Annotated in this window: 43 protein-coding genes (1 of these 43 cut by a window edge); 33 read left to right on the plus strand and 10 right to left on the minus strand. The window is 54.5% G+C overall.

Annotated elements, in window-relative coordinates:
* The 5 genes from folE to coaBC form a co-directional block, all read right to left on the minus strand.
* Positions 1–242, minus strand: partial view of a GTP cyclohydrolase I FolE gene (folE, locus tag HCX89_RS18725; protein ID WP_025010867.1) — the 5' end (the start) only. 409 nt of this gene lie to the left of the window's left edge; only the first 242 of its 651 coding nucleotides appear in the window; it begins with the start codon at positions 240–242; its stop codon lies off the left edge, out of view.
* Between the two features lie 192 nt (positions 243–434).
* Positions 435–2,405, minus strand: a complete 1,971-nt coding sequence (locus tag HCX89_RS18730; RefSeq protein ID WP_167717015.1) for a S9 family peptidase — start codon at positions 2,403–2,405, stop codon at positions 435–437.
* Positions 2,406–2,534: 129 nt separating this feature from the next.
* Entirely contained in the window at positions 2,535–3,128 is a 594-nt protein-coding gene (gene slmA, locus HCX89_RS18735; RefSeq protein WP_025010868.1) for a nucleoid occlusion factor SlmA, read from the minus strand.
* 24 nt (positions 3,129–3,152) lie between these two features.
* On the minus strand, positions 3,153–3,611 hold the full coding sequence (gene dut, locus HCX89_RS18740) for a dUTP diphosphatase (protein WP_025888140.1): 459 nt from the start codon (positions 3,609–3,611) through the stop codon (positions 3,153–3,155).
* Positions 3,608–4,804, minus strand: coding sequence for a bifunctional phosphopantothenoylcysteine decarboxylase/phosphopantothenate--cysteine ligase CoaBC (gene coaBC / locus HCX89_RS18745; protein ID WP_167717043.1), 1,197 nt, complete (start codon positions 4,802–4,804; stop codon positions 3,608–3,610). The genes dut and coaBC overlap by 4 nt, the downstream gene beginning before the upstream one ends.
* 128 nt (positions 4,805–4,932) lie before the next feature.
* Between coaBC and radC the strand changes: the two genes are divergently transcribed.
* The 5 genes from radC to HCX89_RS18770 all read left to right on the plus strand — a co-directional run bounded on the left by radC (position 4,933) and on the right by HCX89_RS18770 (position 8,591).
* Entirely contained in the window at positions 4,933–5,610 is a 678-nt protein-coding gene (radC, locus tag HCX89_RS18750) for a DNA repair protein RadC (RefSeq protein WP_025010870.1), read from the plus strand.
* 122 nt (positions 5,611–5,732) lie between these two features.
* Entirely contained in the window at positions 5,733–5,969 is a 237-nt protein-coding gene (rpmB, locus tag HCX89_RS18755) for a 50S ribosomal protein L28 (RefSeq protein ID WP_028769274.1), read from the plus strand.
* A gap of 6 nt (positions 5,970–5,975) precedes the next feature.
* On the plus strand, positions 5,976–6,149 hold the full coding sequence (gene rpmG / locus HCX89_RS18760; RefSeq protein WP_025010872.1) for a 50S ribosomal protein L33: 174 nt from the start codon (positions 5,976–5,978) through the stop codon (positions 6,147–6,149).
* 476 nt (positions 6,150–6,625) lie between these two features.
* Positions 6,626–7,945, plus strand: coding sequence for an amino-acid N-acetyltransferase (gene argA / locus HCX89_RS18765; protein WP_028781111.1), 1,320 nt, complete (start codon positions 6,626–6,628; stop codon positions 7,943–7,945).
* Positions 7,946–8,060: 115 nt separating this feature from the next.
* The gene (locus tag HCX89_RS18770; protein ID WP_044733530.1) at positions 8,061–8,591 is read left to right on the plus strand and encodes a PH domain-containing protein; all 531 of its coding nucleotides are present in this window, start codon (positions 8,061–8,063) and stop codon (positions 8,589–8,591) included.
* A 54-nt stretch (positions 8,592–8,645) separates the two neighbouring features.
* Here HCX89_RS18770 and rarD read toward each other — a convergent pair whose 3' ends face one another.
* Positions 8,646–9,530, minus strand: coding sequence for an EamA family transporter RarD (gene rarD / locus HCX89_RS18775; protein WP_025888142.1), 885 nt, complete (start codon positions 9,528–9,530; stop codon positions 8,646–8,648).
* Positions 9,531–9,636: 106 nt separating this feature from the next.
* Positions 9,637–10,101 carry a thioesterase family protein gene (locus tag HCX89_RS18780; RefSeq protein WP_025888143.1) on the minus strand — a complete coding sequence of 155 codons (465 nt, stop codon included), beginning with the start codon at positions 10,099–10,101 and terminating at the stop codon, positions 9,637–9,639.
* A gap of 150 nt (positions 10,102–10,251) precedes the next feature.
* On the opposite strand from HCX89_RS18780, the gene recQ reads away from it, so the two are divergent.
* Positions 10,252–12,093 (plus strand): DNA helicase RecQ, encoded by a 1,842-nt coding sequence (recQ, locus tag HCX89_RS18785; RefSeq protein WP_096142784.1) that lies wholly within the window; start codon positions 10,252–10,254, stop codon positions 12,091–12,093.
* Here the strand turns inward: recQ and HCX89_RS18790 are convergent.
* On the minus strand, positions 12,075–13,838 hold the full coding sequence (locus HCX89_RS18790; RefSeq protein ID WP_101058291.1) for a diguanylate cyclase: 1,764 nt from the start codon (positions 13,836–13,838) through the stop codon (positions 12,075–12,077). The genes recQ and HCX89_RS18790 overlap by 19 nt on opposite strands.
* 476 nt (positions 13,839–14,314) lie before the next feature.
* Here HCX89_RS18790 and leuA point away from each other — a divergent pair, with 476 nt between their 5' ends.
* The 10 genes from leuA to HCX89_RS18840 all read left to right on the plus strand — a co-directional run bounded on the left by leuA (position 14,315) and on the right by HCX89_RS18840 (position 26,475).
* The gene (leuA, locus tag HCX89_RS18795; RefSeq protein WP_025888145.1) at positions 14,315–15,883 is read left to right on the plus strand and encodes a 2-isopropylmalate synthase; all 1,569 of its coding nucleotides are present in this window, start codon (positions 14,315–14,317) and stop codon (positions 15,881–15,883) included.
* Positions 15,880–16,974 carry a 3-isopropylmalate dehydrogenase gene (gene leuB, locus HCX89_RS18800; protein WP_167717016.1) on the plus strand — a complete coding sequence of 365 codons (1,095 nt, stop codon included), beginning with the start codon at positions 15,880–15,882 and terminating at the stop codon, positions 16,972–16,974. Before leuA ends, leuB begins: the two co-directional genes overlap by 4 nt.
* Positions 16,974–18,383, plus strand: a complete 1,410-nt coding sequence (leuC, locus tag HCX89_RS18805; protein WP_167717018.1) for a 3-isopropylmalate dehydratase large subunit — start codon at positions 16,974–16,976, stop codon at positions 18,381–18,383. Before leuB ends, leuC begins: the two co-directional genes overlap by 1 nt.
* A 1-nt stretch (position 18,384) precedes the next feature.
* Positions 18,385–18,990, plus strand: coding sequence for a 3-isopropylmalate dehydratase small subunit (leuD, locus tag HCX89_RS18810; protein WP_167717020.1), 606 nt, complete (start codon positions 18,385–18,387; stop codon positions 18,988–18,990).
* A gap of 508 nt (positions 18,991–19,498) precedes the next feature.
* Positions 19,499–20,845 (plus strand): outer membrane protein transport protein, encoded by a 1,347-nt coding sequence (locus HCX89_RS18815; RefSeq protein WP_044733538.1) that lies wholly within the window; start codon positions 19,499–19,501, stop codon positions 20,843–20,845.
* 212 nt (positions 20,846–21,057) lie between these two features.
* Complete coding sequence (locus HCX89_RS18820; RefSeq protein WP_167717022.1) at positions 21,058–21,528, plus strand: nuclear transport factor 2 family protein; 471 nt, start codon at positions 21,058–21,060, stop codon at positions 21,526–21,528.
* Positions 21,529–21,554: 26 nt separating this feature from the next.
* Positions 21,555–23,060 (plus strand): glycerol kinase GlpK, encoded by a 1,506-nt coding sequence (glpK, locus tag HCX89_RS18825; protein WP_167717024.1) that lies wholly within the window; start codon positions 21,555–21,557, stop codon positions 23,058–23,060.
* Positions 23,061–23,149: 89 nt separating this feature from the next.
* Positions 23,150–23,863 carry an NUDIX domain-containing protein gene (locus HCX89_RS18830; protein ID WP_071237730.1) on the plus strand — a complete coding sequence of 238 codons (714 nt, stop codon included), beginning with the start codon at positions 23,150–23,152 and terminating at the stop codon, positions 23,861–23,863.
* 152 nt (positions 23,864–24,015) lie between these two features.
* Positions 24,016–24,882: a ribose-phosphate diphosphokinase gene (prs, locus tag HCX89_RS18835; protein WP_167717026.1), complete on the plus strand. Its 867-nt coding sequence runs from the start codon at positions 24,016–24,018 to the stop codon at positions 24,880–24,882.
* A 12-nt stretch (positions 24,883–24,894) separates the two neighbouring features.
* Entirely contained in the window at positions 24,895–26,475 is a 1,581-nt protein-coding gene (locus tag HCX89_RS18840; protein ID WP_167717028.1) for a nicotinate phosphoribosyltransferase, read from the plus strand.
* A 31-nt stretch (positions 26,476–26,506) separates the two neighbouring features.
* Here the strand turns inward: HCX89_RS18840 and HCX89_RS18845 are convergent, their stop codons facing one another.
* Complete coding sequence (locus HCX89_RS18845) at positions 26,507–26,806, minus strand: hypothetical protein (protein WP_101058284.1); 300 nt, start codon at positions 26,804–26,806, stop codon at positions 26,507–26,509.
* Between the two features lie 603 nt (positions 26,807–27,409).
* On the opposite strand from HCX89_RS18845, the gene mraZ reads away from it, so the two are divergent.
* The 15 genes from mraZ (at position 27,410) to lpxC (ending at position 44,323) form a co-directional block, all read left to right on the plus strand.
* On the plus strand, positions 27,410–27,868 hold the full coding sequence (mraZ, locus tag HCX89_RS18850; RefSeq protein WP_025010885.1) for a division/cell wall cluster transcriptional repressor MraZ: 459 nt from the start codon (positions 27,410–27,412) through the stop codon (positions 27,866–27,868).
* A gap of 29 nt (positions 27,869–27,897) precedes the next feature.
* Positions 27,898–28,839 carry a 16S rRNA (cytosine(1402)-N(4))-methyltransferase RsmH gene (rsmH, locus tag HCX89_RS18855; protein ID WP_025010886.1) on the plus strand — a complete coding sequence of 314 codons (942 nt, stop codon included), beginning with the start codon at positions 27,898–27,900 and terminating at the stop codon, positions 28,837–28,839.
* A gap of 8 nt (positions 28,840–28,847) precedes the next feature.
* Positions 28,848–29,162, plus strand: coding sequence for a cell division protein FtsL (gene ftsL / locus HCX89_RS18860; RefSeq protein WP_025010887.1), 315 nt, complete (start codon positions 28,848–28,850; stop codon positions 29,160–29,162).
* The gene (locus tag HCX89_RS18865; RefSeq protein WP_025010888.1) at positions 29,159–30,895 is read left to right on the plus strand and encodes a penicillin-binding transpeptidase domain-containing protein; all 1,737 of its coding nucleotides are present in this window, start codon (positions 29,159–29,161) and stop codon (positions 30,893–30,895) included. Before ftsL ends, HCX89_RS18865 begins: the two co-directional genes overlap by 4 nt.
* Positions 30,892–32,361 carry a UDP-N-acetylmuramoyl-L-alanyl-D-glutamate--2,6-diaminopimelate ligase gene (gene murE / locus HCX89_RS18870; protein ID WP_167717030.1) on the plus strand — a complete coding sequence of 490 codons (1,470 nt, stop codon included), beginning with the start codon at positions 30,892–30,894 and terminating at the stop codon, positions 32,359–32,361. Before HCX89_RS18865 ends, murE begins: the two co-directional genes overlap by 4 nt.
* The gene (gene murF, locus HCX89_RS18875) at positions 32,358–33,734 is read left to right on the plus strand and encodes a UDP-N-acetylmuramoyl-tripeptide--D-alanyl-D-alanine ligase (protein WP_107006121.1); all 1,377 of its coding nucleotides are present in this window, start codon (positions 32,358–32,360) and stop codon (positions 33,732–33,734) included. Before murE ends, murF begins: the two co-directional genes overlap by 4 nt.
* Positions 33,735–34,817, plus strand: coding sequence for a phospho-N-acetylmuramoyl-pentapeptide-transferase (gene mraY / locus HCX89_RS18880; protein ID WP_071237737.1), 1,083 nt, complete (start codon positions 33,735–33,737; stop codon positions 34,815–34,817).
* A 6-nt stretch (positions 34,818–34,823) separates the two neighbouring features.
* The gene (gene murD, locus HCX89_RS18885) at positions 34,824–36,143 is read left to right on the plus strand and encodes a UDP-N-acetylmuramoyl-L-alanine--D-glutamate ligase (RefSeq protein WP_025010891.1); all 1,320 of its coding nucleotides are present in this window, start codon (positions 34,824–34,826) and stop codon (positions 36,141–36,143) included.
* A complete protein-coding gene (gene ftsW / locus HCX89_RS18890; RefSeq protein ID WP_107006120.1) occupies positions 36,133–37,350 on the plus strand; it encodes a cell division protein FtsW in 1,218 nt (405 codons plus the stop codon). Before murD ends, ftsW begins: the two co-directional genes overlap by 11 nt.
* Positions 37,347–38,450, plus strand: a complete 1,104-nt coding sequence (gene murG / locus HCX89_RS18895; RefSeq protein WP_107006119.1) for an undecaprenyldiphospho-muramoylpentapeptide beta-N-acetylglucosaminyltransferase — start codon at positions 37,347–37,349, stop codon at positions 38,448–38,450. The genes ftsW and murG overlap by 4 nt, the downstream gene beginning before the upstream one ends.
* Complete coding sequence (gene murC / locus HCX89_RS18900; RefSeq protein WP_101058280.1) at positions 38,447–39,916, plus strand: UDP-N-acetylmuramate--L-alanine ligase; 1,470 nt, start codon at positions 38,447–38,449, stop codon at positions 39,914–39,916. Before murG ends, murC begins: the two co-directional genes overlap by 4 nt.
* A gap of 96 nt (positions 39,917–40,012) precedes the next feature.
* Positions 40,013–40,777 (plus strand): cell division protein FtsQ/DivIB, encoded by a 765-nt coding sequence (locus tag HCX89_RS18905; RefSeq protein ID WP_144191296.1) that lies wholly within the window; start codon positions 40,013–40,015, stop codon positions 40,775–40,777.
* 3 nt (positions 40,778–40,780) lie between these two features.
* Entirely contained in the window at positions 40,781–42,016 is a 1,236-nt protein-coding gene (ftsA, locus tag HCX89_RS18910) for a cell division protein FtsA (RefSeq protein WP_025010894.1), read from the plus strand.
* A 35-nt stretch (positions 42,017–42,051) separates the two neighbouring features.
* Positions 42,052–43,224, plus strand: coding sequence for a cell division protein FtsZ (gene ftsZ / locus HCX89_RS18915; RefSeq protein WP_167717032.1), 1,173 nt, complete (start codon positions 42,052–42,054; stop codon positions 43,222–43,224).
* 178 nt (positions 43,225–43,402) lie between these two features.
* Positions 43,403–44,323: a UDP-3-O-acyl-N-acetylglucosamine deacetylase gene (gene lpxC, locus HCX89_RS18920; protein WP_025010896.1), complete on the plus strand. Its 921-nt coding sequence runs from the start codon at positions 43,403–43,405 to the stop codon at positions 44,321–44,323.
* Positions 44,324–44,331: 8 nt separating this feature from the next.
* On the opposite strand, the gene HCX89_RS18925 is transcribed toward lpxC, so the two are convergent.
* Positions 44,332–44,784, minus strand: coding sequence for a DUF721 domain-containing protein (locus HCX89_RS18925; protein WP_025010897.1), 453 nt, complete (start codon positions 44,782–44,784; stop codon positions 44,332–44,334).
* A gap of 28 nt (positions 44,785–44,812) precedes the next feature.
* Here HCX89_RS18925 and HCX89_RS18930 point away from each other — a divergent pair, with 28 nt between their 5' ends.
* On the plus strand, positions 44,813–45,712 hold the full coding sequence (locus tag HCX89_RS18930; protein WP_144218873.1) for a M23 family metallopeptidase: 900 nt from the start codon (positions 44,813–44,815) through the stop codon (positions 45,710–45,712).
* 58 nt (positions 45,713–45,770) lie between these two features.
* Positions 45,771–48,494 (plus strand): preprotein translocase subunit SecA, encoded by a 2,724-nt coding sequence (secA, locus tag HCX89_RS18935; protein ID WP_167717033.1) that lies wholly within the window; start codon positions 45,771–45,773, stop codon positions 48,492–48,494.
* Positions 48,495–49,022: the final 528 nt, after the last annotated feature.

Consider the following 49,022-nt stretch of genomic DNA (forward strand, 5'->3'; position numbering starts at 1 on the left):
AAGTTGGCATAGTCGAGGCCGGAGAAAATTTCGTCGACATACATCTTGGCGATACGTTTCGGCGTATCCATCAGGCTGTCGTCGCTCAAATCCAGCGACATCAAGGTCAAAATGGCCTTCATATGGGCCTCTATTTTTTCCTTGCGCTCCTCGGCCGACAAGCCACAGGGTACCATGGGGGTCTCGAGTCCTCGCTCCAGGAGCGCGGTCTGAACCATCAAAGCTGCTTCACTCAATGCCATTGTTTTCCTCCGGCGGATAGGCGCCAAGCCAGTGCCTTCCGTTTGTTACTGTCCGCGCAAGCTGTGACGCTTTTCACATTTATCTGCGGGAAGCGGAGGATACCGCTATTTGCTGTAAATTCATACCAGAAAAGCCCCATAGCACGAAAAAAGCCGCTCCCTGGAGAGCGGCTTGGTTTACGGCTGTTAAACTTAAACGCCCAGATTCTGCTTCAGGAAGTTTAGCATTTTCTGATAATAGATGGCTCTGTGGCTTTCATCGTAGAAACCGTGGCCCTCATCATCCATGATGATTTTCTGGTAGGGGTAGTTACGCTTCTTGAGCGCATCTTCCAGGGCTTCAAACTGCTCTATCGGAGCGCGCTCATCATTGCCACCGTGCACAAGCAGCAGATTGGCCTTGAGCTTGTCGACGTTGCGAGTGGGCGACATGGCACGCAGCACGGCCTGATCCTGACCAAGCACAGTTCGCAGGTAGCTGGTACCCGAGTCACGTTCTTGCACGTCACCTTCTTTAAACATCATTTCCAGGTCGTACACCCCGGCAAAGCCGATGGCACACTTGAACAGATCCGGCTCCATGACCGAGCTTTGCAGCGCGCTGTAGCCGCCAAAGCTGCCGCCGACGATACAGATGCGCTTCTTGTCCACTATGCCTTGGTCTATCAAATGGCGGGTGGCGTCTATGATGTCGTACTGAATTTCACTGCCCCACTTGCGGTAGCCCGCTTGCTGGAAGGCTTCGCCGTAACCACCCGAACCGCGGAAGTTAACCTGCAGTACGGCTATGCCCTGATTGGCCAGCATCTGGTTTTGAGGATCAAAGCCCCAGCTATCCCTGACATAGTGTGGGCCGCCGTGCGGGTTGACCACCAGAGGCAACTGCTTGGGATCTTTGCCGGGTGGCAAGGTCAGGTAGGCCTGAATTGTCATACCGTCACGCACCTTGATGTCCATGGGTTTCACTTCGGCCATTTTGGCCGGATCTATGCTTCCCATGGTGCGCAGCAGGTGTCTGAGTTTGACCGCTTTGGTGTCAAACAGATAGTAGTCACCCGGGTTGCGGTCGTTGAAGGCCAGAATAATCATCTTGTCGGCGTTACGGGTCTCGCTGACGATGCGCACCTGTTGCCCCGGCAGGCTGGCCAACAGTTGCTTCAGATACACGGCATGCTGATCTTCAGAGTCAACAAAGGCGTAGGTTGGGTAACCGTTGGCAAATTCCACCGCGTAGAGCTGTTTGTTCTGGCCGTTGATCCAGAAGTTGTCCGGCTCGACTCTGGCATCACTGACTATCTGCTGTTTTTCACCGGTTTTCAGGTTGACCCGATATACGGCCTTGGGCTCACCGGCCAGGGAGGCGGAGGCATAGACACTGTTGGGATCTTCGGTAAAGGAGATAGGGGTAAAGTCCTTCAGACCTATGTTCAGCTTGTCTGTGTCAATCCATTCGCCGTCGTTACGGTAGAAAATCCGGGTGTTGTTGCTTCTGTCCTGACCGGCAACAAAGCGCACTTCACCGTCATCATCTGTCATGAAGCTGGCCATACCTATGGGAGAGCGGGTGATTTTCTTGCGGGTGCCGCGGTAGACATCAACCTGATAGACATCCTGCAACTGTTCATAATCCAGGCTGCGACCGCCGTTCCAGGGGATGGCGTTGACCAACATGTAGCGGTCATCATCCGGCAGGGGATCGAGTACATAGGCCGTGGCCTGGATAGCGGTGTTTTTCTTCAGGTGGGAACCGGTTTGCTGCTGGCCCGAATTGTAACCGAACAGATAGGCGGCCTTGGAGCCATCGGCATTCACCGCCATCAACTCACCATAGTAGAGCGGGCGATCATCCCAGCCCTTGAGGTATTCCTTGGCGACCACGACACGTTCATCGTTGACCCAGGAATAACTGCCCACTTGGGCATTGCCCGGGAAATAAACAATGTGCTTGGCACTGAGATCTTCAGTATTGAGGATCAGTAGCTTATCTTTTCCTTCGTGATTCATGATCACGCTGAGATAGTCACCTGAGGGGGAGATTTTGACATTGGTGTATTGCGCACCCTGGCTGAAAATTTCTGCCGGCGTGGGTGCTTGATTGCTCTGGGCCAAAGCGAGAGTGGGTGCCAGCAGTAACGTGCTAGCCAACAAAGGTTGGAACTTCATTTGACATCCTTGTATTTATTATTGGCGGTTTATGTTTGTTTGATGTTAATGAAATGCTTGGGTTTGGACAAGGCTAAATCCATAAAAAAAGGACGGTTTTTACCGTCCTTGATCCCGAAAACAGGGGGCTCAGCTCTGTAATAACTGGCTTTGAATAAACTGCCACTGCTCCTCGAAGTGAGCCGTTGGCTTGAGCTTGAATTCACTGCGAACAAACTGGGCAATACGGCCTTCGGCCACGGCCAACAGCAGGTTTGCCAGAATGGCTTCATCTAGGGCGAATTTTTGCCCTTCTCGCAGGGATTTTTCCCGCAGGATCTGCTTCAGATGGGTTTCCAACTTGGCAAACAACAGGTTGATCCTTTCTCTGAGACGCTCATTTTCGCCCAGCAGGGCATCACCGCTCAGTACCCGGGAGATCCCTGGGTTGCGCTCGGCAAACACCAATAACAGCTGCAGTGCCTGTTGGCAGCGTTTCATGGTGTCTTTCTCCTCATCCATGATGAGGTTGATGCGTGACAGCAGAGAGTCTTCAATAAACTCAATCAGGCCTTCAAACATCCGCGCCTTGCTGGGAAAGTGGCGATAGAGCGCCGCTTCCGACACGCCAACTTCCGAGGCCAGCTTGGCGGTGGTAATCCTTTGCCCCGGATTGGTTTCCAGCATTCTGGCAAGGGATTGGAGTATGTGTTCACGACGATTGATTTTTTCTTTTACAGCCATGTTTCGCTCTGTCAGTGGCAGGAATTATTGAGTGCCTGAATGGCCGAAGCCACCTTCGCCTCTGTCCGAGGTGTCAAATTCATCCACCAGTTTGAACTGGGCTTGAACGACGGGCACAAACACCAATTGGGCCAAGCGGTCACCTATCTCCAGGGTGAAAGGTGTCTGGCTGCGGTTCCAGCAGGAAACCATCAGCGGGCCCTGATAGTCAGAGTCGATCAGGCCGACCAGGTTGCCGAGTACTATGCCGTTTTTGTGGCCCAGACCCGAGCGGGGCAGGATCACCGCCGCCAGAGAAGGGTCGGCCACATGAACCGCAATTCCGGTCGGGATCAATACAGTTTCACCCGGGGCTATGGTGATGCTGGTGTCCAGCATGGCGCGTAGATCCATGCCGGCACTGCCTGGGGTCGCATAGCTTGGCAGCGGAAATTCACTGCCAATACGCGAGTCGAGAATTTTCAGTTCTATGGGTGTTTTCATGAGTTGTTTTTATGCTTCGCTATCAGGATCAGCAACTGTTTGGCCAGGCTCAACTTGTCGGTGGCCGGCAGTTCATCACAACCTGTTGCAGAAAATACTTTCAGGGCATTCCGGTCGGCGTTGAAACCCTGATCCGGAACAGACACATCGTTGGCGGCAATCATATCGAGTTTCTTGCGCTTGAGCTTGTCACGCGCATAGGTCTCCACCTCATGGGTTTCTGCCGCAAAACCCACGGTAAAGGGCCGGATAGGATGGCTGGCGACCGTGGCCAGAATATCCGGGTTACGCACCAGTGCCAACGCCATGGTTTCGGAAGATTTTTTTATCTTGGCTTCGGCGACATCGGCGACACGATAGTCTGCCACTGCAGCGCAGCCAATAAAAATATCTTGCTGTTCCACTCGTTGCATCACGGCATCGAGCATCTCTTTGGCCGATTGCACATCGACTCGGGTTACCCCTGCCGGGGTAGCTAAATTAACCGGGCCGCTAACCAGAGTCACTTCGGCACCCATCTGCGCCGCCGCAGTGGCCAGTGCAAACCCCATCTTGCCTGAGCTGTGGTTGGAGATATAACGCACAGGATCTATCGCTTCGCGGGTCGGTCCGGCAGTCAGCAGCAGCTTTTGGCCTGCCAACAGCTGTGGCTCAAAGCAAGCGGCGGCTCGCTTGGCGATATCATTGGGTTCCAGCATACGCCCCGGGCCGACTTCACCACAGGCTTGGCTGCCGCTATCCGGGCCCCAGATACCATAGCCGCGCTCGGCCAGCACCTTGAGGTTGTCCTGAGTTGCTACGTTTTGGTACATCTGTTGGTTCATCGCCGGGCAGAGCACCACCTTAGCCGCCGTTGCCAGGCAGGTGGTGGTGATCAGTTCATCGGCCATACCGGCACGAATGCGAGCCAACAGGTTGGCGGTTGCGGGGGCAATGATAACCAGATCGGCCCAGCGGGCCAATTCGATATGTCCCATGGCAGCCTCGGCCGCAGGATCCAGCAGATCTGAGGCCACAGGATGGCCGGATAACGCCTGCAAGGTCAGCGGGGTAATGAATTCCATGGCGCTCTGGCTCATGACGACCCTGACTTCGGCACCTCTGTCCTGCAGGCGCCGCACCAGATCGGCACTCTTGTAGGCGGCAATGCCACCGCCAATCCCCAAGAGGATTTTTTTATGCTTCAGGCTCATAGAGACAATCAACTGATGGTAATTGGCGGCTAAGATATCACAAAGCTCCCCCGACTTGGCAGGATGCAGCTTCAAAAATCTCGACCATAATTGAAACAAAGTATAGGGCACAGGGATGGGAGCCAAGGATGGGGATCAGAGACTGGCCAACGGGCGAGGGACCGAGGGAAAAGTTGTTGCAGCAGGGAGCCAAGGGCCTGAGTGATGCCGAGTTACTGGCAGTATTGCTGCGTAACGGCCTGGCGGGGCAGAGTGCGGTCGAATTGGCCAGAGATTTGCTCGCGGCATTCGGTTCACTGCGGCAACTCTTGGTGGCACCACTGAATCAGGTTGCCCGAATTCCGGGAATGGGACCGGTAAAATATACCCAATTGCAGGCGGCTGCTGAACTTTCGAGGCGAATTTCCCGGGAAAAGCTGCAAAGAGGGACGGTTTTGACAAATCCTGATTTGACTCGCGACTATTTAATGAGACAATTAGCGGACCGTGCCACCGAGGTGTTTGCGATTTTGTTGCTGGACAGCCAGCACCGAGTGATCCAATTCGTGGAATTATTCCATGGCACCCTGGACTCTGCATCTGTCTACCCACGAGAGGTGGTTAGGCTGGTGCTGGAAAAACAGGCCGCGGCGGTCATAGTTTGCCATAATCACCCGTCCGGCGTGGCTGAGCCCAGCCAGGCTGACAGGCGAATTACTGAGCGGTTGAAATGTGCGCTCGCAACCATAGATGTTTCACTTCTGGATCATATGGTTGTAGGGGATTGCGAGATAGTTTCCTTCGCAGAACGCGGATGGATGGATTGATCCATCGCTTGATCTTTCCTCAGTTATCCTGTATAACATGCGCCCTCTTTGTGCCTCGGGCGACGGCCATACGAGGCACATTAATGCTCGAGCGTTAAAATTGTTTTTTGGAGAAGATTGACATGTCAAGAGTATGCCAAGTTACTGGCAAGCGACCAATGGTTGGTAACAACCGTTCGCACGCAAAAAACGCAACTCGTCGTCGTTTTTTACCTAACCTGCAGAACCACCGTTTCTGGTTAGAAGACGAAAAGCGTTTCGTACAATTGCGCGTTTCTACCAAGGGTATGCGCATTATCGACAAGAAAGGTATCGAAGTCGTTGTTGCTGAACTTCGTGCCCGTGGCGAGAAGGTGTAATAGAAAATGGCTAAAGCTAAAGGCAATCGTGAGAAGATCAAGCTGGTTTCAAGCGCCAAGACTGGTCACTTCTACACTACCGACAAGAACAAGCGTAACATGCCTGAGAAAATGGAGATCAAAAAGTTTGATCCCGTAGTTCGTCAGCACGTTATCTACAAAGAAGCCAAAATCAAGTAATTCACTTGGTATTTGAATTCTTGGAAAGCCCCTCTCGCAGGGGCTTTTTTTTGATTTGAATTTGGCCGCCGCGGCTGTAGTCGAGCCGGTTTGGCTCTCGTTGCCCTTAAGCTTATCTCCTTTGTCACCAAGTAGCCTCTATCACCTTCAATCCACTTTAGTCCTGAGTTACTCTGCAAGAATTCGGCTGCTGGCCTTCTGCGGTTCAGGTGGATTCATACTTTCTAAACAGATCCCTGCTATACCTTTCTATGCAATCACTTGAACCGCAGCGGCGAATATTTACTCGGTTTGAGTCTCAGGGGGGAAGATGCTGGATATGACTTACCCTTCATGTGAATAGTTAGAGATTTAAAATAATCATTTGTGCAAATAAATTCTTTTTAAGTGAATTTAAATGCATTATTATGTTGTCCGTGCCACGGGGGTGGCACTCATTTTATGTCGGCTTTAACGAGTGTGAGGTAAATCCCAAGGTGCGTACCACAGAATTGGTTGATGGTTTTCGTCATTCTGCTCCCTATGTCAATGCTCACAGGGGCAAGACATTTGTTGTGATGTTGGGGGGCGAGGCGTTGGCTCAGCCTAAGTTTCGCTCCATCATCAATGATGTTGCTCTGCTGCATAGCCTGGGGATCAAGGTGGTATTGGTCTATGGCGCCCGGCCACAGATAGACGAAGCCTTGGCTAACAATCAGATTGAGCCTGCCTACCATCAAGGCGTGCGGATCACCGATGAAGCCACTCTCAAGGTCATTAAGCAGGTAGCCGGTTCTTTGCAGTTTGATATTACTGCCAGGTTGTCCATGAGCCTGTCGAACACGCCGATGCAGGGCGCACAGATCAACGTGGTCAGTGGTAACTTTGTCATCGCCCAGCCTTTGGGGGTCGACAATGGTATTGATTATTGCCTCTCAGGCAAGGTGCGCCGTATCGATGTTCAGGGACTCAAACGGCAGATGGAAAACAACTGTATCATCCTGATGGGGCCGATAGCGGCTTCAGTCACCGGCGAGAGCTTTAACCTCACCGCCGAAGAAGTGGCGACTCAGGTGGCTATCAAGCTCAAGGCCGACAAGATGATAGGCTTCAGCTCCCAGAATGGTATTTTGGATCGCAACGGTGATGTGATTGCCGAGCTGATGCCCAACGATGCTCAAAAAATTCTCGATAAACTGGCCGGCCAGGGTGAAGGCTGTGTCGGCACCATGGCGTTTCTCAAGGCCAGTATTGATGCCTGTCGCAGTGGCGTGCCCCGCTGCCATCTGGTCAGCTATCTGGAAGATGGTGCCCTGTTGCAGGAACTCTTCTCCCGTGAGGGCATAGGTACCCAGATAGTCACAGAGAGTGCCGAGCGCTTGCGGCGCGCATCCATTGCCGATATTGGCGGCATACTCAACCTGATCCGCCCGCTGGAAGAGCAGGGGATCCTGGTGCGTCGCTCCCGCGAGCAACTGGAGATAGAAATAGAGCAGTTTATGCTGATTGAGCGTGATGGCCTGGTGATAGGCTGCGCGGCGCTCTATCCCTTTGAAGAGGACAACGCCGGCGAGTTTGCCTGTCTGGTGGTGCATCCTGACTATCGCGACGCCGATCGCGGTAGCCTGCTGTTGCAGAACATCATAGGCCAGGCCAAGGTGCGTGGTTATTCCAGGCTGTTTGCGCTGACGACCCGCAGCATTCACTGGTTCCTGGAACACGGCTTTGAGCTGGTGGAGGTAGATGCCTTACCGAATAAGAAGAAGCAGCTCTATAACTACCAGCGTCGCTCCAAAATTTTGGCGCTTGACCTGTAAAAACCGGCCCCGCTCAGCGGGGCTTTTTGTAAGCAGGTATATTCCATTTGTTGACATATTATGTCTTTAACTCCTAAGCTAAGCCCACTTATGCCTATCCATTAAGGAGCAAGAGATGAACAGTGGAAGTTACGAGTTGGCGCCATTGACCGGCGTCGCCAGTGGCAGTTTTATCGCCTTGATACTGATGTTGGCGGCCATCTTGCTGCTGATCCGCATTCGGAAGATGCCGGCAACGGCCAAGAGCGCCGCCTCGGGTTTGCTGTTGGTAACACTGGCGGGATCTGTATGGGTATTTTGGCAGGCGCAGGCATCCAAGGTGGAATTGACGGCTCAGAGCCTGGTGGTCGAGGTGCCATTCTACGGCCAGAGCCTGGCTCCAGAGCATCTGCGTATCTCAGAGGCGAAAGTGATTAATCTCGGCGATGCCAGCGGCCCCAGGCTTGGCATGCGTACCCAGGGCATAGGTCTGCCCGGTTACACCCTGGGGTGGTATCGGCTCAACGATGGCAGCAAAGCGTTTGTGGTTCTGACGGAAAAAGATAGCGTCTTGTTACTGCCGACCGACCTTGGTTACAGCCTGCTGCTGAGTATGCCCGAGGCGGAGAGTTTGCTTGAGGGGCTGGGGCAGAACCTGCCGGGATAAATGTTGAATATTGCTTAACCGGCCCGGAAACCCCATCCGGGCCGGTTGTATTTGTTACCTGCGAGAGCGTTTTCGCAGCATATCCAAAGTAAACACCACCAAGGCGGCCCAAATAAAGCCGAAGGTAATACTCTTTTCGATATCGAAGGGTTCATCGAACAGGGTCACTGCCATGATAAACATGATGCTTGGGCCTATGTACTGGAAGAAGCCCAGCATGATCAGCGGGATCCGCACTGCTGCACCGGCAAAGCACAGCAAGGGGATGGTGGTGATGATACCGGCGGCCATCAGCAGCAGGTTGAGATCCCAACTGTTGCTGAGCATATTGGCGCCGGCTTCACCAGTGCCCAGCAGTAAAAAGCCCAGTGCTGCCGGCATTAACACCGCAGTTTCGACCAAAAGGCCAGTCTTGGCGTCGACATTGACCTTCTTGCGCAGCAGGGCGTAGAAACCGAAGGAGGCTGCGAGCCCCAGGGATACCAGCGGAATCGAGCCGAAAGAAACCAGCTGGATCACCACCCCGGCGGCGGCAAGCGTTACCGCCACCCATTGTAGTCTCCCGAGCCGCTCCCCCAGAAACAGCATGCCGAGCAACACATTGAACAGCGGGTTGATAAAGTAGCCCAGACTGGCATCCAGCATATGATCATTGTTGACCGCCCAGATAAACAGCAGCCAGTTGCCGGCGATAAGAATCGAAGTCAGCAGTAGTACCGCCAACTGTTTCGGGCGCTTGAGCAACAGCCTGAGCTGTCCGAAACCACCGATAAACTGCATCAGGATCCCCATAAAGACGAAGGACCAGATGATGCGGTGCAGCAGGATCTCGGGGGCCGAGACATGATGCAACAACTTGAAGTACAGCGGCGCAAAGCCCCAAAAAATATAGGCGCAAAGGGCGAGAATGACCCCCTTGCGGTATTCGGTTTCAGGCATAGGTACTACACAATGACGAAAAGGAGAGAAGGGCGATTGTAGGGGGCAAAGCCCCTCGGCTCAAGTTATCGACAACAGATTCAGTGTTTGAGTTTTAAACAGCTACTCAGCCGACCATGTAAGTCCCTGTACCAAAAGCGATATGGCTGCCTTTTTCATTATGCAGCTCCATTCGACAGACAGAGACCCTGTTGCCGGCACGGATCACTGTTCCTGTGCCGCTGAAGACTTCTCCCCAGCCGGGGCGCAGATAGTCGATCCTGAGATCTATGGTGCTCAGGGTTTGCAGTCGCTGTTGCAGCTGCTCCACTGTCCAGTTGTCGCGACTGATAACTAAGCCGGAGAATGCCGTTAGGCCGCCAACCACATCCAGCACGGTTGCGGTAACCCCGCCATGGAGTATTTTTTGATGTATGTTGCCGATTAGCTCCGGCTTCATTTTGATCTCCACTTCGACACCAGAGGCGTCGTATCGGCGGATCCCAAGGCCGAGAAGATTGTGAAAAGGCACATGTTTATCAAATACTTCTGCTACCTTGGCGAGTACCTCGGCTTGAATGTCCTGGCTCATAGGGCTTCCTGCTGTTGTTGTTTTTTAGAGCAATCAATCTAACGCTAATATGGCCGTTTGCCTAGTCCGGGCGGAAAAATCCCCTCTTGGCTGGCACTCTGGTGTTGGCTTCATTTAGAATAGCGGCCTCTTCTTTGGACACAGACAGTCATGGATCAGCCGCTGAGTATCGCTCCCGAGAGCCTAAATCATCCCCAAGACCCTATGCAGCAAGCCTTGCAGCAGGTATTTGGCTACCGCACTTTCCGTGAAGGGCAGCGCCAGGTGATTGAACGTGTGATGGCCGGGGAAGACTGCATGGTGATCATGCCCACCGGCGGCGGCAAGAGTCTGTGTTACCAACTGCCCGCATTGTTGATGCCAGGGCTGACCCTGGTGGTTTCGCCGCTGATCTCCCTGATGAAAGATCAGGTCGACAGCCTGCTGCAGACCGGGGTCAATGCTGCTTATCTCAACTCATCCTTGCCCAGGGAGCAGAGCCTCAAGGTGCTGCGCCAGTTGCATCAGGGGGAGATCCGCCTGCTGTATGTCTCGCCGGAGCGCTTGCTGCAGCATGAGTTTATTGAGCGGCTGCAATCCCTGCCGCTGTCGATGTTTGCCGTGGATGAGGCGCACTGTATCAGCCAGTGGGGCCATGATTTTCGCCCCGAATATGCCCAGCTTGGCCGCCTGAAACAGCTGTTTCCCGGCGTGCCTGTGATGGCGCTGACCGCCACCGCCGACAAGGCGACCCGGGATGATATCTGCCAGCGGCTCAATATCGCCCCCTATGTGCTTCTTTCCAGCTTTGATAGGCCGAATATTCGCTACACAGTGGCGGAAAAGCTTAACGCCGCCAATCAATTGCGCCAGTTTATCGCCGCGCAGAACGGCGCTGCCGGGATTGTTTATTGCTCCAGCCGCCGCCGGGTCGATGAAGTGGCCGAAAGGCTGCGGTTACAGGGCTATGCCGCCGAAGGCTATCATGCCGGTATGAGCAGCGACGAGCGCGCCAGTGTCCAGGACAGATTTCTCAAGGAACAGTTGGATATAGTGGTGGCCACGGTCGCCTTTGGCATGGGGATCAACAAGTCCAACGTGCGCTTTGTGGTGCATTACGATCTGCCCAAGAGCATAGAGGCCTACTATCAGGAAACCGGCCGCGCTGGGCGAGATGGTCTCGAGGCCGAAGCCTTTATGTTGTTCGAGCCCGCCGATATCGGCCGGGTGCGCCACCTGATTGAGCAGGGTGAACCCGGGCCGCAGCAACAGGTGGAACTGCATAAACTCAATACCATGGCGGCCTTTGCCGAGGCTCAGACCTGCCGCCGCCAGGTGTTGCTGCACTACTTCGATGAGCCCGCGCTGGAGCCCTGCGGCAACTGTGACATCTGCCTGGACCCGCCGAAACGCTACAACGGCACCGAGGATGCACAGAAGGTGTTGTCCTGCATATATCGCTTGGGGCAGAAGTTTGGCATGAACCAGCTGATTGAGGTGCTCAGAGGCTCCAAATCGGCCGCTGTGGTCGACCGGGGGCACGACAAGTTATCCACCTGGGGTGTCGGCAAAGACAAGAGCCATGAACACTGGCTCAGTGTGACCAGACAGCTTATCCATTTGGGGCTGGCGAGCCAGGATATTACCCGCGGATCGAGTATTCGCCTGAATCCGGCCGCCAGGCCTGTGCTCAGGGGCGAAGTTGCACTGATGTTGGCCGAACCCAGAATTGACTTGCATGTTACCCGCAGGCGCAACGTCAGCAGCAAGGCGCCACTCAACTACGATCGCAAGCTGTTTGCCCGCCTCAAGCAGTTAAGGCGCAGCATAGCCGAAGAGCAGGACGTACCCCCCTATCTGGTATTCAACGATGCAACCCTGGCGGAAATGGCGGCGATTTTACCTACCAGCCAGGGCGAGATGTTGGCGGTCAATGGTGTTGGTGAGCGCAAGTTGGCCCGCTTTGGCGATCAGTTCCTCGACGAGATAGAGGCTTATCTCGCCGGTGACTGATGTTGCTCGGCGGCTTTCTGTTGACTGAGTTGGTTGACGCCGGCACGTTTCACCAGGCTATCCAGGGTATCGGGCTGCTGCAGCGAGGCCACTCCAATGCGCACGGCATGAGCCACTTGCCAGTTCTGCACTATCGGCTTGAGTTGCTCGCTGACCTGCAAGGCGCCCTGGACCGAGGTATAGGGCAGCAGGATCACCATCTCATCCATACTGTAGCGCAGCAGTCTGTCTTGCTCTCTGAGTTTCTGTTCCAGCGCCCGCTGCAGGGCGGAAAGATCCACCTGACGTATATGGCTGGTACTCAGCAACAACAGGCTCAAGGGGTAGTTGCCCTTCTTGGCACTGCTGAGCATGGCATCCAGCTGCTGGGCCGCGGGCAGTTTTTCCAGTGCCACAGTACTCGGTTGTTGCCAGCGGTTACGGCGACTGACCAACCAGATCAGCGCACCTATGATGGCGAGTGCCAGCACAGAGATGGTGCCGTAGGCCTGGCTCAGTTTGGAGCGCTGATCGGCACTGGCAAGACGAATGTTCTGCTGGGTTTCTACCTGCAACTGCTCCTGCTGGCTGAGCCTGGCCTTGTATTGCATAAAGCGGGTATTGTTGAGCTGCTTTTGGGCCTCGGCTGCGGCCTGGGCCGCCAGTTTCATCGCCTCGTATGCCGGTTTGAACTCAGCTCTTTCGGCGTAATAGTCACTGATAAGCTGTTGGGTATAGGCCACTTCATCGGCCAGTTGCAGCTGCTCGGCCTGTTGCGCCGCCTGCATCAACAGCCTTATGCCTTCATCGTCGTTGCGCTGGGCGAGACGTACCCTGGCCAATAGCCGGGTAGCACGCATATAGTTGTTTACTTTGCCTTGTTTTTCATAGGTCTGCAGGGCAATACCCACTAACTCGTCGGCAATCTCGGTTCTGCCCCTGGCGAGTTCTATCACGGCTATCTGGCTGTAACTGTTGGCAAGCTCCAGCGGTGAGCCTATCTCGGGCAGCAGTATTTTGGACTGTTTCAGCAGGCTGTCGGCTTGAGCCATATCCTCCTGCGCCAGCGCGACTCTGGCGGCCATCAATAACAGCACATGGCGAACCTTGCCTTTGGCTTCATCTGTGTCCAGTGCCAACTTGAGATAGTAGGCCGCTTGGCGCAGGTCGCCGGTGGAATACATCAGGCTGGCCATGTCGCCGTAAACATAGGCCAGAGGTGGCCATAGCCAGGACGGATTTTGACTGCTGATATCCGGGTAGATGTCCAGCGCCAGACGCAGATCTTCGATGGCGGTGCCATAGTTGCCAAGGTCGTTTTCCAGCTGGCCCTTGAGTCTCAGGGCGTTGACCAGAGCCTGGGGTTGGTTGTGGCGTTTGGCCTGCTCAATGGCGCCGTCGAGTAACAGCAGTGATTGTTTCAGATCGTCGAAATTGGCATAGGCATCGGCGCGGCAAATTTGAAAATAACTGTCTGCCTGTTCCAGCCTTAGCTGCTTGGCTCTGGCTTCTCCCAGTTCGGCCAGATTGATGGCGGCGCCGTTGTCTCCTAATTGCAGGAGTGCTTCACATTTAAATAACTGTAATCTCAGCACTTGAGCCTGGCTCAACTCTGAGGCCTGACGCTCAAGCTCGTTGATTTGGGTCAGCGCCAGCGTAGGATATTGATAGAGGGTGTTGGCCAGTGTGTCCAACCGCTCCGCGGCCCAAAGCACACAAGAAAATGACCACAGGAGCAAGCTCAGTGCCAAGAGGCGAAAATCCATTTTTTCTCCGCTGAGTGAAGGTGAGTTTTGCCGGGCGAAACCGTGTTGAGATAATAACTATTTTTTATCATTTTTGGCACAAAAAATGATGCTATCGGCAAGATTTTATTCATCTATTTAGCTTTGGATCACCAAGGCTTGAATGGTGCAAATCAGCACTTTAAGCCGAAATTTTCAACTGATGCTGAGAAATATAGGCTTGACAGCGAGCAAGGAGGCAGTTAATTATTGAACTTCTTGAACCCGGTGGGAAGAATATAAACCCACTTTTAACGAATTTTTATCTGGTATAGAACGGCTAAATGAACCCACAAATGCAACTGTCTCTCCTCCTTACTCTCGCAGTCCCTGCGCGGAGGAGCTAGACTTGCACGTCGATTAGCAAGCCAGAACTCAAAACCCCGCGCCAGAAACCGCGGGGTTTTTTGTTTCTGGCACGGGAAAAATCAATCGAAACCCCTGAATGGAGAATCCAGATGTCTGACAGAGTGTTTATTTTCGATACCACCTTACGGGACGGCGAGCAGGCGCTGGCTGCCAGCCTGACAGTGAAAGAAAAACTGCAGATAGCCATGGCTCTCGAGCGCCTGGGGGTCGACATCATGGAGGTGGGGTTCCCGGTTTCCTCTCCCGGCGACTTTGAGTCGGTACAGACCATAGCACGTACCATCAAAAACAGTCGGGTCTGCGCCCTGTCGCGGGCACTGGAGAAAGATATCGACGCTGCGGCCCAGGCCTTGTCGGTCGCGGATCAGTTCCGCATTCATACCTTTATCTCAACTTCAAATATCCATGTGCAGAGCAAACTGAAACGCTCCTTCGACCAGGTGCTGGAGATGGCGGTAGGGGCGGTGAAGTATGCCAGGCGCTTTACCGATGATGTGGAGTTTTCCTGCGAAGATGCCGGCCGGACCCCGATAGATAATCTGTGTCGCATGGTTGAGGCGGCCATCGAAGCCGGTGCCCGCACCATCAATATTCCGGACACAGTGGGCTATACCATTCCCAGCGAGTTCGGCGGCATTATTCAAACCCTGTTCAACCGGGTGCCCAATATCGATCAGGCGGTGATCTCTGTGCACTGCCACGACGATTTGGGGTTGTCGGTCGCCAACTCCATCATGGCGGTGCAACAGGGAGCCCGGCAGATTGAGTGTACAATCAACGGCATAGGTGAACGGGCCGGTAACTGCTCACTGGAAGAGATTGCCATGATCCTGGCGACCCGCAAAGACATCCTGGGGCTGGAGACTGGCATCAAGGCTCAGGAAATTCACCGCACCTCCTCCATGGTGAGCCAGTTATGCAATATGCCGATCCAGGCCAACAAGGCGATAGTGGGCGCCAATGCCTTTACCCATTCATCCGGTATCCATCAAGACGGCATGTTAAAGGCGCAAAACACCTATGAAATCATGACACCTGAGAGCATAGGCCTGAATCGCAATCACCTGAATATGACCTCACGCTCCGGCCGCCATGTGATCAAGCATCGAATGGAGCAGATGGGTTATTCAGAGCAGGATTATTCATTGGACCAACTGTACGACGCCTTCCTGAAACTGGCCGACAAGAAGGGTCAGGTGTTCGACTATGACCTGGAAGCCTTGGTGTATATGGAGGGCCGGGCGGCGGCCGACGACCACTTCCAGTTGCAACAGCTGGTGGTGCAATCCGACTCTACCGAGGGCATGGCCACCGCCACTGTACGTATTGAAGCCGCCGGTGAGGTAGTGACCGAAGCCGCCACCGGTAATGGTCCTGTGGATGCCGCCTATAAGGCGATAGCCCGCGCCAGCGGCCAGAGCGTGGATATCTGCAGCTATAAGTTGAGCGCCAAAGGCGAAGGCCAGAATGCGCTGGGGCAGGTGGATATCACGGCTCAGTACCAGGGGCGCAATTTCCACGGTGTCGGCTTGGCTACCGATGTGGTCGAGGCTTCGGCCGCGGCCCTGGTACATGTGATGAACCTTATTCAGCGCGCCGACCAGGTGGCGGATCATAAACAGAAAATACAACAGAGAAAGGAGTTGGGTGGCGTATGAGTTATCAGATAGCGGTATTGGCCGGCGACGGCATAGGCCCGGAAGTCATGGCCCAGGCCCGTAAGGTGCTGACAGCGGTAGAGCAACGCTTTGGTCTGGCAATGGAGTACGCCGAATATGATGTCGGCGGCATAGCGATAGATAACCATGGCTGCCCGTTGCCGGCATCGACCCTGGCCGGCTGTGAAGCGGCAGATGCGATTCTGTTCGGCTCGGTAGGCGGCCCCAAATGGGAAAAACTGCCTCCCAATGAACAGCCCGAGCGCGGCGCGCTGTTGCCTCTGAGGGGCCATTTCGGCTTATTCAGTAACCTGAGACCGGCCAAGTTACATCAGGGGCTGGAACATCTGTCGCCGCTGCGCGCCGACATCTCGGCCAAAGGGTTTGATGTGCTGTGCGTGCGTGAACTGACCGGCGGTATCTACTTTGGCAAACCCAAGGGGCGTCAGGGGGAGGGCGAGAGCGAAGAGGCATTTGACACCATGAGATACAGCCGCGCCGAGATCCGCCGTATCGCCCATATCGCCTTCGAGGCCGCTCGCGGTCGCCGCGGCAAGGTGACTTCGGTCGACAAGGCCAACGTGCTGGCCTGCTCGGTACTTTGGCGTGAAGTGGTCGAGCAGGTCGCGAGCGAGTATCCGGATGTGGAACTGGAACATATCTATATCGACAATGCCACCATGCAACTGCTGCGTCGTCCCTGGGACTTTGATGTGATGCTGTGTTCCAACCTGTTCGGCGACATACTTTCCGATGAAATCGCCATGTTGACCGGCTCCATGGGGCTGTTGTCATCGGCTTCCATCAACAGCAGTGGTTTCGGTCTCTATGAACCGGCCGGTGGCAGTGCCCCGGATATTGCCGGCAAGGGGATTGCCAACCCGGTAGCGCAGATCTTGTCGGCGGCCTTGATGTTGCGCCACAGCCTGCAGCAGGAAGAAGCGGCGGCAGCGATAGAGCGCGCCGTTGGCAAGGCGCTGGCAGATGGCTTCTTTACCTGTGAGTTACTGGCGCTGGAGCAGCGGGATAATGCCAAGACCACGGCAGAGATGGGTGACTATATTGCCAACGCGATTCGGGAGGGAGTGTAATGGGCAGGACATTGTATGAAAAGGTGTGGGATGCCCACCTGGTGGCGACGCCGGCGGGAGAAGCGCCGATTATTTACGTCGACCGTCATCTGGTGCACGAGGTGACTTCACCGCAGGCCTTCAGTGGTCTGAAGATGGCCGGGCGCACACTTCGGGCACCGGATAAGACCTTTGCCACCATGGATCACAATACCTCGACCAAGAGTGCCAGTCTGGACGCCTTGAGCCCCATGGCGCGCACTCAGGTTGAAACCCTGGCACAAAACTGCCGTGAATTTGGTGTGCGTCTGTATGACATTCACCACCCCAATCAGGGCATAGTGCATGTGATGGGGCCGGAGCTGGGCATTACCCTGCCGGGTACGGTTATTGTCTGTGGCGATTCCCATACCGCTACCCACGGCGCCTTTGGCGCGCTGGCCTTTGGTATTGGTACCTCAGAGGTGGAGCATGTGCTGGCCACCCAAACGCTGCGGCAACTCAAGGCCAAGACCATGAGAGTCGAGGTCAAGGGGCAACTGGGTGAGGGCATTACCGCCAAGGATGTGGTGCTGGCGATTATCGGCAAGATAGGCATGGATGGCGGCACCGGCTATGTGGTGGAGTTTTGCGGTGACGCGATTCGCGCCCTGTCGATGGAAGGGCGTATGACGCTGTGTAACATGGCGATTGAGATGGGTGCCAAGGCCGGCATGGTCGCGCCGGATGAAACCACGTTCGCCTACCTTGAGGGACGTCAGTTTGCGCCCAAGGGGGCCGACTGGGATGCCGCCCTGACAGCCTGGAAGGCGCTCAAGTCCGATGAAGATGCCATCTTCGATGCCTATGTGGAGTTGGAAGGCAGTGAAATCGCGCCGCAACTGACCTGGGGCACTAATCCGGGCCAGGTGGTAGCCATAGATAAACCTGTGCCCAACCCCGCCGAGGAGGCCGATGCCACAGTGCGCGGCAGTATGGAAAAGGCGCTGAATTACATAGGTTTGACGCCGGGCACCCTGATGACGGATGTGGCCATCAACAAGGTCTTTATCGGTTCATGTACCAATTCACGTATCGAAGATCTGCGCAGCGCCGCGGCGCAGATCCGTGGCCGGCGGGTGGCTGACGGCGTGACCGCCATAGTGGTGCCGGGTTCGGGACAAGTAAAGGCTCAGGCCGAAGCCGAAGGCTTGGATAAACTGTTTGTCGAGGCCGGGTTTGAATGGCGTTTGCCGGGTTGCTCCATGTGCCTGGCGATGAATGATGATCGCCTGGAAAGCGGCGATCGCTGCGCCTCAACCAGTAACCGCAACTTTGAGGGGCGGCAGGGACGCGGCAGTCGTACCCATCTGGTGAGTCCTGCCATGGCAGCCGCCGCAGCCATTGCCGGGCACTTTGTCGATATCCGCCACGCAGGCCAGGAGAAATAAAATGCAGGCTTTTACTATTCATCAGGGAATTGCGGTGCCATTGGATAGCGCCAATGTGGATACGGATCAGATCATCCCAAAACAGTTTCTGTCCAAGGTCACCAAGGATGGCTTCGGTGTCCATCTCTTTCATGACTGGCGCTATCTGGACGATGCCGGTGAGCAGCCGGATCCTGCCTTTGTGATGAACCAACCCAGATATCAGCGAGCCTCTATTTTACTGGCGCGGGAAAACTTCGGTTGTGGCTCCAGCCGTGAACACGCGCCTTGGGCCCTGGCCGACTATGGTTTGCGGGTGATTATTGCGCCCAGCTTTGCCGATATCTTTTACGGCAACGCTATCAATAATGGGTTATTGCCGGTGATCCTTGAGGCCGCTGAAGTGCAGCAGTTGTTTGACGAGGTAACGGCGACTGAAGGCAGTGAAATCAAAGTCGACCTGCAGCAGTGCCTGGTCGTTTCACCATCCGGGAAACGCTTTGTATTTCAACTGGCTGAATCTGCCCGTCATAAGCTGCTCAATGGATTGGATGCCATCGGCCTGACTCTGTCCCATGAGCAGGCCATCGCCGATTATGAAGTCGTGCTGCCGGGCTGGCGCGCCTAATCCCGTCTGTTATTTCAGCGTACACTTGTACAAGAGCAGACCAGTAGCTTGGTAACTGGTCTGCTCTCTTGTGTTCAAAACAAGCATGTTGACTGTAGTTGCCTGTAATTTATTTTTTAAAAACATTTGGTTATAGGTTTTGCTCATAGGGAGGTAGACTGCAACTTTGAATGCTTAGTGATTTATGCTGTTTGTCTGACTTAAATTAAGTGAACAAGTGTTTTTATGGTTACTTAATAATTTATACTTATTTTTCAAGTTAATAGTTTTTGTTTCCTTTTGGATTTCAATTCTTTTCAGCAAACATTAATGCCATTTCCTCTCTGTTTTAAGCACCTATAGAGTGACTTGTGTCACTTTTGCGTCTTTCTTTGTTGATTTTTGCGGTTGTTTATCCTGTTTTTTGCTTGCTGCTTGCAAAGATATTCTGTGTCAGTAAACTGCGCCGCAACAAAATGGAGTTATTACTCTATTCAGAAATTGCTAAATAAACAGACAGAGAATAACAATGAAGAAACAACTTATTGCTGTCGCCATTGCGGCCAGCTTTGTGGGAGCAACGACTCAGGTTCAAGCAGCTGGTTTCCAACTGGCAGAATCTTCAGCGACCGGACTTGGACGTGCCTTCGCCGGTGAAGCGGCCATGGCCGATAACCCTGCGGCTCAGGGGCGTAACCCTGCCATGCTCAGCTATCTTGAAGGTCGGCAGATCTCTGCCGGTGCTATCTATGTGATGCCGGAAGTTGACGCCTTGGGTCAGGTTTCGTTGGCGTCGCCTTTATTGCCTCAGGCCATGACCATGAATGCCGATGCATTGGATGTGGCTGACAACGCTTTAGTGCCTAACTTCTATTACTCCAACCAGCTCAACGACAGCTGGACCTGGGGTTTGGCACTGAACTCCAACTATGGTTTGTCTACCGAACTGCCGGCAGCCCATGCAGCCTCCATTTTTGGTAACAAGACAGCGGTGACTACTGTAGAGCTGAACACCAATATTGCTTACCGCATTGATGAACACTTCACTGTGGGTGCCGGTCTGCGCGGTGTGTATGGTGACGGTGAGATCGGTGCTTCGGTTCCTGGCTGGATAGAAGGTGTTCGTGCTATCCCTGGCTTGCCGGCAGAGGTGACTTCTCGTCTGCCTGCCGCCGGCACCGAGCTCAAGCATCTGGAAGGTGATGACTTTGGTTATGGTTGGCAGCTAGGTGCCAGCTGGCAGATCAATGCTAATCACCGCCTGGGTATCGCCTATCACAGCCGGGTTGAGCTGGATCTGGACGGCCAAGCCCGTGGCGCCCTTTATACCGGCGGTACAGCCGAGGTTGAAGGCTACCTGCCATTGGAGCTGCCGGCATTTGCCGAGCTGGCTTCTTACCATCAGTTGACTGACAACTGGGCGATGCACGCCAGCATCAACTGGACGGACTGGAGTGTGTTCAACAAGCTGGTGGCTTATTTCCCTGGTGAGCAGAAGCCTATCGGCGGCCTGGAATCCGATCTGGTGAAGGAAGAAAACTTCAAAGACAACTGGCGCTTTGCTCTGGGTACCAGCTACCAGCTGAACAACGAGTGGTTGTTGCGTGCCGGTGTGGCCTTGGATAAGACAGCGGTTGACGATGAATACCGTACTATCACTATTCCAGATACCGACCGTCTCTGGTTCAGTGTGGGTGCCGGTTATGCACCCAGCAAGAACCTGACAGTGGATCTGGGTTTGACCTATATCCGCGCCCACGGTGATGCCCCTATCAACGAGACTCAGGATCTGATGGGCCTGGCTCAGGTTGCCTTCCAGGGCGATGCCAGCGGCCACGTCTGGTTGGCGGGTCTGCAAGTGACCTACAAGATGTAATACCATTCCGGCCAAGGAATGAGACAAGAGCCCCGCCGAGCGGGGCTTTTTCATATCAGGTCTAGTCTGGCTCAAGGCGGTGTTAAACTTGGCGCGGCTGCACTCAAGGCTGTTTAATCGCTGGTGGGAGCGAGCTCAGGGCTGTTTTATACTTGGCGTGGCCGAGCTCAGGGCTTATATTCATGCTATTGCCAACAAAAAATAATAAGCCCATGAAATATCCATTCCTGTTTGCCAGTGCTATCTCTCTGATTTCAATGCCGAGTTTGGCCGAGTCAGATCCTGTCAGTATGTTTATTCAAGGTTTCAATGAGCAAAAGATTGAGCTGATGTTGGCGCAAACCACGGAAGACGTGACTTGGTTTAATGTCAGCATCGCCAAGGTCGATCTGCAGGCTTCCGGGCATTCGGAATTGGGTGCGGCTATGACCGACTATTTTCAAACTTTGCCAGGGGCCAAGGCCAGTATTCTTGGCTCGCTGAGTTCGGGTAACTATGTCAGCACCCTGGAAAAGGTCAGCTGGCAACAGGATGGCGAGCAACACAGCCAATGTAATATGGGCGTTTATAGCTTGAGGGGCGATAAGATTGCCGCCGTCTGGTATTACCCGGCGCAGGAGTGTGATATTCCCGAAGCGGAAATCGGCTTACCCCGAGGCGATCAGCCTTGGCAGCAAAATTAATTCAGCCAACCCAAGAAAGCTTTCACGTGCAAAAGAAATATATTATTGCCCTTGATCAGGGCACTACCAGCTCACGGGCGATTATTTTCGATCAACAGGCCAATATCGTGGCCGTCTCCCAGCGAGAGTTCAGTCAGCACTACCCGCAACCCGGCTGGGTCGAGCATGATCCCATGGAAATCTGGGCATCCCAGAGTTCGACACTGATAGAGGTTATCGCCCGCGCCGGGATCCACAGTGACGAAGTGGCGGCCATCGGCATTACTAATCAGCGGGAAACCACTGTCATCTGGGATAAGCTCACAGGTAAGCCGATTGCCAACGCCATTGTTTGGCAGTGTCGGCGCAGCAAGGAGATCTGTGAGCAGCTCAAGGCCGAGGGGCTGGAGGATTATGTCCGCGACAATACAGGCTTGTTACTGGATCCCTATTTTTCGGCCACCAAGATTAAGTGGTTGCTGGATAATATCGAGGGTGCCCGCGAGCGGGCCGAAAGAGGCGAGTTGCTCTTTGGCACTATCGACAGCTGGCTGGTATGGAAGCTGACCGAGGGCAAGGTGCATGTGACCGACCCCACCAATGCGTCGCGCACCATGCTCTACAACATCCACAAACAATGCTGGGATCAGACCCTGTTACAGGCGCTGGACATCCCTGTTTCGTTGTTGCCCGAGGTCAAGCCGTCGATGGCTGTTTATGGCACAACCCGGATTGCCGGTGAGGGCAGTGAAATTCTTATCGCCGGTATGGCCGGGGATCAGCAGGCGGCGCTGTTCGGCCAGCTGTGCGTCGAACCCGGCATGGCCAAGAATACCTATGGCACAGGCTGCTTTTTGCTGATGAACACAGGTGACAAGGCGGTGCGCTCAGAGCATGGGTTGCTGACAACTGTGGCTGTAGGCCCCAAGGGGGAGGTGCAATACGCGCTGGAAGGCTCGGTATTTATGGGCGGCGCGACCATACAGTGGCTGAGGGACGAATTGGGGCTTATTCGTGATGCCCAGGACACAGAGTACTTTGCCTCCAAGGTAGAAGATACCAATGGGGTTTATCTGGTGCCGGCATTTGTCGGGCTGGGAGCCCCTTATTGGGATGCCAACGCCCGCGGCTCTTTGCAAGGATTGACCCGCGGCGTAAACCGCAACCACATCATACGTGCGGCGCTGGAATCCATCGCCTATCAGAGCCGGGATCTGCTGGATGCCATGAGTAAAGACAGCGCTGTTGCACTCAAGCAGCTGAGGGTGGATGGCGGCGCCGTGAGTAACGACTTCCTGATGCAGTTTCAGGCCGATATCACAGATACTCAAGTACTGCGGCCGGCCTTGACCGAAACTACCGCCATGGGAGCGGCATTTTTGGCCGGTCTTGCCTGTGGTTTCTGGGACTCGGTGGAAGATCTTTCTCACCGGAGCGATGTTGAACGTTGCTTCGAGCCGGCCATGGATGAAGGACGGCGGGAGCTTTATTACCGCGGTTGGCAGAAGGCGGTGGACCGTTGTCGCCACTGGCATGAAACCGACGAACTGTGATGTGCCGGGCGGTTTCTTGTCGGCTGTTATTGTCTCCCATTGAATAGTGACTCAAAATAGTGCCCCAAAGACACCAAAGTGAGCCCGCCATGACAGTGACGACTGAAGCCGAATATCTGGCGCAATACAATATCCATGATTATCCGCTGCCGTTGACCAGTGTCGACAGCGTGCTGCTCTGTGTGCGAGAAGGGCAATTGTGTGTGCTCTTGGTCAAGCGTTCCGGGTTTCCCTGCAAAGGGATGTGGGCATTGCCGGGAGGCTTTATCGATCTGCAGCAGGATGAGGATATCGATGCTTCGGCCAAGCGCAAACTTAAGCAAAAGACCGGGATAGTGCCGCCCTACCTGGAGCAGTTACAGAGTATAGGCAATGGCCGCCGGGATCCCAGAGGCTGGTCGGTCACCATCAGCTATTATGCACTGATGCCTCATCTTGAACCCGTCATGGAAGGGTCTGAAGAGAGCCGCTGGTTCAGCTTGCAGTCGCTGCCCGAACACTTGGCCTTTGATCACGCCGATATCATAGCCTTGGCACAGGAGCGCTTACGCCAAAAGGCGCTTTACAGCCTGGTGGCGGCTTTTGCCCTGCCGGAATTGTTTACCCTGGCCGAGTTGCAGCGAGTGCATGAGGCCATCCTGGGCAAGCCACTGCAGAAGAAATCTTTCCGGCGGCGAATCGAGCAGGCCGGCGTGCTCGCCCCCTGTGGAGAGGGCCGGGTCGAAGTCGGTCGCCCACCCCAGCTCTACCGGGTATTGCCTGAAGCTGCCGATTATCGCTTTGTACGCAACCTGGAAGCTTGAAACTCCATTCGAGCTTCTTTGGTTTACCACTATCTTATCCATTATTTTAATTCTTCTTTTTAGATAAGTGTCCTTTTGACTCGAAATAAGCTTGACCACTCCAAGCTGTTGCTTTAGATTAAGTGTCACTAAGACACTTAATGGTGAGCGATATGGATATCAGTATTGAGCTAGTAAACAAAGATGCAACCCGACAGGCTTTGACTGTTGAGCAATGGCAGTTTGCCGGTGGTGAGCAGCATGTGCGTCTGGCGGGTTTTGATGGACAACAGGTACAGAGCGCGATTATCTACGCCAGGTTGCAGAGCAGTGATGCCATCATGCAGCTGCTGCTGATCAAAGATGCTTTGGACCGCGCCGCCCCCGGCATTCAGGTTTCACTGCAACTTCCCTATTTCCCCTATGCCCGCCAAGACAGGGTTTGCGTCGCCGGTGAGGCCTTTTCCGCCGCCGTGATGGCGGGGTTGCTGCGAAATGCCGGCTTCAGCCAGATCCGCTGCTGGGATCTGCACTCGGTGGTCAGTGAGCAACTGCTGGAGGCCGAGCAGGTACATCAGGCGCAGCTGGTTTGTCAGTTTGCGCAGCTGAAGCAGTGGCTGCAAACCCACCAGGCGGCACTGCTTGCGCCGGACAAGGGCGCCAGCCACAAGATAGCCAAGGTTGCCGATGCGCTGAGTGCCGCCGGGATTGAGGCCGAAGTGTTTCAGGCCAGTAAACGCCGGGATCCGGCGACGGGCGCCATATTGGCATCCGAGTTGGACGCCGATGTCGCTGGCCGCAGTCTGCTGATCCTGGATGATATTTGTGACGGTGGCAGAACCTTTATCGAGCTGGCGCGGCTTTTGAAACAAAAAGGCGCCGCCCGAGTGGGACTCTATGTGACCCATGGCCTGTTTTCCCGCGGAATCGAACCGCTGGAAGGTTTGATTGATGCCGTGTTCACCACAGATTCTGTGTGCCCATTGCATCCGTTTGAGTCGCAAATTGTCGAGCTGCACACCTTGAAACTGTTTGAATAAAAGGAGTTTATTATGAGTATCATCGCCCCCTCAATGCAGAAGGATGTCTACAAAGAGTTTCATGGTCGCGCCTATCATCCTCAGGTGACCGAGGTGTATGCCAACTTCACTTCCCGCAGCGGTCGCAATGCCAACATAATGGACAATGACAAAGTCGCCTTTATTGGACTGCAGTATTTTATCAAGAGCTATTTGATGGAGGAGTGGGACAGCTTCTTTCGTCAGCCCAAGGCGCAGGCCGTGGCCGCCCATAAGCGCATACTCAGTGCCATGCTGGGGTACAGCGTCGATGTCTCTTATCTGGAAAAACTCCACGACCTTGGGTATTTACCGCTGAGGATCAAGGCGCTGGAAGAGGGGACTCTGGTGCCTTATCTGGTGCCGCCGTTGACCATAGTCAACACCCATCCGGATTTCCCCTGGTTGACCAACATGATAGAAACCGTGCTCAGTTGTGAAAACTGGCCGATACAAACCAGTGCCACCACGGCCGTTGCTTACCTGCGTACCTTTAAAGAGTTCGCCGATAAGACAGGCCTGCCCGCCGAGATGGTAGCGTTTCAGGGGCATGACTTCAGTTTTCGCGGCATGTTCGGTAAGCAGGCCGCTGCCATGAGTGGTTTTGGCCATTTGGCCAGCGGTTTTGTTGGAACCGACACCATTCCGGCGGTGCTGTTTGCCGAGAAGTACTATGGTGCCGATGTCGATAAGGAGTTGGTCGGCGCCTCAGTGGATGCCACCGAGCACTCGGTGACCTGTTCCTGGATCCTCGAAGGGGAGATCGCCTTCTTCCGTTATCTGATGCAGACCCAGTCTCCCAAGGGGATCCTTAGTGTGGTGTCTGATACCTGGGATTTCTGGACTCTGGTGACTCAATACTTACCTGAACTCAAGCAGGAGATCCTCGAGCGTGACGGCACCCTGGTGATCCGTCCCGACTCCGGCGATCCTGTGACCATTCTCAGCGGTTATAAGCTGGCGCCTGAATCACTTATCCGCGAATGTGGTCTGGATGAAGCATTGCAAAAGGCAGCCGATAACGGTTATGAGGCGATAAGTTGGCATGGTGAGTTTATCGGTCTGCAGCGCCAAACCCTGATGGCCTGCGAGGTGAAGGGGCTTATCGAGTGCCTGTGGGACATTTTTGGCGGCACCTTGACTGACAAGGGTTACAAGCTATTGGATAACCATGTGGGTGCCATTTATGGCGATGCCATCACGCTCGAGCGCCAACGACAAATACTGCAGCGTTTGATGGATAAAGGTTTTGCTTCCAAAGTCGTGCTGGGGATTGGCTCATACAGCTATCAATATGTCACCCGAGATACCCATGGCTCGGCAGTCAAGGCGACCCACGTGATAAAAGACGGCGAGCCGCTGGCGATTTTCAAGGCACCCAAGACTGATAGCCAAAAGCGTTCCGCCAAGGGGCTACTGCAAGTGGTAATGCAAGACGGGGAGCTGGTGCTGAGAGACGATGTTTCGGTGACTGAAGAAGCCCAGGGGCTGCTGCAAACCGTTTATGAGGATGGCAAACTACTTCGCGAAACCAATTTGGCCGAGATACGTCAGCGGGTGGCGGCGCAGCTGTGAAGCCTTGATTCAATGACATTCACCGGCAGGGTCAGACATCGATATCTATTATCTGACCCTTGCCTTCTTCTTGCGCCCTGGAGTCATCCCTTTCTTCATCTTCCTGGCGGCGGTTATGTTTACGCCGCTCGCGGGCAAAGCCTTTCTGCTCTTTGCGGCGATCAGCGACTTTTTCACGCTTGTCTATTTCGGGAGGCAGTTGCGATTGCGGGGCTTCGTGGCTGTCGGGCGCTATGGCGGAGCTGGTCTTGACCTGCTCCACTTCGCGTTTGGGCTGAAATACCGCCTTGACCGGGCGCGCCAACATGGCGTAAATGCTGTCCAATCCCATTAGATTTCCCCGTGCCGGCGGCTTTTGCGCCGGTTAGATGCTTTAACTGTTAGCCTATTCTGTATCCTTTATCGGCCTGTTTCGCCTAAAAATTAGACTGAATTTATCCTTTAGGGTTCCGGCTGTATCAAAACAGTGCTGAAATCTTTGACTCAGGCTCTGAACGCTATATAGGAAAAGCCTGTCGTTCTGATAAGGGCAAGAAATTTTAGTTAACCATGATTTAACATTTAACCCTCAGATACAGCTGTAAGGTTGGCATAGTGGTTTATCCCGGCCGAGTTTTGCCGCCACAGAAGTTTGCACTGGATCGCACTCCTGAATGCCAGGATCCGGGAAACTTCCCCACAATCGTTTCTTTTCACTGTGAAAATCTCCCCTATCAGTGTTGAAATTTTCCACTGCCAGGGGCGGTAGCACCACTTTTTGCCACTTGGAATTCGGCTGTTCAAAAAATGTTGTGACACGCTGCTAACCCGCTTGGTGACTGGCTTTATTCGAGTTTGCATTGCTTGACAATCCTTGTTGACTATCCCTAAACTTAGCATCTGTGGGAATTTGTGGATATTTGTGGATCTATTAACTGAGCAAGGATGAAACCAAGTGTTTTCCGGCGCAAGTGCTTTGAATCTGGATGCCAAGGGGCGGATCGCTATGCCAACGCGATACCGCGAGCCTCTGCATGCCGATCATCAAGGCAAGCTGGTAATCACTGTGGATATCCAATCTCCCTGCCTGTTGATCTATCCGATAAACGAATGGAACAAAGTCGCCGACAAGCTGCTCGGTCTGTCTGATTTTCAACCACAGGAGCGGGCGATGAAGCGCCTGATGTTGGGCTATGCCCAAGAATGTGAATTGGATGCCAACGGCCGGGTTTTGCTGACTCCGCCGCTCAGGCAATACGCCTCTTTGGAAAAGAAGACCATGTTGGTTGGGCAGTTGAACAAATTCGAACTCTGGGATGAGCAGGTCTGGCAGCAGCAGCTGGCCGACAGCCTGGAGATGATTAAGAGCCAGGGATTGACCGCCAGTGAGCGGCTGGCTGATTTCTCACTCTGATGAGTGAGACCAGATTAAAGAAGAGAGTGATGAGCCAAAACTTTGCCCACCTGTCTGTCCTGCTTCAAGAAACGGTAGACGGGCTCAATATCCGCCCAGATGGCATCTATATCGACGGCACTTTCGGTCGAGGCGGACACTCACGTCAGATCCTTTCCCGCCTGGGTGAACAGGGGCGGCTGATTGCCATCGATAGAGACCCGGCGGCCATTGAAGCTGCCAAACAGTTTGCCGATGATCCGCGTTTCACCATAGTCCATGGCGGTTTTGGCCAGTTGGCCGACTATGTTGAGCAACTTGGGCTGGTGGGCAAGATAGACGGTGTCTTACTGGATCTCGGTGTGTCATCACCGCAACTGGACGATGCCGAACGAGGCTTTAGTTTTCTGCGTGACGGCCCACTGGATATGCGGATGGATAACAGCCAGGGCGAAACGGCGGCTCAGTGGCTCGCCAGGGCCGAAGTCGAAGATATGGCCTGGGTATTCAAGACCTATGGTGAAGAGAAAAACGCCCGCCATATCGCCCGTTGTATCGCCGCCGACCGTGATGAGAAGCCGTTTTTGCGCACCAAAGATTTGGCCGGCTTGATCGAAAGGATCACCAAACACAAAGAGCGCAACAAGCATCCGGCAACTCGAGTGTTTCAGGCGATTCGCATCTATATCAACAGCGAGCTGGATCAGATAGATCAAGCACTGGAAGGAGCACTGCAAGTACTGGCGCCCAAGGGGCGGCTGTCGATCATCAGCTTCCATTCTCTGGAAGATCGCATGGTGAAGCGTTTTATCCGCCGTCATAGCAAAGGCGAGGAAGTGCCCTACGGTTTGCCGGTGACCGAGGCCGAGCTCAATCGCTCGCGGCAGCTGTTGCCCATAGGCAAGGCGATGAAACCGTCGGATGAAGAGATTGCCGTTAATGCCCGGGCCCGCAGTTCTGTACTCAGAATTGCCGAGCGTTTGCCTTACTGAGGTTGACGGTGAGTAAGTCGCAACTCAATCTGGCGCGCATAGTGCTGCAGGATCTTTGGCAGCACAAATGGATCCTCTTGCTGGGCATGCTGGTGCTGGGTAATGCGGTTGCCGTGGTATATACCAGCCACATCAGCCGTACCCAAACCAGTGAGTTGGACAAGCTGTTACAGGAAAGGGATCGCCTGGACATTGAGTGGCGCAACCTGTTGCTGGAAGAACAGTCGCAGGCAGAGCACAGCCGGATAACCCGGATTGCGACCAAGGAATTGGACATGATAAGGCCCTTACCCAATGAAGAGGTGGTAGTGAGACTCCCATGAGAAAACAGGCTAAAAGGATTCAAAAGCCCCAACTGATCCACTGGCGACTGCAGGTGGTGGTGGCTTTTGTTTGCCTGTTGTTTGTCTCGCTTGTTGGACGTGCCGCCTACATCCAGGTGATAGAACCGGAAAAACTGCGTCATGAGAGTGATATGCGCACTCTGCGAACCACCTCCAACGAGGTGCAAAGGGGGCTTATTACTGACCGCAACGGCGAGATGCTGGCCGTCAGCGTGCCTGTCCGTGCCGTCTACGCGGACCCCAAGGTGGTTCACGACAAGGATGGCTTCAATGATATGCGCCGTTGGCGGGCGCTGGCCGATGTATTGCACGAGCCGCTGGATGACCTGTTGGCAAGGGTGCAGTCCAACCCCAAGAAACGCTTTACCTACCTCAAGCGCCAGGTTACCCCGGCGGTAGCGCACTATATCGAGCAGTTGAAGCTACCCGGTATTTACCTCAAGTCTGAATCACGCCGTTACTATCCGGCCGGTGAGATCAGCGCTCAGTTGGTCGGGATCACCAATATCGATGATGTCGGCATCGAAGGCATTGAAAACACTTACAATAGCTGGCTGACCGGCACTCCCTCCAAACAGAAGGTGCGCAAGTCCCGTGACGGCCGGGTGGTTGAGCGGCTGGATATCATCCAGGAGGGCGAGAGCCCCAATGATCTGGTGCTCAGCATAGATCAGCGTATTCAGCAGTTGGCTTACCGTGAGCTCAAGCGTGCCACCGAAATGAACCAGGCAACATCCGGTTCTGTGGTGGTGCTGGATGTGCACACGGGTGAAGTGCTGGCGATGGTCAACACCCCCTCCTATAACCCCAACTCGCGGGAAAACCTGCAGAGCCACAGGATGCGTAACCGCGCCCTGACAGACACCTTCGAGCCGGGTTCGACGGTGAAACCCTTTGTGGTGGTGGCTGCGCTGGAAGCCGGAATCGTCAAGAGCGATGAGCTGATCCCGACATCACCCGGTTGGATGCGTATCGGTGGTCGGCAGGTGCGGGATGCTCGCAACTATGGTGATATGTCGCTGGCGAAGATTTTGATCAAGTCCAGTAACGTGGGGATCAGTAAGTTGGCACTGGAAATGCCGGTGCAACAGCTGCTGGGCACCTATCAGTCCATGGGGCTCGGCAACTATTCAGGGATCAACCTGACCGGCGAGAGTGCCGGTTTGGTGCAGGACAGACACAGATGGTCCGACTTTGAACGGGCGACTCTGTCCTTCGGCTATGGCCTGACCGCTACCCCGCTGCAATTGGCGCGTATGTACGCCACTCTGGGCAGCGGCGGCATGCTTTACCCGGTATCGATTCTTAAATTGAAGCAACCGCCGGAAGGCACCCGGGTAATAGCCCCGGACGTGGCCCGCGATGTGATCAACATGCTGGTGGGCGTGACCGAGAAGGGCGGCACAGGTACCCGGGCGCACATTGAAGGCTATCCGGTCGCCGGTAAGTCGGGCACCAGTCGTAAGGCGATAGCCGGTGGCTATGGCGATGATTATGTCGCCCTGTTTGCCGGTGTCGCACCGGCCAATAACCCCAGGCTCGCCATGGTCGTGGTGATCAACGAGCCCAAAGGGGACAGATATTACGGCGGCGTGGTGGCGGCACCTGTGTTTGGCAAGGTGATGTCCGGCGCGTTGCAGATGTTGAATGTGGAGCCTGTGAGTGATGATACTCGCGTGCAACTGGCTCAGGTACCTAGGAGAGCAGAATGATGTTATTGCGGGATCTGCTGGCTCCCTGGTTTCATTATTCCGGCGCGGAGGCGGTGGCCGAGCCCTGTCTAGACAGCCGGAAAGTGGTTGAAGGTGGCCTTTTCGTGGCCGTTCCCGGACATCAGGCCGATGGTCGGGAGTATGTTGCCGCCGCCTTCAACAGGGGAGCCGCGGCTGCCTTGCTGCATACGGACGATCCGGATGCCCACGGCAAGGTGGAGCGGGAGCAAGGCTTAACCATCTACTTTTTTCAACTGAGTCGGCAGCTATCGGCGCTGGCGGCCCAGTTCTATGGCATTCACGCGGTCAAGCCTCGCCTGGTGGGGATTACCGGCACCAATGGCAAGACTTCCGTCAGCCAGCTTATCGCCCAGTGGGTGTCTTTGCTCGGCGAAAAGGCCGGTGTTATGGGCACTTTGGGGAACGGTTTGCTGGGGGAACTCCAGCAAGCGACCAATACTACCAGTGATGCCTTGGCCGTGATGGCCCAGCTCAAGGCTTTTGAGCAGATGGATGTCAGCGTCTGCGCCATGGAAGTGTCCAGCCACGGTTTGGTGCAGGGGCGGGTAGAAGCCGCGCCCTTTGAAGTGGCTGTGTTTACCAACCTGAGCCGGGATCATCTGGATTACCACCTGACCATGGAGGCTTATGCCGCCGCCAAATTGAGGCTGATGCGATTTGCCTGTCTCAAACACGCGGTGATTAACCTGGATGACGCCACAGGGCAGGCCTGGTTTGAGGAACTGCCCAAGGCCAAGTTGCTCGGCTATAGCATTAAGCAAGATCCCAGAGCGGCAGTTGTTGCTGTTAATCCTCAATATCACGCCAAGGGGGTGCGCGCCGAGATCCACTGGCCGGAAGGCAAAGGCGTGCTGGAGACCCCGCTGCTGGGCGAATTCAATCTCTCCAATCTGTTGGCGGCGCTGACTGCGCTCTATGCCATGGAGTATCCGCTGCAAAAGCTGCTGACATTGTCACCGGCCCTGAAGCCCGTGCCCGGACGGATGGAGTGTTTCCCGTCGAGAAAAGGTTTTTCGCTGGTGGTGGATTATGCCCACACCCCGGATGCGCTGGAGCAAGCGCTCAAGGCGCTGCGGCTGCATACCGACAACCGCCTCTGGTGTGTCTTTGGCTGCGGCGGCGATCGTGACAGGGGCAAGCGGCCGCTGATGGCCCGCGCTGCCGAGGCTTTTGCCGACCGCTTGATGGTCACCAGTGACAATACTCGCAGCGAAGAGCCGCAAACCATCATTGATGAAGTCATGGCCGGGCTGACTCAACCCGAGGCGGCATTCTCCTGTGTCGATAGGGTGACAGCCATTAAACAGGTTTGCGCCCAGGCCGAGGCGGGAGATGTGATTTTGCTGGCCGGCAAGGGGCATGAAACCTATCAGGAAGTGGCAGGAAGCCGTCATCACTACGATGAGCGGGCCTTGGCGCTGGAACTTAGCGGAGGCAAGGCATGATCCCTTTAACTCTGCAACAGATAGCCACGGCGCTGAATGCCAAGTTGATTCCAGCGACTGCCGCAGAGCAGCTGGTTGAGAGTGTCAGCACAGATAGCCGCGATATAGGCACCAAAGGTTTGTTTATCGCCCTCAAGGGTGAGCGCTTCGACGCCCATGAGTTTGCGCCAACGGCGGTCAAAAATGGCGCCGCAGCGCTCCTGGTCAGCCGCGAGTTGGCACTCGATGTGCCGCAGCTGCTGGTGGCCGACCCTCACCAGGCCCTGGGGCAACTGGCGGCTATGGTACGCAGCCTGGTATCACTCAAGTGTGTTGCCTTGACCGGCTCCAACGGCAAGACCAGCGTCAAGGAGATGTTGGCGACCATATTGTCGCAACATGCCAAGGTGCTCTACACCGCCGGTAACTTCAACAACGACATAGGCGTGCCGCTGACAGCCTTGCGACTGGAGCCAGAACACGAATACGCGGTATTTGAGCTTGGCGCCAACCACAAGGGTGAAATTGATTACACCTCGGCCATAGTGCGCCCGGATGTTGCCCTGGTGAACAATGTTGCCAGCGCCCACCTCGAAGGGTTTGGCTCAGAGGCCGGTGTGGCGGCGGCCAAATCCGAGATTTTCAATCACTTGGCCCCGGACGGCTGCGCCATTATCAATGCCGATGACAGATACGCCGAGGTAATGCGTCAGGCTGCGTTAGGCTACCGTCAGTTAAGCTATGGCATTGACGCAGCAGCCGAGTTGACAGCCAAAGATTTACAGGCCGATGCCTCGGGGCGTTATCGCTGCACTCTTTGCTGGCAGCAACAGGAGTATTCGCTGGCGCTGCCGCTGGCCGGCCGACACCAGGTCGCCAATGCCCTGGCGGCAACTTCGGTTTGCCTGGCGCTGGGCCTGGATATGGCAAGCATTATCTCTGGCTTGCAACAGATGCAGCCGGTCAAGGGACGCATGCTGCCCACTGAGCTTGGGCGAGTGCAGCTGATCGACGATAGCTATAACGCCAATCCGGCCTCGGTCAAGGCTGCGATCAACTGGCTTCACGAAATTCACGGAAATCGCATTCTGGTACTGGGCGATTTGGGGGAATTAGGCGACAATGCCCCCCTTTTGCATCGCGAGCTGGGTGAGTATGCCCGGGAGGCCGGGATAGATGCCCTGTTTTGCTGCGGTCAATTAACCCAGAACACCAGCCAGGGGTTTGGTACGGAACATCTGGATACCCAAGGGCGTTTGGTGGAAAGTTTAATCAAATATATCAATCAGTTGTCAGGGAGTGTCACTGTATTGGTCAAGGGTTCACGCAGCATGCGTATGGAGCGTGTGGTCGAGGTCCTTAAATCAGCCTTCGGGCGTGGGGAGTTAGTGTAGATGCTGGTGTATCTGGCGGAGTATCTAACCCAGTTTTATACCGGGTTTAACGTGTTTTCCTATTTGACCTTCAGAGCTATTCTGGGGTTGTTAACCGCCCTCAGCTTCGCGCTCTGGTGGGGGCCCAAGTTGATTGAACGTTTGCAGCTTTTGCAGATAGGCCAGGTGGTGCGTAACGATGGCCCTGAGTCACATTTCAGTAAGCGTGGCACCCCAACAATGGGTGGATTGCTGGTGCTGGCGGGGATCTTTATCAGTGTCCTGCTGTGGGGCGATCTCGGTAACCGTTATGTCTGGGTGATGTTATTCGTTCTGGGCAGCTTTGGCCTCATAGGTTTCCTCGATGATTACCGCAAGGTGGTGCGTAAGGATCCCAAGGGGCTGGTGGCCCGTTGGAAGTACATTTTACAGTCGCTGGCGGCAATTGCTGTGGCCTTTTATCTCTACGCCACCGCGGCCCTGCCGGGTGAAACCCAATTGGTGGTGCCTTTCTTCAAGGATGTGATGCCGCAGCTGGGGCTATTTTTTGTGGTACTGGCCTATTTCACCATAGTGGGTTCGAGCAATGCGGTTAACCTGACTGATGGCCTCGATGGCTTGGCGATTATGCCGACCGTTATGGTCGCGGCGGCGTTTGCGCTTATTGCCTACCTCTCCGGCCATGCGCAATTTGCCGGCTATCTGCATATTCCGCATCTGCCTGGCGCCGGTGAACTGGTGATTGTCTGCACCGCGATAGTCGGCGCCGGTCTTGGTTTCCTTTGGTTCAACACCTATCCGGCACAAGTGTTTATGGGCGACGTGGGCTCGTTGTCACTGGGAGCTGCGCTCGGCACCATGGCTGTGCTGGTACGCCAGGAAATCTTGCTGGTGATCATGGGCGGTGTATTCGTAATGGAGACTGTGTCAGTCATCCTTCAGGTTGGATCCTATAAGCTGCGTGGCCAACGGATTTTCCGTATGGCCCCCATACACCACCACTATGAATTGAAAGGTTGGCCCGAGCCCAGAGTGATAGTGCGTTTCTGGATTATCTCTTTGTTCCTGGTTCTGCTGGGATTGGCCACCCTGAAGTTGAGGTAAACAGTCATGATGAGTCGCTGTTCGCACATAGTGTTGGGATTGGGGGCCACAGGCTTGTCTGTGGTGCGCTATCTGGTGGCTCAGGGGCATGCCCCTATGGTGATGGACAGCCGCCGCAATCCACCCGGTGCTGAGGCGCTGAAAAATGAGTTTCCGGATCTGGAGTTTTGCTTCGGTGGTTTCGATTGCCGTGGTCTGGTGCAGGCCGAGCAGATCATCATCAGTCCAGGGATCCCCATGGATACCCCCGAAGTAAGGGCGGCGTTGGATATGGGCATAGAAGTGATCGGCGATGTGGAACTGTTTGCCCGCGCCATCGCCGACAAGGGCCCATGTGTGCTGGCGATTACCGGCTCCAATGGCAAGTCGACTGTGACGACTCTGGTCGGTGAAATGCTCAAAGCCGGTGGCAAGCAAGCCGCCATCGGCGGCAACATAGGGGTACCGGCGTTGGAGCTTTTGGGCGAAAACGTCAGCCACTATGTGCTGGAGCTATCCAGTTTCCAGTTGGAAACCACTCATAGTCTCAAGTGTTTGGCGGCAACTTGCCTGAACATTTCTGAAGACCACATGGACAGATACAGCGACCTGGAAGCCTATCGCCAGGCCAAACTGCGGCTCTATGAACTGAGCCGACTGGCGATTTTCAACCGGGATGATCCGCAAACTCAGCCCATGTCACCCATGAACAACAATAGCTTTGGTTTGGGTAACCCCGAAGGGGATGAGTGGGGGATCACCGACGGCAAGATTTTCCACGGCAGCAGTGAAATCATGAATCTGATGGATGTGGCACTGCTCGGCAGCCATAACCACGCCAACCTGCTGGCCGCCATGGCGTTGGCCGATGCGGCCGGCGTGGATAAGGAAGCCATGGCCAGAGTGGCCCGCGAGTACAAAGGCTTGCCGCACAGATGTGAACTGGTGGCGGTCAAGAATGGCGCCACCTGGATCAACGATTCCAAGGCCACCAATGTGGGCGCTACCGTGGCTGCGCTCGAAGGGCTCAGCGACTACCTGGGTGATGTGATCCTGATTGCCGGTGGTGATGGTAAAGGAGCCGATTTCCGGCCGCTTGCCAATGCGCTCGGCTCAGTGACTCACCTTATTACCCTAGGGCGAGACGGTGACAAGATTGCGGCATTGAAAGAGGGTGCCATCAAGGTTGGCTCCATGGCAGAAGCCGTGAGCAAGGCCGCCGAACTGGCGAGTTCCGGAGACATAGTCTTGTTGTCACCGGCCTGTGCCAGCCTGGATATGTACAGCAACTTTATGGCCAGAGGCGATGATTTCCGCCAACTGGTGGAGGCGCTGGATGAGCAGTGATGAACGACAACTCAGCCTGTTCGGGACCAGCCTCAAGTGGCGCTGGCCTGACTGGTTCGGTGAGAAGCAATCGCAGGGCATGCAACTGTATGACCGGCGTTTGCTGCTTGCCGTTTTGTCGTTGATCGCCTTTGGCTTTGTGATGGTGATGTCGGCTTCTATGCCGGAAGCCCAGAGCCTGACAGGTAATCCGTTTCACTTTGTGACCCGTCATCTGTTTTATCTGGTGGGTTGCGTGGTGATAGCCGCAGTGGTGTTGCAGGTAGAGATGCAGCGCTGGCAGCAACTGAGTCCGCTGATGCTGTTGTTGGTTGGAGTCATGTTGGTGGCTGTGCTGATAGTGGGCACCACGGTAAACGGGGCGACCCGCTGGCTGTCTCTGGGGCCGGTGAGAATTCAGGTAGCTGAGATAGCCAAGTTTGCTTTTGCGGTCTACATGGCCGGTTATCTGGTACGGCGGCATCAGGAAGTGCGTGAAAACGCCAAGGGCTTTTACAAACCGATTGCGGTTTTTGCCGTCTATGCCTTCTTGATCCTGATGCAACCGGATCTGGGAACCGTGGTGGTGCTATTTGTCGGCACTGTGGGACTGCTGTTTTTGGCCGGCGCCCGTTTGCTGGACTTCTTTGCGCTGATCCTGACTGGGGTCATGGCCTTTGTGGCTTTGGTGTTGTTGGAGCCCTACCGGATGCGGCGGGTAACCTCCTTCCTTGACCCCTGGCAGGATCCGTTCGGCAGTGGTTACCAGTTGACTCAGTCGCTGATGGCCTATGGCCGTGGTGACTGGTTTGGTCAGGGGCTTGGCAACAGTATCCAGAAACTGGAATACCTGCCGGAGGCGCACACTGACTTTATCTTCGCCGTTATAGGGGAAGAGCTTGGATTTATCGGCATTATCGCTGTGCTGGCGGTACTGCTGTTTGTGGCGCTGCGGGCAATTCGTCTCGGCAGTCAATGTCTGGCCATGGACCGGGCATTTGAAGGTTATCTGGCCTACGCCATAGGGATCTGGATCTGTTTCCAGACTGTGGTGAACGTGGGCGCCAGTATCGGCATTTTGCCGACCAAAGGGCTGACTCTGCCCTTTATCAGCTATGGCGGCAGTAGTCTCTGGGTGATGACGGCTGCGGTCATGATGCTGATCCGGATAGATCATGAGCGGCGTCTCAGCCTGATCCAGGCGGTGCAGGGGAGGCTGAAGTCATGAAAGGTAATAATGTGAATAACAAACGTATTTTGGTGATGGCCGGTGGTACCGGCGGTCACGTTTTTCCGGCGTTGGCAGTGGCCCGACGCCTGGCACAGCAGGGCTGGCAGGTGCGTTGGCTGGGCACGGCAGACCGGATGGAGGCACGCTTGGTGCCTCAACACGGCTTTGACATAGATTTTATTGACATCAAGGGCGTGCGCGGCAACGGAGTAGTGCGCAAGCTGGCAGCGCCTTTCAAGGTGCTGCGCTCGATTATCCAGGCGCGCAGGGTCATCCGCGAATTTCGGCCGGATGTGGTGTTGGGCATGGGCGGCTTTGCCAGCGGTCCGGGCGGCGTTGCCGCCAAGCTCAGTGGTATTCCGCTGGTGTTGCATGAGCAAAACGCCATTCCGGGGATGACCAATAAGCTGCTTTCCCGTATCGCCACTAAGGTGCTGTGCGCCTTTGCCAACACCTTCGAGCCGGGTAAAGCCGAAGTGGTGGGCAACCCTATTCGCCAGGAGCTTATCACTCTGGGTGGGCAGCCCAGAGCCCAGCATCAGGATGCGCTGAAAATTCTGGTCGTCGGTGGCAGCCTGGGGGCCAAGGTATTCAACGACCTTATGCCGGCCGTGGTTGCCGAGGTCAGCAAGTCACAGTCAGTGACAGTTTGGCATCAGGTGGGTAAGGGTAATCAGGTGCCGGTGGAAGCTGAATATCAGCAGCTGGGACAGGACGGCAGAGTCAAAGTCGCTGAGTTTATCGATGATATGGAAGCCGCTTATCGCTGGGCCGATGTGGTCATCTGCCGCGCCGGAGCCTTAACCGTTTCCGAGCTGGCGGCCGTTGGCCTACCCAGCCTGTTGGTGCCTTATCCCCATGCGGTGGATGATCACCAGACCCGCAACGCCCAGGTGTTGGTGGATGCGGGCGCGGCCTTCCTGTTGCCGCAGCCGATTGTCGATGTGCCCAGGCTGGCGAATAAGCTGGCCTTGCTTGGCAGTGATAGAAATGAATTGGCCCTGATGGGGCAAAGAGCCAGAGCGGCCGCCGTGCTGGATGCGACAGATAAAGTCGCCCAAGTCTGTATCGAACTGGCAGAGAAAGGAAATAGATGAATAACAGAGCAGAGAAATACGCCCAGCTTCGCGCCATGATCCCGGAAATGCGCCGGGTGCGTCGTATTCACTTTGTTGGCATAGGTGGTGCCGGCATGGGGGGCATTGCCGAGGTTCTGGTCAACGAAGGTTATCAGGTCAGTGGTTCAGATATTGCTGAAAATGCCGTGACTGAGCGTTTGGCGGCTCTGGGTGCTCGCATCATTATTGGCCACAGTGCTGAGGCTGTGGTGAACGTTGATGTGGTGGTGGTTTCCACCGCGATTAAAGCGGATAACCCGGAAGTCGCGGCCGCCAGAGCCAGCCGCACTCCGATAGTGCGCCGTGCCGAGATGCTGGCCGAGCTGATGCGTTACCGTCATGGTGTGGCGATTGCCGGCACCCATGGCAAAACCACTACAACCAGCCTTATCGCCAGTGTTTATGGTCAGGCCGAGCGGGATCCGACCTTTGTAATAGGTGGTCTGCTCAATAGTGCCGGCACCAATGCTCGCTTGGGGCACAGCCGTTACCTTATCGCCGAGGCCGATGAGAGTGATGCCAGCTTCCTGCATCTGCAGCCCATGGTGAGTGTGGTAACCAATATTGAAGCCGACCATATGGATACTTATGGCGGCGATTTTGAGAAGTTGAAAACCACCTTTGTGGACTTCCTGCATAACCTGCCGTTCTACGGCGTGGCCGTGCTCTGTATCGATGATCCTGTGGTGAAAGAGATCATGCCGCGTATTGGTCGCCACATGGTGACCTATGGCTTCAGTGATGAGGCTGATGTGCAGGCACTCAACTTTAGCCAGGAAGGGCATCAATGCCGTTTCACCGTGCGTCGCAAGGGGCGGGACGACTTGGAGCTGCTGCTGAATCTGCCGGGACGGCACAATGTGCTGAACGCCTTGGCGGCGATTGCCGTGGCCAGTGAAGATGATATAGATGATGCCGCCATAGTGCAGGCGCTGGCGGAGTTCCAGGGAATTGGCCGCCGCTTCCAGCACCTGGGGGCCTTCGATACTCCCAAGGGCGAGGTGATGCTGGTTGATGATTACGGCCATCATCCCAGCGAAGTCGCAGCCACTATCAAGGCGGCTCGTGCCGGTTGGCCTAATAAGCGCCTGGTGATGGCTTATCAGCCACACAGATATAGCCGCACCCGGGATCTGTACGAGGACTTTGTCGAGGTATTGTCTCAGGTCGATGGCCTATTGCTGCTGGAGGTCTATCCCGCCGGTGAAGCACCTATCGCGGGAGCAGACAGCCGCGCGTTGTGCCGCAGCATCAGATTGCGTGGTCAGGTCGACCCTATCTATGTCGCTACGCCGGAGCAGTTGCAGGAGATACTGCCGGATGTGCTCAAGGACGGCGATCTGCTGATGACCCAAGGCGCCGGCAATATAGGCGCCCTGGCGCGCCAACTGGCGAGCAGCAAACTGGGGTTTAGTGATGATAAGAAAGATACGATTGCTGAATAGATTTTCGCCGCTTAATGGCTTGAAAACAGTATCTTTTGACCAAGAAAACCAGCCCTATATAATGGCCGGTTTTCCGTCAAGCTAACGGGCAGGACCATGGCGCTGAAGGACAGGTTGCACAATGGCCGGGCAAGGCTAGCCGGAGTCAATTGGTATCTATGCAGCGGGATTGGCTTTCTGCTGTTGGTACTGGCGGCATTCGGCATGGCGGCTTGGAAACTGGGACTGGTGCTGAATGATGCCGAGGCTTTGCCCATTGAGGCAGTGGCGATAAAAGGCGAGCGCCAGTACACCACGGATGCGGAAATCCGTGGCGCCTTGCAGGACTTGATGCAGCGTAGCTTTTTCAGCGCTGATGTGGCCGAGGTGCAGCAGGCGCTGGAGGCCCTGCCTTGGGTATACCGGGCCTCGGTTCGGCGCGAATGGCCGGCCAAGCTGAAGGTTTATCTGCAGGAGCAGGTCGCCGTGGCGCACTGGAATCAGGATGAATGGCTCAATGAACACGGCGAGGTGTTCCTGGCGCCACCGCAACCCGGGCTGGAAAATCTGCCTTGGCTGGCGGGACCTGAACCTATGGCGAAGGAGGTATTAATCTCCTTTCGGCAGATGGATGAACTGCTGCGGATAAACAGCTTCAAGCTGGATAGATTGAGTCTCAGCCCGAGACATGCCTGGGAGGCGACTTTGGGCAACGGCATCATGCTGGAGTTGGGACGAGAGGACAAGATGGCGCGGATACAGCGTTTTATCAACGTGTATCCCGAGTTGGTTAAACAGGAAAAGAGTGTCGCCAGAGTGGATCTACGCTATGACACGGGTCTGGCAGTAGGCTGGGAAGACGCACAAGAAGAGAGCCGTTAATTAATGACCAAGAACCAAGATAGAAATCTGATCGTCGGATTGGACATAGGGACATCCAAGGTCGCTGTGATCATAGGTGAAGTCTTGCCTGATGGCGAAATCAGTGTCGTCGGTCTGGGTAATCATCCATCACGCGGCATGGATAAAGGCGGGGTCAACGACCTCGATTCTATCGTGCGCAGTGTGCAGCGGGCCCTGGATCAGGCCGAGCTGATGGCAGACTGTCAGGTGTCTTCGGTGTATTTGAGCATTTCCGGCAAGCATATTGATTGTCAGAACGAAAACGGCATGGTCTCCATCAATGATGAAGAGGTGACCCAGGAAGACGTGGACAACGTCATTCACACGGCCCGTTCGGTGAAGATCCCCACCGAGCGCCGCATTTTGCACGTACTGCCGCAGGAATATGCCATAGATGTTCAGGAAGGGATCCGCAGCCCTATCGGCATGTCCGGCATGCGGATGGAAGCCAAGGTGCATATAGTTACCTGCGCCAATGATATGGCCAAGAACATCACCAAGAGTGTTGAGCGCTGTGGCCTCAAGGTGGACGACCTGGTGTTTTCCGGTATCGCTTCGGCCGATGCGGTACTGACCAATGATGAAAAAGATCTGGGTGTCTGTCTGGTGGATGTCGGTGGTGGCACCACAGATATCGCTGTGTATACCAATGGCGCTCTGCGTCACTGCGCCGTGGTGCCGGTGGCCGGCAATCAGGTAACCAGTGATATCGCCAAAATTTTCCGCACGCCGCTGTCGCATGCCGAGCAGATTAAAGTGCAGCATGCCAGTGCCCGCAGCTCCATGGTGAGCCGTGAAGACAGCATAGAGGTGCCGTCTGTAGGTGGCCGGCCATCAAGGACCATGTCGCGTCATACTCTGGCCGAAGTGGTTGAACCCAGATATCAGGAACTGTTCGAGTTGGTATTCAAAGAGCTCAAGGACAGTGGCCTGGAAGATCAAATTGCCGCCGGCATAGTGTTGACCGGTGGCACAGCCTCTATCGAAGGGGCGGTGGATGTTGCCGAAGCCACGTTCGGCATGCCGGTCAGGGTGGCATCACCGCTGCCGGTGAAAGGTTTGTATGAATATGTGGATCAGCCCATCTACTCCACAGGTGTTGGGCTGTTACATTACGGCGCGCGCAGGGTTATCGAACGTCAGTTTGAACGACCCGAGCGTCAAGGGGTGACCAGTCTCTGGAATCGGGTTCAGAGCTGGTTTAAAGGTGAGTTTTAACTTACGTAAACGCAGGTAATACGGAGAATTCAACCATGTTTGAGATCATGGATACTCATTCTGACGAGGCGGTGATAAAGGTCATCGGCGTCGGTGGTGGCGGTGGTAATGCCGTCGAACATATGGTGAAACACAACATCGAAGGTGTTGAGTTTGTTGCCACCAATACAGATGCCCAGGCACTGCGTAAGTCTGCCGCGGGCACCACAATTCAACTGGGGCGCGATGTCACCAAGGGCCTGGGTGCCGGTGCCAACCCGGAAGTCGGTCGCGCTGCTGCCGAAGAAGATCGTGAAAATATCCGTGAGGCCATCAAGGGCTCGGATATGATCTTCATCGCTGCCGGTATGGGCGGTGGTACGGGGACAGGTGCTGCTCCTGTGGTGGCGCAGATTGCCCGCGAAGAAGGGATATTGACAGTGGCCGTGGTCACCAAGCCTTTCCCATTCGAAGGCAAGAAGCGTATGGCCTATGCCGATCAGGGTATTGGAGAGCTGGCCAAACATGTTGACTCGCTGATCACTATCCCCAACGAGAAGCTGCTCAAGGTATTGGGCCGTGGTACATCACTGCTGGATGCCTTCGCTGCCGCCAACAACGTACTCTTGGGCGCGGTGCAGGGTATCGCTGAGCTGATCACCCGTCCCGGTCTGATTAACGTCGACTTCGCCGACGTGAAAACCGTTATGTCCGAAATGGGTAACGCCATGATGGGCACAGGGGTGGCTCGTGGTGAAGACCGCACCGAAGAAGCTGCCGAAGCGGCCGTTGCCAGTCCGCTGCTGGAAGATATCGACTTGGCAGGCGCCCGCGGCGTACTGGTCAATATCACTGCCGGCATGGATATGAGCATCGAAGAGTTCGAGACTGTGGGTAACCACGTCAAGGCTTACGCTTCTGACAACGCGACAGTGGTAGTTGGTGCTGTTATAGATCCGGAAATGAGCGATGAGCTGCGAGTCACTGTAGTTGCTACCGGCATAGGTTCGGAAAGAAAACCTGACATTCAGCTGGTATCCAAACCTGCTCCACGTCAGGAACCTGTACCAGAGCCTAAGGTCGAAGCTTACGTGCCTCAGGAAGAAGCTGTTACGCCTGTATCTCACAAGAGCAATGCGGTTCCTGCGTCACAGCCTGCGCCCAACCCGCACAAAAACGAGCTTGATTATTTGGATATTCCGGCGTTTTTGCGTAAGCAAGCCGACTGATACTGGCGGTTATCGCTGGTGTAAATTGGGTGATCTCCTTTGTTTCTGTTAAGCAAAGGCAGGTAAATTTTTGTGAAATTACCAATTTATGCTAGGATATCCGACCAGCCGCGCCTGACGAGTGTCGATTTTATCGTCAAAGGCAGGGCTTTTTGTTGAGATGAATACGGGTAACTAAATGATTTTTCAAAGAACTGTTGAAAAAATGGTAAAGACCACCGGTGTCGGTTTGCACTCCGGCAATAAGGTGACTTTGACTATCAAGCCCGCACCAGTCAATACAGGGATCGTACTCGTGCGCACCGATATGCAGCCGGCAGTGGAGATTGCTGCCAAGGCAGAGCAGGTGCGTGAAACGACTATGTGTACGGCTCTGGTCAATGATGAAGGTGTTCGCATCTCAACGATTGAGCATCTGTTTGCTGCACTTGCGGGTTTGGGAATCGACAATGCCGTTATTGAAGTGGATGCTCCCGAGATCCCTATCATGGATGGCAGTGCCAGCCCTTTTGTATTCCTGCTGCAAAGCGCGGGGATCAAAGATCAGTCAGCGGCCAAGAAATATCTGAAAATCAAGCGCACAGTGCGTGTTGAAGACGGTGATAAGTGGGCTGAACTGCGACCTTTCAAAGGTTTCAGAGTCGATTTTGCCATCGATTTCAATCACCCTGAAATCGCCCGTAGTCAACAGCATATGGTGATGGATTTTTCCTCTTCTGCCTTTGTGAAAGATATCAGTCGTGCCAGAACCTTTGGTTTTATGCGTGATATCGAGTATCTGCGTGCCAACAACCTGGCATTGGGCGGCAGTATGGAAAACGCGGTTGTGCTTGATGAATATCGTGTCCTCAACCCCGATGGCCTGCGTTATGAGGATGAATTTGTTAAGCACAAGATTCTGGATGCGTTTGGTGACCTGTATGTGGCGGGTCACGCCATAGTCGGAGAATTCTGTGCCTACAAGACGGGGCATGCCCTGAACAACCAGCTGGTGCGGGCATTGCTTGCCCAGCAGGATGCCTGGGAGTTGGTCAGCTTCGAAAAAGAAGCGGATGTGCCTGTCAGCTTTATGATGCCATCCAATGTCGTGATGGCTTAATCGTAAAACTAGGACTGCCTTTTACGGCTGGCTAATGCAGCCAGCCGTTTTAGTTTCTGGCCCAGCTCGCCCTCGGTGTGTTCGGCCAGTGCATTAATATGTGAAGCTGCAGTTTCACTCAGCTGTCTGTGAACCACTTGGGGTTTTGCCCCCGATGTTGCCAGTGCCGGGTTGACTTTAACCTCAATAGCGGTAAGCATTGGGAGCGTTTCTGCCTGAAGTTGGGCAAGAAGTTTGGTTTTTTGAAAGTTAATCCTGGCGGCCCAAGCGGCGGAAGGGGTCTCAATAACCAACACACTTTGGCGCAGATTGGCAACTTTCAGCTGTTCGCTGACAGGGCCTGACAGCAGTTGTTTGACATGCTGGTTCAGATACAACAAAAGCTCCGCTTTCTCGGCCAGATCGGGCAAACGTCCCGACTGATGCAGTAATTGGCTGAGGTGCTGAGGGAGCTTCTTCATTACGATAATAAGATGGCTGAATTAGGCTATGAGTGTAACAGTTTTTATTCAAGGTCGGAATGGCGTGACGCGCTGGCAACCGGGCAAACGCTGGTTGCTGTTGCCTATTTTGCTCCTCGCTGCGGGCACTGGGTTCTATCATTACAACGCCGAGCGATTTGAGTCGCAACAGGCTAACGTCGACAACGAGCGTCAGGCTCGTGAGCAGCAACAGAAACAAGTCAAAGAACTCAAGCAAGCAACAGAGACTCAGTTGGCAACTCTGGTGGCGCATGTCGCCAGAATGCAGGCCAAACTGACCCGGCTTGAGGCTCTCGGGCAAACTCTTGCCCAGAATTACCAACTTGAAGAACAGTTCGATTTCGGCGCCGAGGTAGGTCTGGGTGGTCTGAGCGAGCTGGGTACCAGCATAGAGCTGGAGCAGCTGATCTCTGATATGGATCGGCTGGCATCAGGAATTGATAGCAATAATGCTCAGTTGTCACTGCTTGAAACAGTGGCTTCCAATCTCCATATAGATGAAGAGCGTTATATATCAGGGCGGCCAATCAATAAAGGTTGGTTATCTTCGCCCTACGGTTTACGTAATGATCCTTTCAATGGCCGCAGAACTGTGCATAAAGGCATAGACTTTGCGGGTACAGAAGGAGCCGATGTGATCGCCACCGGTGGTGGTGTAGTGACATGGGCCGGGAATATGTTTGGCTATGGTGAGTTGGTGGAGATAGATCACGGTAACGGATTGCGCACCCGCTATGGCCATAATAAAGCTTTGTCAGTAACTGTAGGTGATGTGGTCGCTAAGGGCGAGAAAATTGCCACCATGGGAAGCACTGGGCGTTCGACAGGACCTCATGTGCATTACGAAGTGTTGCGGGGTGGACAGCAGATAGATCCCAAGAAGTACGTCTACCGCAAAGCAGGTTAATTGGAACTGGCCGCCAGACTCGCAAGAGGCTTGGCCTACAACAGAATAAGTGATTCAGATGTTAGGTAAATTACTGACAAAAGTATTTGGTAGTCGTAACGACCGCACCCTTAAAGCCCTGGGCAAGATAGTCAACAAGATCAACGCGCTCGAAGGTGAATATGAGCAACTCAGCAATGAGCAGCTCAAGGCCAAAACCCAGGAGTTCCGTGATCGACTCGAAAAAGGGGAAACTCTTGACGACATCATGGCCGAAGCCTTTGCCACTGTACGAGAGGCTTCCAAGCGGGTGTTCGAGATGCGCCACTTTGACGTGCAGTTGATAGGTGGTATGGTGCTGGACAGCAACCGTATTGCTGAGATGCGCACCGGTGAAGGTAAGACACTGACCGCCACGCTGCCGGCCTATCTCAATGCACTGACCGGTAAGGGCGTTCACGTTATTACAGTGAACGACTATCTGGCTCGCCGTGACGCCGACACTAACCGCCCACTGTTTGAATTCCTTGGAATGACGGTTGGGGTTAACGTCGCCGGTCTTGGTCAGCTGGAAAAGAAAGCTGCCTATAACTCAGATATCACTTACGGTACCAACAACGAATTTGGTTTCGACTATCTGCGCGACAACATGGCGTTTTCACCACAGGAGCGGGTACAGCGTCCACTGCATTATGCTCTGATAGACGAAGTCGACTCCATCCTTATTGATGAAGCCCGTACACCGCTGATCATCTCCGGCGCCGCGGAAGACAGCTCTGAGCTCTACATCAAAGTCAACACACTGATCCCTAATCTGATCCGCCAGGATAAAGAAGACTCGGACGACTATGTCGGTGAGGGTGACTTCAGTGTTGATGAAAAGGCCAAGCAAGTTCACATGACTGAACGTGGCCAGGAAAAAATTGAACTCCTGTTGATCCAGGCCGGACTGCTGGCCGAAGGGGATTCGCTTTACTCGGCCGCCAATATCTCACTGTTGCACCATGTTAACGCCGCGCTGCGCGCTCACACCCTGTTTGAACGTGATGTTGACTACGTTGTGCAGGACGGCGAAGTGATCATCGTCGATGAGCACACTGGCCGTACCATGCAGGGGCGCCGTTGGTCTGAAGGTCTGCATCAGGCGGTGGAAGCCAAAGAAGGCGTGAAGATCCAGAATGAAAACCAGACCCTGGCTTCTATCACCTTCCAAAACTACTTCCGTCAGTATGAAAAACTGGCCGGTATGACAGGTACTGCCGATACCGAAGCCTTCGAATTCCAGCATATCTATGGTTTGGATACCGTAGTCATCCCCACCAACCGGCCGATGATCCGTAACGATATGGCTGACTTGGTGTACCTCACTGCCAAAGAAAAGTACGCCGCCATTATTCAGGACATCAAAGGGTGCCGTGAACGTGGTCAGCCGGTATTGGTTGGTACAGTTTCCATCGAACAGTCTGAACTGTTGTCCAACCTGTTGGACCGGGAAAAGATCCCTCACAAGGTACTGAATGCCAAATTCCACGAAAAAGAAGCTGAAATTGTTGCTCAGGCCGGACGTAGTGGAGCGGTAACCGTAGCCACCAACATGGCCGGTCGTGGTACGGATATCGTCTTGGGTGGCAGCTGGAAAGCGGAAGTTGAGGAACTGGAAAACCCAACCGAGGAGCAGATCGCCAAGATCCGTGCCGACTGGCAAGAGCGTCACGATGCCGTGGTTGCTGCCGGTGGTTTGCACATTCTGGGCACAGAACGTCACGAGTCCCGTCGTATCGATAACCAGCTGCGTGGTCGTTCCGGCCGTCAGGGCGATGCGGGTTCATCACGTTTCTATCTATCGATGGAAGACAGCCTGATGCGGATCTTCGCTTCAGATCGCGTTGCCAACATGATGAAGAAGTTGGGCATGGAAGAAGGCGAAGCCATCGAACATCCTTGGGTATCTCGTGCGATTGAGAATGCCCAGCGCAAAGTGGAAGCCCGTAACTTCGATATTCGTAAGCAGTTGCTGGAATTTGATGATGTCGCCAACGACCAGCGTCAGGTGGTTTACGCTCAGCGTAACGAACTGATGGATGCCGAAAGCATTGAAGATACCATCAAGACTATTCAGGAAGACGTGATCACAGGCGTTATCGATCAATACATTCCACCACAGTCAGTTGAAGAGCTCTGGGACGTTCCCGGCCTCGAGCAGCGACTCAAGCAGGAATTTGTACTGGACTTGCCGCTGCAGGAGTGGCTGGACAAAGAAGAAGACCTGCACGAAGAGACCCTGCGTGAGCGGATCATCGAATCCTGGCTCAAGGCCTATGAGGCCAAAGAGCAGATGGTGGGCCCTGAGGTGCTGCGTCAGTTTGAAAAGGCCGTGATGCTGCAAACCTTGGATGGTTTGTGGAAAGAGCACCTGGCTGCCATGGACCACCTGCGTCAGGGTATTCACCTGCGTGGTTATGCGCAGAAGAACCCCAAACAGGAATATAAGCGTGAGTCCTTTGAGCTGTTCCAGCAGATGTTGGAGTCACTCAAGCACGATGTGATCAGTATTCTGTCCAAGGTTCAGGTACAGGCCCAATCGGATGTAGATGAAATGGAAGCCCGTCGCCGTGAAGAAGAAGCGCGGATCCAACATCAATATCAGCACGCCACGTCTGAAGCTTTGAATCAAGCCGAACAAGATGCTGAAGTCGCGGCTCATACTCCAGTTGTGCGTGATGGTGAGAAAGTTGGACGCAACGATCCTTGTCCTTGCGGCTCAGGTAAAAAATATAAACAGTGTCATGGCAAACTGAGCTAACACACTGTAAGTCATTAAAGGCAATCTTCGGATTGCCTTTTTTGTTGCTTTTAAAACGTCGTTTTTTTACTTCATAAATCCATAATTGTGGATAACTCTGGGGGTAAAAAGTGTTTAACGTGTGGCTAACCCTGGAGCCTTAAAAAAGATCGCAAAATGCTGAAAAAAGCCCTTGCGCAAAAGTTTTGGCTCCCTATAATGCGCACCCACTGACACGGCGAACGAGAACAAATATCTGTTCAAATTCAAAGTTGGTAACGCGGTAACAAGCCTTAGTTTCAACGGTGTGAAGATAAAATCATCACCCACTCGAAACCAGATAAAAAAGGGCTTGACGCTGAAAAAGGGTTCTGTAAAATACGCAGCCCTGACCCGATGAGAATCATCGCGGTACTGCTCTTTAACAAACTATCAAGCAATCTGTGTGGACACTCACAGGCATTGAGAAATCGACAAAACGATTTAACTCGATGAAGAGTGTTCATACGAACAGAATTCATTGAGTCGAACCTTCGGGTTCAACCAAAG

The organism is Shewanella sp. Iso12 (assembly GCF_012030025.1).
GTDB classification, from domain to species: Bacteria; Pseudomonadota; Gammaproteobacteria; order Enterobacterales; family Shewanellaceae; genus Shewanella; species Shewanella algae.

Bases quoted from the DNA above. Each gene is read 5' to 3' on its own strand.
- HCX89_RS18730 (WP_167717015.1), bottom strand. From the start codon at position 2,405: ATGAAGTTCCAACCTTTGTTGGCTAGCACGTTACTGCTGGCACCCACT.
- slmA (WP_025010868.1), bottom strand. From the start codon at position 3,128: ATGGCTGTAAAAGAAAAAATCAATCGTCGTGAACACATACTCCAATCC.
- dut (WP_025888140.1), bottom strand. From the start codon at position 3,611: ATGAAAACACCCATAGAACTGAAAATTCTCGACTCGCGTATTGGCAGT.
- coaBC (WP_167717043.1), bottom strand. From the start codon at position 4,804: ATGAGCCTGAAGCATAAAAAAATCCTCTTGGGGATTGGCGGTGGCATT.
- radC (WP_025010870.1), top strand. From the start codon at position 4,933: ATGGGGATCAGAGACTGGCCAACGGGCGAGGGACCGAGGGAAAAGTTG.
- rpmB (WP_028769274.1), top strand. From the start codon at position 5,733: ATGTCAAGAGTATGCCAAGTTACTGGCAAGCGACCAATGGTTGGTAAC.
- rpmG (WP_025010872.1), top strand. From the start codon at position 5,976: ATGGCTAAAGCTAAAGGCAATCGTGAGAAGATCAAGCTGGTTTCAAGC.
- HCX89_RS18770 (WP_044733530.1), top strand. From the start codon at position 8,061: ATGAACAGTGGAAGTTACGAGTTGGCGCCATTGACCGGCGTCGCCAGT.
- rarD (WP_025888142.1), bottom strand. From the start codon at position 9,530: ATGCCTGAAACCGAATACCGCAAGGGGGTCATTCTCGCCCTTTGCGCC.
- HCX89_RS18780 (WP_025888143.1), bottom strand. From the start codon at position 10,101: ATGAGCCAGGACATTCAAGCCGAGGTACTCGCCAAGGTAGCAGAAGTA.
- recQ (WP_096142784.1), top strand. From the start codon at position 10,252: ATGGATCAGCCGCTGAGTATCGCTCCCGAGAGCCTAAATCATCCCCAA.
- HCX89_RS18790 (WP_101058291.1), bottom strand. From the start codon at position 13,838: ATGGATTTTCGCCTCTTGGCACTGAGCTTGCTCCTGTGGTCATTTTCT.
- leuA (WP_025888145.1), top strand. From the start codon at position 14,315: ATGTCTGACAGAGTGTTTATTTTCGATACCACCTTACGGGACGGCGAG.
- leuB (WP_167717016.1), top strand. From the start codon at position 15,880: ATGAGTTATCAGATAGCGGTATTGGCCGGCGACGGCATAGGCCCGGAA.
- leuC (WP_167717018.1), top strand. From the start codon at position 16,974: ATGGGCAGGACATTGTATGAAAAGGTGTGGGATGCCCACCTGGTGGCG.
- leuD (WP_167717020.1), top strand. From the start codon at position 18,385: ATGCAGGCTTTTACTATTCATCAGGGAATTGCGGTGCCATTGGATAGC.
- HCX89_RS18815 (WP_044733538.1), top strand. From the start codon at position 19,499: ATGAAGAAACAACTTATTGCTGTCGCCATTGCGGCCAGCTTTGTGGGA.
- HCX89_RS18820 (WP_167717022.1), top strand. From the start codon at position 21,058: ATGAAATATCCATTCCTGTTTGCCAGTGCTATCTCTCTGATTTCAATG.
- HCX89_RS18830 (WP_071237730.1), top strand. From the start codon at position 23,150: ATGACAGTGACGACTGAAGCCGAATATCTGGCGCAATACAATATCCAT.
- prs (WP_167717026.1), top strand. From the start codon at position 24,016: ATGGATATCAGTATTGAGCTAGTAAACAAAGATGCAACCCGACAGGCT.
- HCX89_RS18840 (WP_167717028.1), top strand. From the start codon at position 24,895: ATGAGTATCATCGCCCCCTCAATGCAGAAGGATGTCTACAAAGAGTTT.
- HCX89_RS18845 (WP_101058284.1), bottom strand. From the start codon at position 26,806: ATGGGATTGGACAGCATTTACGCCATGTTGGCGCGCCCGGTCAAGGCG.
- rsmH (WP_025010886.1), top strand. From the start codon at position 27,898: ATGAGCCAAAACTTTGCCCACCTGTCTGTCCTGCTTCAAGAAACGGTA.
- HCX89_RS18865 (WP_025010888.1), top strand. From the start codon at position 29,159: ATGAGAAAACAGGCTAAAAGGATTCAAAAGCCCCAACTGATCCACTGG.
- murE (WP_167717030.1), top strand. From the start codon at position 30,892: ATGATGTTATTGCGGGATCTGCTGGCTCCCTGGTTTCATTATTCCGGC.
- murF (WP_107006121.1), top strand. From the start codon at position 32,358: ATGATCCCTTTAACTCTGCAACAGATAGCCACGGCGCTGAATGCCAAG.
- mraY (WP_071237737.1), top strand. From the start codon at position 33,735: ATGCTGGTGTATCTGGCGGAGTATCTAACCCAGTTTTATACCGGGTTT.
- murD (WP_025010891.1), top strand. From the start codon at position 34,824: ATGATGAGTCGCTGTTCGCACATAGTGTTGGGATTGGGGGCCACAGGC.
- ftsW (WP_107006120.1), top strand. From the start codon at position 36,133: ATGAGCAGTGATGAACGACAACTCAGCCTGTTCGGGACCAGCCTCAAG.
- murG (WP_107006119.1), top strand. From the start codon at position 37,347: ATGAAAGGTAATAATGTGAATAACAAACGTATTTTGGTGATGGCCGGT.
- murC (WP_101058280.1), top strand. From the start codon at position 38,447: ATGAATAACAGAGCAGAGAAATACGCCCAGCTTCGCGCCATGATCCCG.
- HCX89_RS18905 (WP_144191296.1), top strand. From the start codon at position 40,013: ATGGCGCTGAAGGACAGGTTGCACAATGGCCGGGCAAGGCTAGCCGGA.
- ftsA (WP_025010894.1), top strand. From the start codon at position 40,781: ATGACCAAGAACCAAGATAGAAATCTGATCGTCGGATTGGACATAGGG.
- ftsZ (WP_167717032.1), top strand. From the start codon at position 42,052: ATGTTTGAGATCATGGATACTCATTCTGACGAGGCGGTGATAAAGGTC.
- lpxC (WP_025010896.1), top strand. From the start codon at position 43,403: ATGATTTTTCAAAGAACTGTTGAAAAAATGGTAAAGACCACCGGTGTC.
- HCX89_RS18925 (WP_025010897.1), bottom strand. From the start codon at position 44,784: ATGAAGAAGCTCCCTCAGCACCTCAGCCAATTACTGCATCAGTCGGGA.
- HCX89_RS18930 (WP_144218873.1), top strand. From the start codon at position 44,813: ATGAGTGTAACAGTTTTTATTCAAGGTCGGAATGGCGTGACGCGCTGG.
- secA (WP_167717033.1), top strand. From the start codon at position 45,771: ATGTTAGGTAAATTACTGACAAAAGTATTTGGTAGTCGTAACGACCGC.